Origin of the sequence: Terrabacter sp. NPDC000476, assembly GCF_040300125.1 — a bacterium.
Classification (GTDB): domain Bacteria; phylum Actinomycetota; class Actinomycetes; order Actinomycetales; family Dermatophilaceae; genus Terrabacter.
In genome coordinates, this window is record NZ_JBEPDF010000001.1 from 2,289,431 (window position 1) to 2,345,794 (window position 56,364).

The 56,364-nt window shown below is 74.1% G+C and carries 52 protein-coding genes (2 of these 52 only partly in view); 27 read left to right on the plus strand and 25 right to left on the minus strand.

The window, feature by feature from the left end:
- Window positions 1-54, minus strand: partial view of a sensor histidine kinase gene (locus ABT295_RS10800; protein WP_352394351.1) — the 5' end (the start) only. 1,185 nt of this gene lie to the left of the window's left edge; the window shows 54 of its 1,239 coding nt (coding positions 1-54); it begins with the start codon at window positions 52-54; its stop codon lies off the left edge, out of view.
- A 135-nt stretch (window positions 55-189) separates the two neighbouring features.
- Here ABT295_RS10800 and ABT295_RS10805 point away from each other — a divergent pair, with 135 nt between their 5' ends.
- Window positions 190-399, plus strand: coding sequence for a DUF1918 domain-containing protein (locus ABT295_RS10805; protein WP_352394352.1), 210 nt, complete (start codon window positions 190-192; stop codon window positions 397-399).
- On the opposite strand, the gene hutI is transcribed toward ABT295_RS10805, so the two are convergent.
- From hutI to ABT295_RS10820, 3 genes are read right to left on the minus strand one after another with little or no spacing between them, the layout of a single operon-like run.
- The gene (hutI, locus tag ABT295_RS10810; RefSeq protein ID WP_352394353.1) at window positions 396-1,619 is read right to left on the minus strand and encodes an imidazolonepropionase; all 1,224 of its coding nucleotides are present in this window, start codon (window positions 1,617-1,619) and stop codon (window positions 396-398) included. The genes ABT295_RS10805 and hutI overlap by 4 nt on opposite strands.
- A complete protein-coding gene (locus ABT295_RS10815; RefSeq protein WP_352394354.1) occupies window positions 1,616-2,950 on the minus strand; it encodes a formimidoylglutamate deiminase in 1,335 nt (444 codons plus the stop codon). Before ABT295_RS10815 ends, hutI begins: the two co-directional genes overlap by 4 nt.
- Window positions 2,947-4,200 carry an allantoate amidohydrolase gene (locus ABT295_RS10820; protein ID WP_352394355.1) on the minus strand — a complete coding sequence of 418 codons (1,254 nt, stop codon included), beginning with the start codon at window positions 4,198-4,200 and terminating at the stop codon, window positions 2,947-2,949. The genes ABT295_RS10815 and ABT295_RS10820 overlap by 4 nt, the downstream gene beginning before the upstream one ends.
- A gap of 29 nt (window positions 4,201-4,229) precedes the next feature.
- Here ABT295_RS10820 and ABT295_RS10825 point away from each other — a divergent pair, with 29 nt between their 5' ends.
- A complete protein-coding gene (locus ABT295_RS10825) occupies window positions 4,230-4,751 on the plus strand; it encodes an aminoacyl-tRNA deacylase (protein WP_345506098.1) in 522 nt (173 codons plus the stop codon).
- A gap of 139 nt (window positions 4,752-4,890) precedes the next feature.
- On the plus strand, window positions 4,891-5,268 hold the full coding sequence (locus ABT295_RS10830) for a DUF3253 domain-containing protein (RefSeq protein WP_352394356.1): 378 nt from the start codon (window positions 4,891-4,893) through the stop codon (window positions 5,266-5,268).
- A gap of 89 nt (window positions 5,269-5,357) precedes the next feature.
- Here ABT295_RS10830 and hutU read toward each other — a convergent pair whose 3' ends face one another.
- The gene (gene hutU, locus ABT295_RS10835; RefSeq protein WP_352394357.1) at window positions 5,358-7,013 is read right to left on the minus strand and encodes a urocanate hydratase; all 1,656 of its coding nucleotides are present in this window, start codon (window positions 7,011-7,013) and stop codon (window positions 5,358-5,360) included.
- Window positions 7,014-7,189: 176 nt separating this feature from the next.
- Window positions 7,190-8,728: a histidine ammonia-lyase gene (gene hutH / locus ABT295_RS10840; protein ID WP_352394358.1), complete on the minus strand. Its 1,539-nt coding sequence runs from the start codon at window positions 8,726-8,728 to the stop codon at window positions 7,190-7,192.
- Window positions 8,729-8,829: 101 nt separating this feature from the next.
- On the opposite strand from hutH, the gene ABT295_RS10845 reads away from it, so the two are divergent.
- The 7 genes from ABT295_RS10845 (at window position 8,830) to ABT295_RS10875 (ending at window position 16,561) form a co-directional block, all read left to right on the plus strand.
- Window positions 8,830-9,606, plus strand: coding sequence for an IclR family transcriptional regulator (locus ABT295_RS10845; RefSeq protein WP_352394359.1), 777 nt, complete (start codon window positions 8,830-8,832; stop codon window positions 9,604-9,606).
- Between the two features lie 9 nt (window positions 9,607-9,615).
- Complete coding sequence (locus tag ABT295_RS10850; protein WP_352394360.1) at window positions 9,616-10,332, plus strand: Type 1 glutamine amidotransferase-like domain-containing protein; 717 nt, start codon at window positions 9,616-9,618, stop codon at window positions 10,330-10,332.
- Window positions 10,333-10,342: 10 nt separating this feature from the next.
- Window positions 10,343-11,320: an NAD(P)H-quinone oxidoreductase gene (locus ABT295_RS10855; RefSeq protein WP_352394361.1), complete on the plus strand. Its 978-nt coding sequence runs from the start codon at window positions 10,343-10,345 to the stop codon at window positions 11,318-11,320.
- Between the two features lie 245 nt (window positions 11,321-11,565).
- Window positions 11,566-12,183, plus strand: coding sequence for a PadR family transcriptional regulator (locus tag ABT295_RS10860; RefSeq protein WP_352394362.1), 618 nt, complete (start codon window positions 11,566-11,568; stop codon window positions 12,181-12,183).
- Window positions 12,180-12,917 (plus strand): ABC transporter ATP-binding protein, encoded by a 738-nt coding sequence (locus tag ABT295_RS10865; protein ID WP_502991098.1) that lies wholly within the window; start codon window positions 12,180-12,182, stop codon window positions 12,915-12,917. Before ABT295_RS10860 ends, ABT295_RS10865 begins: the two co-directional genes overlap by 4 nt.
- Window position 12,918: 1 nt before the next feature.
- A complete protein-coding gene (locus tag ABT295_RS10870; protein WP_352394363.1) occupies window positions 12,919-15,822 on the plus strand; it encodes an FtsX-like permease family protein in 2,904 nt (967 codons plus the stop codon).
- 91 nt (window positions 15,823-15,913) lie between these two features.
- Window positions 15,914-16,561, plus strand: a complete 648-nt coding sequence (locus ABT295_RS10875; protein WP_352394364.1) for a bacterial proteasome activator family protein — start codon at window positions 15,914-15,916, stop codon at window positions 16,559-16,561.
- A gap of 25 nt (window positions 16,562-16,586) precedes the next feature.
- Here the strand turns inward: ABT295_RS10875 and ABT295_RS10880 are convergent, their stop codons facing one another.
- Window positions 16,587-17,270: a histidine phosphatase family protein gene (locus ABT295_RS10880; protein WP_352394365.1), complete on the minus strand. Its 684-nt coding sequence runs from the start codon at window positions 17,268-17,270 to the stop codon at window positions 16,587-16,589.
- Window positions 17,267-17,464, minus strand: a complete 198-nt coding sequence (locus ABT295_RS10885; protein ID WP_352394366.1) for a hypothetical protein — start codon at window positions 17,462-17,464, stop codon at window positions 17,267-17,269. The genes ABT295_RS10880 and ABT295_RS10885 overlap by 4 nt, the downstream gene beginning before the upstream one ends.
- Window positions 17,465-17,560: 96 nt before the next feature.
- On the opposite strand from ABT295_RS10885, the gene ABT295_RS10890 reads away from it, so the two are divergent.
- Window positions 17,561-19,249: a metallophosphoesterase family protein gene (locus ABT295_RS10890; RefSeq protein WP_352394367.1), complete on the plus strand. Its 1,689-nt coding sequence runs from the start codon at window positions 17,561-17,563 to the stop codon at window positions 19,247-19,249.
- Here ABT295_RS10890 and ABT295_RS10895 read toward each other — a convergent pair.
- The 3 genes from ABT295_RS10895 to ABT295_RS10905 form a co-directional block, all read right to left on the minus strand.
- A complete protein-coding gene (locus ABT295_RS10895; protein ID WP_352394368.1) occupies window positions 19,239-21,011 on the minus strand; it encodes an AMP-binding protein in 1,773 nt (590 codons plus the stop codon). The two genes, ABT295_RS10890 and ABT295_RS10895, sit on opposite strands and share 11 nt — an antisense overlap.
- A 21-nt stretch (window positions 21,012-21,032) precedes the next feature.
- A complete protein-coding gene (locus ABT295_RS10900) occupies window positions 21,033-21,704 on the minus strand; it encodes a PH domain-containing protein (RefSeq protein ID WP_352394369.1) in 672 nt (223 codons plus the stop codon).
- Window positions 21,705-21,821: 117 nt separating this feature from the next.
- Window positions 21,822-22,214: an SHOCT domain-containing protein gene (locus ABT295_RS10905; RefSeq protein ID WP_352394370.1), complete on the minus strand. Its 393-nt coding sequence runs from the start codon at window positions 22,212-22,214 to the stop codon at window positions 21,822-21,824.
- A 143-nt stretch (window positions 22,215-22,357) separates the two neighbouring features.
- On the opposite strand from ABT295_RS10905, the gene ABT295_RS10910 reads away from it, so the two are divergent.
- From ABT295_RS10910 to ABT295_RS10920, 3 genes are all read left to right on the plus strand, one after another.
- The gene (locus ABT295_RS10910; RefSeq protein WP_352394371.1) at window positions 22,358-24,232 is read left to right on the plus strand and encodes an alkyl/aryl-sulfatase; all 1,875 of its coding nucleotides are present in this window, start codon (window positions 22,358-22,360) and stop codon (window positions 24,230-24,232) included.
- A 195-nt stretch (window positions 24,233-24,427) separates the two neighbouring features.
- The gene (locus ABT295_RS10915) at window positions 24,428-25,507 is read left to right on the plus strand and encodes an SGNH/GDSL hydrolase family protein (RefSeq protein WP_352394372.1); all 1,080 of its coding nucleotides are present in this window, start codon (window positions 24,428-24,430) and stop codon (window positions 25,505-25,507) included.
- Between the two features lie 57 nt (window positions 25,508-25,564).
- Window positions 25,565-27,121 (plus strand): phytoene desaturase family protein, encoded by a 1,557-nt coding sequence (locus ABT295_RS10920; RefSeq protein WP_352394373.1) that lies wholly within the window; start codon window positions 25,565-25,567, stop codon window positions 27,119-27,121.
- A 34-nt stretch (window positions 27,122-27,155) separates the two neighbouring features.
- On the opposite strand, the gene ABT295_RS10925 is transcribed toward ABT295_RS10920, so the two are convergent.
- Window positions 27,156-27,743: a DNA-3-methyladenine glycosylase I gene (locus tag ABT295_RS10925; RefSeq protein WP_352394374.1), complete on the minus strand. Its 588-nt coding sequence runs from the start codon at window positions 27,741-27,743 to the stop codon at window positions 27,156-27,158.
- A 30-nt stretch (window positions 27,744-27,773) separates the two neighbouring features.
- Here ABT295_RS10925 and ABT295_RS10930 point away from each other — a divergent pair, with 30 nt between their 5' ends.
- Together ABT295_RS10930 and ABT295_RS10935 are read left to right on the plus strand one after the other, a co-directional pair.
- Window positions 27,774-28,274 (plus strand): DUF4385 domain-containing protein, encoded by a 501-nt coding sequence (locus ABT295_RS10930; protein ID WP_352394375.1) that lies wholly within the window; start codon window positions 27,774-27,776, stop codon window positions 28,272-28,274.
- Between the two features lie 100 nt (window positions 28,275-28,374).
- Entirely contained in the window at window positions 28,375-28,866 is a 492-nt protein-coding gene (locus ABT295_RS10935; protein ID WP_352394376.1) for a CAP domain-containing protein, read from the plus strand.
- Here the strand turns inward: ABT295_RS10935 and ABT295_RS10940 are convergent.
- Entirely contained in the window at window positions 28,839-29,402 is a 564-nt protein-coding gene (locus tag ABT295_RS10940) for an NUDIX hydrolase (RefSeq protein ID WP_352394377.1), read from the minus strand. The two genes, ABT295_RS10935 and ABT295_RS10940, sit on opposite strands and share 28 nt — an antisense overlap.
- 51 nt (window positions 29,403-29,453) lie before the next feature.
- Here ABT295_RS10940 and ABT295_RS10945 point away from each other — a divergent pair, with 51 nt between their 5' ends.
- Both ABT295_RS10945 and ABT295_RS10950 read left to right on the plus strand, forming a co-directional pair.
- The gene (locus ABT295_RS10945) at window positions 29,454-30,338 is read left to right on the plus strand and encodes a phosphatase PAP2 family protein (RefSeq protein ID WP_352394378.1); all 885 of its coding nucleotides are present in this window, start codon (window positions 29,454-29,456) and stop codon (window positions 30,336-30,338) included.
- Between the two features lie 10 nt (window positions 30,339-30,348).
- The gene (locus tag ABT295_RS10950; protein WP_352394379.1) at window positions 30,349-32,022 is read left to right on the plus strand and encodes an NAD(P)/FAD-dependent oxidoreductase; all 1,674 of its coding nucleotides are present in this window, start codon (window positions 30,349-30,351) and stop codon (window positions 32,020-32,022) included.
- Window positions 32,023-32,161: 139 nt separating this feature from the next.
- Here the strand turns inward: ABT295_RS10950 and ABT295_RS10955 are convergent, their stop codons facing one another.
- The 5 genes from ABT295_RS10955 to ABT295_RS10975 form a co-directional block, all read right to left on the minus strand.
- Entirely contained in the window at window positions 32,162-32,452 is a 291-nt protein-coding gene (locus ABT295_RS10955) for a hypothetical protein (protein ID WP_352394380.1), read from the minus strand.
- 51 nt (window positions 32,453-32,503) lie between these two features.
- Window positions 32,504-33,124 carry an FMN-binding negative transcriptional regulator gene (locus tag ABT295_RS10960; protein ID WP_352394381.1) on the minus strand — a complete coding sequence of 207 codons (621 nt, stop codon included), beginning with the start codon at window positions 33,122-33,124 and terminating at the stop codon, window positions 32,504-32,506.
- 117 nt (window positions 33,125-33,241) lie between these two features.
- Window positions 33,242-33,550, minus strand: a complete 309-nt coding sequence (locus ABT295_RS10965) for a hypothetical protein (protein WP_352394382.1) — start codon at window positions 33,548-33,550, stop codon at window positions 33,242-33,244.
- A complete protein-coding gene (locus ABT295_RS10970) occupies window positions 33,547-34,416 on the minus strand; it encodes a DUF4097 family beta strand repeat-containing protein (protein WP_352394383.1) in 870 nt (289 codons plus the stop codon). Before ABT295_RS10970 ends, ABT295_RS10965 begins: the two co-directional genes overlap by 4 nt.
- Before the next feature lie 91 nt (window positions 34,417-34,507).
- Entirely contained in the window at window positions 34,508-35,068 is a 561-nt protein-coding gene (locus ABT295_RS10975; protein WP_352394384.1) for a toxin-antitoxin system HicB family antitoxin, read from the minus strand.
- Window positions 35,069-35,172: 104 nt separating this feature from the next.
- Here ABT295_RS10975 and ABT295_RS10980 point away from each other — a divergent pair, with 104 nt between their 5' ends.
- Window positions 35,173-36,489, plus strand: coding sequence for an MBL fold metallo-hydrolase (locus ABT295_RS10980; RefSeq protein WP_352394385.1), 1,317 nt, complete (start codon window positions 35,173-35,175; stop codon window positions 36,487-36,489).
- Between the two features lie 78 nt (window positions 36,490-36,567).
- The gene (locus ABT295_RS10985) at window positions 36,568-37,665 is read left to right on the plus strand and encodes an MBL fold metallo-hydrolase (RefSeq protein WP_352394386.1); all 1,098 of its coding nucleotides are present in this window, start codon (window positions 36,568-36,570) and stop codon (window positions 37,663-37,665) included.
- A 15-nt stretch (window positions 37,666-37,680) separates the two neighbouring features.
- Here the strand turns inward: ABT295_RS10985 and ABT295_RS10990 are convergent, their stop codons facing one another.
- The 4 genes from ABT295_RS10990 to ABT295_RS11005 form a co-directional block, all read right to left on the minus strand.
- A complete protein-coding gene (locus tag ABT295_RS10990) occupies window positions 37,681-38,208 on the minus strand; it encodes a GtrA family protein (protein ID WP_352394387.1) in 528 nt (175 codons plus the stop codon).
- Window positions 38,205-40,292: an ArnT family glycosyltransferase gene (locus ABT295_RS10995; RefSeq protein ID WP_352394388.1), complete on the minus strand. Its 2,088-nt coding sequence runs from the start codon at window positions 40,290-40,292 to the stop codon at window positions 38,205-38,207. Before ABT295_RS10995 ends, ABT295_RS10990 begins: the two co-directional genes overlap by 4 nt.
- A 98-nt stretch (window positions 40,293-40,390) precedes the next feature.
- Window positions 40,391-42,088 (minus strand): sensor histidine kinase, encoded by a 1,698-nt coding sequence (locus ABT295_RS11000; protein ID WP_352394389.1) that lies wholly within the window; start codon window positions 42,086-42,088, stop codon window positions 40,391-40,393.
- Window positions 42,066-42,803: a response regulator transcription factor gene (locus ABT295_RS11005; RefSeq protein WP_352394390.1), complete on the minus strand. Its 738-nt coding sequence runs from the start codon at window positions 42,801-42,803 to the stop codon at window positions 42,066-42,068. Before ABT295_RS11005 ends, ABT295_RS11000 begins: the two co-directional genes overlap by 23 nt.
- Window positions 42,804-42,944: 141 nt before the next feature.
- On the opposite strand from ABT295_RS11005, the gene ABT295_RS11010 reads away from it, so the two are divergent.
- On the plus strand, window positions 42,945-43,619 hold the full coding sequence (locus tag ABT295_RS11010) for a hypothetical protein (protein WP_352394391.1): 675 nt from the start codon (window positions 42,945-42,947) through the stop codon (window positions 43,617-43,619).
- On the opposite strand, the gene ABT295_RS11015 is transcribed toward ABT295_RS11010, so the two are convergent.
- On the minus strand, window positions 43,589-46,828 hold the full coding sequence (locus tag ABT295_RS11015; RefSeq protein ID WP_352394392.1) for a response regulator: 3,240 nt from the start codon (window positions 46,826-46,828) through the stop codon (window positions 43,589-43,591). The two genes, ABT295_RS11010 and ABT295_RS11015, sit on opposite strands and share 31 nt — an antisense overlap.
- Window positions 46,829-47,048: 220 nt before the next feature.
- Here ABT295_RS11015 and ABT295_RS11020 point away from each other — a divergent pair, with 220 nt between their 5' ends.
- The 3 genes from ABT295_RS11020 (at window position 47,049) to ABT295_RS11030 (ending at window position 51,486) form a co-directional block, all read left to right on the plus strand.
- The gene (locus ABT295_RS11020; RefSeq protein WP_352394393.1) at window positions 47,049-47,795 is read left to right on the plus strand and encodes a VIT1/CCC1 transporter family protein; all 747 of its coding nucleotides are present in this window, start codon (window positions 47,049-47,051) and stop codon (window positions 47,793-47,795) included.
- Window positions 47,796-48,089: 294 nt separating this feature from the next.
- Complete coding sequence (locus tag ABT295_RS11025) at window positions 48,090-50,285, plus strand: DEAD/DEAH box helicase (protein ID WP_352394394.1); 2,196 nt, start codon at window positions 48,090-48,092, stop codon at window positions 50,283-50,285.
- A 160-nt stretch (window positions 50,286-50,445) separates the two neighbouring features.
- Window positions 50,446-51,486 (plus strand): zinc-binding dehydrogenase, encoded by a 1,041-nt coding sequence (locus tag ABT295_RS11030; protein ID WP_352394720.1) that lies wholly within the window; start codon window positions 50,446-50,448, stop codon window positions 51,484-51,486.
- A 1-nt stretch (window position 51,487) separates the two neighbouring features.
- Here the strand turns inward: ABT295_RS11030 and ABT295_RS11035 are convergent, their stop codons facing one another.
- Together ABT295_RS11035 and ABT295_RS11040 are read right to left on the minus strand one after the other, a co-directional pair.
- Complete coding sequence (locus ABT295_RS11035; protein ID WP_352394395.1) at window positions 51,488-51,988, minus strand: GNAT family N-acetyltransferase; 501 nt, start codon at window positions 51,986-51,988, stop codon at window positions 51,488-51,490.
- Window positions 51,989-51,998: 10 nt separating this feature from the next.
- Entirely contained in the window at window positions 51,999-54,041 is a 2,043-nt protein-coding gene (locus tag ABT295_RS11040; protein WP_352394396.1) for an NAD(+) synthase, read from the minus strand.
- A 158-nt stretch (window positions 54,042-54,199) separates the two neighbouring features.
- Here ABT295_RS11040 and ABT295_RS11045 point away from each other — a divergent pair, with 158 nt between their 5' ends.
- From ABT295_RS11045 to ABT295_RS11055, 3 genes are all read left to right on the plus strand, one after another.
- Entirely contained in the window at window positions 54,200-54,628 is a 429-nt protein-coding gene (locus ABT295_RS11045; protein ID WP_345506057.1) for a pyridoxamine 5'-phosphate oxidase family protein, read from the plus strand.
- A 45-nt stretch (window positions 54,629-54,673) separates the two neighbouring features.
- Window positions 54,674-55,447, plus strand: a complete 774-nt coding sequence (locus ABT295_RS11050; RefSeq protein ID WP_352394397.1) for a hypothetical protein — start codon at window positions 54,674-54,676, stop codon at window positions 55,445-55,447.
- 63 nt (window positions 55,448-55,510) lie between these two features.
- Window positions 55,511-56,364, plus strand: the 5' portion of a protein-coding gene (locus tag ABT295_RS11055; protein WP_352394398.1) for a PepSY-associated TM helix domain-containing protein. The gene runs 571 nt beyond the window's last position; the window shows 854 of its 1,425 coding nt (coding positions 1-854); the start codon lies at window positions 55,511-55,513; the stop codon falls past the right edge of the window.

A 56,364-nucleotide genomic window follows, 5' to 3' on the forward strand; every position in this document is an offset into this window, starting at 1 on the left:
GTCGAAGAGGAGCGGCCGCCGCTGCAGCCACTCGTAGACCCGTCCCTCGTTCACGGGGCGAGCCTACGAGGGAGGCGCGACACCGTCGTCCGACCACGGTCGCACGGGTCCGGCCAGGGTCTTCGGGCCCTTCCCGCGCGGGCCCCGAGGTGGTGTGCTGGGAGGACGACGAGATCGAGGAGGTGTGCCATGCAGGCACGCGTCGGTGACCGCATCACGATGGCCGCGGAGCACGTCGGGCAGGGCACCCGGGAGGGCACGGTCCGCGAGGTCAGGGGCGAGGGCGGCGGGCCGCCCTACGTCGTCGAGTGGTCCGACGGCCACACCGGGATCATCCATCCCGGCCCCGGCTCGGTGCTGCGCTGCGAGCACCCCGACGACGCGCCGACGGGCCCCTAGAGGCCGACGGGCTCCTGGAGGCCGACGGGCTCCTGGAGCTCGAGCGCCCGGGCGATCGGCACGCCCGCGCGGTAGGCCAGGTGCAGGTGGCTCGGGGCCTCGAGCACGGCCAGCTCGGCCGGAAAGCCGGGCGCGACGCGTCGCTCGAGCCCCAGCGACCGCGCGGAGGCCGCTGTCGCGGCGTGCAGCGCCTCCGCGGGCGTCATCCCCATCTCGCGCACCCCGAGCGCGATCGCGAAGGGGATCGACGAGGAGTAGCAGGTGCCGGGGTTGCAGTCGCTCGCGAGCGCGACGTCGACCCCGGCGTCGAGCAGGGCACGCGCGTCGGGGTAGGGCGAGCGGGTCGAGAACTCGACGCCGGGCAGCAGGGTCGCGACCGTGGTGCCGCGCGCCGCAACGAGGGCCTCGACGTCGGCGGGGTCGAGGTACGTGCAGTGGTCGACGCTGCGGGCGCCGAGCTCGCAGGCGAGCTGCACGCCCGGCCCGTGGCCGAGCTGGTTGCCGTGCACGCGCAGCGCGAGGCCGGCCGCCCGGCCCGCCTCGAGCACGGCGCGGGACTCCTCGCCGTCGAAGGCGTGGCTCGAGCGCGGCTCGCAGAAGACGTCGATGCTCTCGGCGACGCCGGCCGCCGTGACGGCCGCGATCATCGGCCCGGTGACGAGGTCGACGTAGTCGGCCCGGCGCGACGCGAACTCCGGCGGCACGACGTGCGCGCCGAGGAAGGTCGTGTGGGGCGTCACCTCGCGGGCGACGCGCAGCGAGCGCAGCTCGTCGTCGAGCGTCAGGCCGTAGCCGCTCTTGATCTCGACGGTGGTCGTGCCCTGGGCGCGCATCTCCGCCACGCGGCGGCCGACGAGCCGCCGCAGCTCGTCGTCGGAGGCGCCCCGGGTGGCCGCGACCGACACGGCGATGCCACCGCCGTCGTAGGGCGTGCCGGTCATCCGCGCGGCGAACTCGGCCGACCGGTCGCCGGCGAAGACGAGGTGGGTGTGCGAGTCGACGAAGCCAGGCACGACGGCGCGGCCCCCGAGGTCGCGGCGCTCGTCGGCGTCGGGCGCGTCGGCCGCGGGGCCCACCCACTCGATGTCGCCCGCGGCCGACACGACGACGGCCGCGTCGCGGACGATCCCGAGCAGGGCGTCACCGCGGTCGGCGTGCCCGTCCGCCCGGGCCGGGTCGTTCGTCGTCAGCTCGGCGATGCCGGTGAGGAGCAGGCTCACGCGGGTCCTCCCCCGGTGACGCGGGCGATGGCACCACCGAGCAGGCGGCCGACGTCGCCGAGCCGGTGCCGGCCCTCGCTGACGACGACGTCGCCGCCCACGACGACGGTCGAGACGTCGGAGGCCACGCAGGCGTAGATGATCTGGTCGGCGGCCGCCCCGGCCGTGTTGACGGTGTCGGTGCGCACCGTGACGAAGTCGGCGAGCGCCCCCTTGCTGAGGTGCCCGCCGTCCGACCAGCCGAGCGAGCGGTAGCCGTTGAACGACGCGGCGAGGAGCAGGTCGTTCGCCGAGAAGCGGTCGCGCTCGTTCGTCACGAGCCGCTCGTGCATCTCGAGGCCGCGCAGCTCCTCGAAGGGGTCGATGACGACGTGCTGGTCCGAGCCGAGCGAGAGCGGGCTGCCGGCGTCGTGCAGCGCGCGTGCCGGGCCGATGCCGTCCGCGAGGTCGCGCTCGGTCGTCGGGCAGAAGCACGCCCCCGTGCCGGTGGAGCCGAGGGCGGCGATGTCGCGGTCCTCGAGGTGCGTCGCGTGCACGGCGGTCACCTGGTTGCCCAGGGCCCCGGCCTCCTCGAGCAGCTCGGTCGGGGTGCGGCCGTAGAACATCTGGCAGGCGAGGTTCTCGCCGTGCTGCTCCGAGAGGTGCACGTGGAGCGGGAGGTCGCCGGCCGCCTCGACCACCTTGGGGAGGTCCTCGCGCCGCACGGCACGCACCGAGTGGATGGCCGCACCGAGGCGCACCCGGTCGGTCGCGGGGCGCCGCGCGGACATGCGCTCAGCCCACGCCTCGACGGTGCCGTCGCTGAAGCGCCGCTGACCGGGGTGCAGCTCGACGTGGCCGCTCCCGTTGAGCCCGCCCTCGAGGTAGCACGTGTCGAGCAGGGTGAGCCGGATGCCGGCCTCGTCGGCCGCCTGGCGCACCGCGAGCCCCATGGCGTTCGGGTCGCCGTAGGGGTGGCCGCCCGGTCGGTGGTGCACGTAGTGGAACTCGCCGACCACGGTGATGCCGGCCTGCACCATCTCGGCGAAGACGGCCCGCGCAAGCGCGAAGTAGGTGTCGGGGTTGAGCTGCTCGGCCGCGGCGTACATCTGCTCGCGCCAGCTCCAGAAGTTGCCGCCGCCGCCGTTGACGCGTCCGCGGAGCGCCCGGTGGAAGGCGTGGCTGTGCGCGTTGGCCATGCCGGGCAGCGTCACGCCCTCGAGGCGCACGTCGCCGGGCTCCGGATCGGCGTCGACGAGAACCTCCTTGAGGAGGCCGTCCTGCGTCACGAGACGCACCCGACGGCCGAATCCACCTGTGAGCCAAGCGCTCTCGCACCAGAAGCTCGTCATCGCACGTCCCCCGTCGGTTCAGGACCCGCCGCCGCGCAGAGCTCGGTGACGACGGCGGTGAGGGCCGCCACCCCATGGTTGCAGTCCTCGCGGCCGGCCCACTCGGCGGGTGAGTGCGACACGCCCGTGGGGTTGCGCACGAAGAGCATGGCGCTCGGCACCCCGTGCGTGGCGAGGATGCCCGCGTCGTGCCCTGCGCCGGTGCCGAGCAGGGGCGCCTCGGGCAGGATGCCGCGGAGCCGGTCGAGCAGGCCCGCGTCGAAGCTCGTCGTCGGCGTCCACGACTCGAGCGCCGTCGTGGCGCCGAACCTGCCGGCCTCCTCCGTGACGGCGGCGACGGCCGCCCGCACGGCCTCCTCCGAGCTCCCGCGCGCGTCGAGCCAGGCGGTCGCCCGGCTCGCGATGGCGTTGACCCCACCCGGCACGACGTCGACCTTGCCGACCGTCGCCACGCAGCCCTGCGCGAGCGCTGCGGCTCGCGCCGACTGCACCACGGCCGCGAGGCCGAGCATCGCGTCGGCGCGGTCCTCGAGGCGGGTCGTGCCGGCGTGGTTCGCCTCGCCGGGCACGTCCACGCGCCAGCGCCCGTGGGGCCAGATGTCGGTGCCGATCGCGACCGCACGGGACGGGTCGACGAGGTCGTCGCCACCGTCGGGCGCGACGGCGAGGGCCTTGCCCTGCTCGACGTGCAGCTCGACGAACCGCCCGACGCGGCGCACGGCCTCGGGGTCCGGGCCGAGACCTGCGGGGTCTCGCCCGGCGTCGCGCCAGGCCTGGGCCATCGACACGCCCTCGGCGTCGGTGAGCGAGCGGGCGCGGTCGGCGTCGAGGGCGCCGGTGATGATGCGCGAGCCGGCGCAGGCGATGCCGAACCGGGCACCCTCCTCGTCGACGAAGTTGACGACGCCGAGCGGCACGGCGGGCCGGGCGCCGGCCGCGCGGAGCGCGTCGACCGTCGCGAGCGCGCTGACGACGCCGAGCGGGCCGTCGAAGGCACCGCCGTCCGGCACGCTGTCGAGGTGCGAGCCGACGACGACGCCGGGGGTCCGGTCGGGGTCGCCCCACCACGCCCACTGGTTGCCCGCGCGGTCCTCGACGAGCTCGAGCCCGCGTGCCGCGCACTCCCCGGCGAACCACTCGCGGAGGTCGTGGTCGGTGCGGGTCCACGCGTGGCGGCGGTAGCCACCGGTGGTCGCGTCACGCCCGAGCGGCTCGAGGTCGGCCCACATCCGGTCGAAGCTCGTCGTCACGCCGCCTCCTCCCCCTTAGGTTGGGTGCCATGGTTCCCGACCGCGATGAGGCCGAGCGTAGTGATCCGGACGAGATCCGCACCCCGGCGGTCGACGCCGTGCGCGCGGCCGGCATCGAGCACGAGGTGACCCGCCACGGGCGCGTCTCGAGCCTCGCCGAGGCGGCGGCCGCCCGCGGCATCGAGCCGCGTGACCTCATCAAGACCCTCGTCGTGCGCCGGTCGGAGGACGACCACGTCTTCGTCCTCGTGCCCGGCGACCGCACCTTCTCGTGGGCCAAGGTGCGCGCGCTCCTCGGAACGAACCGCATCTCGATGCCGGACGCCGACGCGGCCAGGGCCGTCACCGGCTACGAGCGCGGCACCATCACCCCGTTCGGGTCGGCCACCCGGCTGCCCGTCATCGCGGACAGCCACCTCGTCGGCCGCCGCGTCTCGCTCGGCGGCGGCGCGCACGGGGTCGGGCTGACGGTCCGGGGCGACGACGTCATCCGCCTCTTCGAGGCGACGGTCGCCGACATCTCCGACGAGGAGGTCCGCCAGACCCCCTGACCCCCCAACCGTCGAGAGGCCACCCTTCGCGGGTGCCTGACCGTCGAGAGGCCACACCCTGCGGGTGCTGACCCCTCGAGAGGCCACTCCTGGAGGGTGCTGGTGCGTCGAGAGGTCAAGGTGGCGGACACTGGTGACCATGTCCCGCACCCCGCTGCCCACCAAGCCCTGCGCCCGCTGCGGCCGCACCATCACGTGGCGCAAGGCGTGGGCCCGCGACTGGGACTCCGTGCGCTGGTGCTCCGACAGCTGCCGCAAGCACGGCGTGCGCCAGGTCGACCTCGACCTGCAGGACACGCTCGAGGCCCTGCTCGACGCGCGGGCGCGCGACGCCTCGGTGTGCCCGAGCGAGGCCGCGCGGGCCGTCGGCGACGACGACTGGCGCGAGCTCATGGAGCCCGCCCGCATGGCGGCCCGGCGGCTCGTGGCCGACGGGCGCGCCGAGATCACCCAGGGCGGGCAGGTCATCGACCCCGACCACGCCAAGGGCCCGATCCGGGTGCGCCGCCCCCGCTGAGCTCCCGCCGGTCGATGTGTCCTGCGGTCACCGGTGACCGTGGGACACATCGACCCGACGAGCGGACCGGGGGCGGACGGCATACGGCCTCAGCCCTCCTGCATGGGGATGCGGACGCCGCGCTCGTGCGCGACCCGGTCGGCGATGTCGTAGCCGGCGTCGACGTGGCGGATGACGCCCATGCCGGGGTCGTTCGTCAGCACGCGCGCGAGCTTCTGGGCGGCGAGGTCGGTGCCGTCGGCGAGGGAGACCTGGCCGGCGTGCAAGCTGCGACCGATGCCGACGCCGCCGCCGTGGTGGATCGAGACCCAGCTCGCGCCCGAGCTCGTGTTGACGAGGGCGTTGAGCAGCGGCCAGTCGGCGATGGCGTCGGACCCGTCGGCCATCGACTCGGTCTCGCGGTACGGGGACGCCACCGAGCCCGAGTCGAGGTGGTCGCGGCCGATGACGACGGGCGCCGAGAGCTCCCCCGTGCGGACCATCTCGTTGAACTTCAGGCCGGCCTTGTCGCGCTCGCCGTAGCCGAGCCAGCAGATGCGGGCGGGCAGGCCCTGGAAGGCGATCCGGTCCTGCGCGCCCCGGATCCACTTGTGCAGGCGGTCGTTGTCGGGGAAGAGCTCGAGCACCGCCTTGTCGGTGGCGGCGATGTCGCGTGGGTCGCCCGAGAGCGCCGCCCAGCGGAACGGGCCCTTGCCCTCGCAGAAGAGCGGACGGATGTAGGCCGGCACGAAGCCGGGGAACTCGAAGGCGCGGTCGTAGCCGCCGAGGCGGGCCTCGTCGCGGATCGAGTTGCCGTAGTCGAAGACCTCGGCGCCGGCGTCCTGGAACTCGACCATCGCCTTGACGTGCTTGGCCATCGAGGCCCGCGCCCGGTCGGTGAAGTCCTCGGGCTTCTTCTCGGCGTACTCGGCCCAGTCGGCGACGTCGACGCCCTCGGGGAGGTAGCTGAGCGGGTCGTGCGCCGACGTCTGGTCGGTGACGATGTCGATCTCGACGCCGCGGCGGAGCAGCTCGGGGAAGACCTCGGCCGCGTTGCCGACGACGCCGACGGACCAGCCGCGTCGCTCGCGCTTGGCGGCGAGGGCCTTGTCGATCGCGTCGTCGAGGTCGGTCGCCACCTCGTCGAGGTAGCGGTGCTCGACGCGACGGTGCAGGCGGGCCGGGTCGACGTCGACGATGAGGCAGGCGCCCTCGTTCATCGTGACGGCGAGCGGCTGGGCGCCGCCCATGCCGCCGCAGCCGCCGGTGAGGGTCAGGGTGCCGGCGAGCGTGCCGCCGAACTTCTTCTCGGCGATGGCGGCGAACGTCTCGTACGTGCCCTGCACGATCCCCTGCGTGCCGATGTAGATCCACGAGCCGGCCGTCATCTGGCCGTACATCGTCAGGCCGAGGTGCTCGAGGCGACGGAACTCCGGCCACGTCGCCCAGTCGCCGACGAGGTTGGAGTTGGCGATGAGCACGCGCGGCGCCCACTCGTGCGTCTGCATGACGCCGACGGGGCGGCCGCTCTGCACGAGCATCGTCTCGTCCTGCTTGAGCGTCGTGAGCGTGCGGACCATGGCGTCGAACGACTTCCAGTCGCGGGCCGCGCGGCCGGTGCCGCCGTAGACGACGAGGTCGTCGGGCCGCTCGGCGTTCTCGGGGTCGAGGTTGTTCATCAGCATCCGCAGCGGGGCCTCGGTGGCCCACGACTGCGCGGTCAGGGTCGTCCCACGCGCTGCGCGGACGGGTCGTGCACCTTCCATGTCACTCTCCTTCGAGTGCGAGAAACCTTGGTATGCCGGGTGGTCCACCGTCGAAAGGCCACTCTTTGCGGGTCCCCGCCGTTCGAGAGGCCATTTCGCGTCGCAGACTTCGACCTATCGACTGGTCATGACCCACACGCTTTGGCCTTTCGACGGTTGAGTTGGGGTTTGGGGGGTCAGCGGAGGGGGCCGGTGACGGCCTCGACGGCCGCGAGGGCCCGGCCCGACCGGACGAGCTCGACCGCGGACTCGATCTCCGGGGCGAGGAACCGGTCGGTGCCGACGCCCGGCACGCTCTCGCGCAGCGCCGCGACGACGGCGGCCGTGGCGGGCGCCGGCGCGAGCGGGGCGCGCAGCTCGATGCCTCGCGCCGCGGTGAGCAGCTCGACGGCCAGCACCCGGGTCAGGCCGTCGACGGACCGGCGCAGCTTGCGCGCCCCCGACCAGCCCATCGAGACGTGGTCCTCCTGCATCGCCGAGCTGGGGATCGAGTCGACGCTGGCCGGCACCGCGAGGCGCTTCAGCTCGGAGACGATGGCGGCCTGGGTGTACTGGGCGATCATGTGGCCCGAGTCGACGCCCGGGTCGTCGGCGAGGAAGGCCGGCAGCCCGTGGCTGCGGGCCGGGTCGAGGAAGCGGTCGGTGCGGCGCTCGGACATCGAGGCGACGTCGGCCGCGACGATAGCGAGGAAGTCGAGCACGTAGGCGACCGGCGCCCCATGGAAGTTGCCGTTGGACTCGACGCGGCCGTCGGGCGTCACGACGGGGTTGTCGACCGCCGAGGCCAGCTCCCAGCCGGCCACGCGGGCGGCGTGGTCGACGGTGTCGCGGGCCGCGCCCGCCACCTGGGGCGCGCAGCGCAGCGAGTAGGCGTCCTGCACGCGGGTGCACTCCTCGGTGCGGTGCGACTCGCGGATCGCACTGCCGCGCATGACCGCCCGGATGTTCGCGGCCGAGGAGGCCTGGCCCGGCTGGGGCCTCAGGGCGTGCAGGTCCGCGGCGAAGACGTCGTCGGAGCCGAGCAGTCCCTCGACGCTCATCGCGGCGCACACGTCGGCGACGCGCAGCAGGTGGCGCAGGTCGTCGACGGCGAGCGCGAGCATGCCGAGCATGCCGTCGGTGCCGTTGATGAGGGCCAGGCCCTCCTTCTCGGCGAGCACGACCGGCTCGATCCCGTGGTCGCGCAGGGCCGTGCTGGCGTCGGTGAGCGTGCCGTCGGCGAGCCGCACCGGGCCCTCCCCCATGACGGCGAGCGCGCAGTGCGAGAGGGGCGCGAGGTCGCCCGAGCAGCCGAGCGACCCGTACTCGTGCACGACGGGCGTAATCCCGGCGCTCAGCACGGCAGCATACGCCCTCGCGGTCTCGAGGCGCACGCCCGTGCGCCCGGTGGCGAGGGTCGAGAGGCGGAGCAGCATGAGGGCCCGCACGACCTCCCGCTCGACCTCGGGGCCGCTGCCGGCGGCGTGCGAGCGCACGAGCGAGCGCTGCAGCTGGGCACGCAGGTCGGTGGGGATGTGGCGCGTGGCGAGCGCGCCGAAGCCGGTCGACACGCCGTAGTGCGGCACGGTGTCGTGCGCGAGCGCCTCGATGACCGCGCGGCTGCGCGCGATCTCGGCCTCGGCCTCCGCGGACAGCGCGACGGCCGCGCCGTGACGGGCGACCGCGACGACGTCGTCGATCTCGAGGGGGCCGGTGCCGATGGTGACGAGGTGCATGAGTCCATGGAAGCGGTCCCCGGGTGGCGCGACGGCCCGCCGAGGTGGACAATTGTCTCGGATGTGAGACGACGACGCCCACACCGGAGGTGACCGCCCCGATGTCCAACGCACCGGCCGCCGCGAACGCCCTCGACGTCCTCGAGCACCTCTCGCGCCATGCGGAGCCCGTGCCGGCCGCGTCCATCGCGCGCGACCTCGGGCTCCCCCGCAGCTCGGTCTACCACCTGCTCAAGGTGCTCCACGGCCGCGGCTACGTCACCCACTACGTCGAGGAGCGACGCTTCGGCCTGGGCCCGGCGGCCTACGAGCTCGGCTCGGCCTACCAGCGGCAGGCCCCCCTGGCCCGGGTGGCGCGGGCCGTGATGCGCCGCCTCGTCGACCAGTGCGGCCGCAACGCCCACTTCGCCACCCTCGACGGCCGCGACGTCATCTACCTGCTCGAGGAGCGCGCGCCGGGGCAGCCGATGCTCGTCACCGACGTCGGCGTCCGCCTGCCCGCGCACCTGACCGCGAGCGGGCTCGCCATGCTGTCGGCCCTGCCGCACACCCAGGTGCGCGCCCTCTACCCCGACCGCGCCTCCTTCGTTCAGCGCAGCGGCGGCGGCCCGCGCTCGCTCGTCGAGCTGCGCGGCGTGCTCGCGCGCACCCGGGCCGAGGGCCACGCCCGCGAGGAGGGCACCGTCACCCCGGACCTCTCGTCGGTGGCGGTGCCGGTGCTCGACCGGGCCGGCCGCCCGCTCGCGGCGATCGCCCTGACCCTGCGCACGACCGACGCCACGGGCGAGCACGTCGCCGACCTCGTGGCACGGGCCCGCACCGCCGCCGACGACATCGCGCGCCGGCTGAGCCCCACCGCCGCCGCGCGCCGGGCCTAGGGTCTCGTCATGGACGTCCACCTCGTCGGCGGCGGCTGGGAAGACGCGCACGCCCCCGCGCTCTACGGCGACTTCGTCGCGGCCGCGGGTCGTCGCGCCGCCGGCACCCCGCGCATCCTGCTCGTCGTGCTCGGCACCGACGCGGAGTCGCTCGAGTACCACGAGCGCTACCGCCACGTGCTCGGCCTCGCGGGCGGTCACGACCTCGTCGTCGAGCGCGTGCCCGAGGGCGCCGCGTTCGACGCCGCGGCCCTCGACGGCGTCGACGGGCTCTTCGTGGGCGGTGGGCCGACGCCCGGCTACCACGCGGCCCTCGCACCCTCCTTCTCCCGGATCCGCGCGCTCGTCGCCGCCGGGATGCCGTATGCCGGCTTCTCGGCCGGGGCGGCCGTCGCCGGGTCCCACGCCGTGATCGGCGGCTGGCGCCTCGACGGCGTCGCCGTCTGCCCCGAGGAGAGCAACGAGGACCTCGACGAGGTCACGGTCATGCCCGGGCTCGGCCTCGTGCCGGGCGCCGTCGACGTGCATGCCGCGCAGTGGGGCAACGTCTCGCGCGCCGTGGCGGTCGTCGCCGCCGGTCTGGCACCCCGCGCGGTCGCCCTCGACGAGGACACCGCGCTCCACGCCGACGGTCGTGTCGTGGGGGCCGGACGCGTGTGGCACGTCACGCCCGACCCGGCCCGCGCGGGCGGGGTCTCGGTGCACACGGTGGCCGCCGGTCAATAGAGTCGGTCCCATGCGCGCCATCACGATCCCGGAGCCCGGAGACGCCGACAGCCTCGTCCTCGCCGAGGTGCCCGACCCCGAGGCGGGGCCCGGCCAGGTGCTCGTCGACGTCGTCGCGGCCGGCGTCAACCGGGCCGACGTCATGCAGCGCCTCGGCCACTACCCGCCGCCGGCCGGCGCCTCGGAGTACCCCGGCCTCGAGGTGAGCGGCCGCGTGGCCGCGCTCGGCGAGGGCGTGCAGGGCTGGGCGGTCGGCGACGAGGTGTGCGCGCTCGTCGACGGCGGCGGCTACGCGGAGCGCGTCGTCGTGCCGGCCGAGCAGCTGCTGCCCGTGCCGAGCGGCGTCTCGCTCGTCGACGCCGCCGGGCTGCCCGAGGTCGCCTGCACCGTGTGGTCGAACGTCTTCCTCGTCGCGAACATCCAGCCGGGGCAGGTGCTGCTCGTCCACGGCGGCAGCTCGGGCATCGGCACCATGGCCGTGCAGCTCGGCAAGGCCGTCGGCGCGCACGTCGCCGTCACCGCGGGCAGCCAGGCCAAGCTCGACGTGTGCCGGGAGCTCGGCGCGGAGTTCCTCGTCAACTACCGCGAGGAGGACTTCGTCGAGCGGCTGCGCGAGCTGACGAAGGGCCACGGCGCCGACGTCATCCTCGACAACATGGGCGCGAAGTACCTCGGTCGCAACGTCGAGGCGCTCGCGGTCAACGGCCGGCTCGTGACGATCGGCCTCATGGGCGGCCGTACCGGCGAGCTCGACATGGGCATGCTGCTCGCCAAGCGCGGCGCCGTCATCGCGACCTCGCTGCGCGCCCGCCCCGCCACCGAGAAGGCCGCCATCGTGGCCGCCGTGCGCGAGCACGTGTGGCCGCTCGTCGAGTCGGGCGACGTGCGCCCAGTCATCCACTCGCACCACCCCCTCGAGCACGCCGCCGAGGCGCACCGCGAGATGGAGGCCTCCGGCCACATCGGCAAGATCCTGCTCACCACCTGAGGCCGGCACGCGAGGAATCACCTCGACCCGCCGCCCAGCCCTGCGGTTCGAGGTAGGCCGCCGCGCCGGGGCGCGAGAAATCACCTCGACCGGCCGCCCAGCCCCGCGGTTCGAGGTATGCCGCCGCGCCGGGGCGCGAGAAATCACCTCGACCCGCCGCCGCGTCCTCGGGCTTGCCCACCCGGGCAATACTCGGTATACATGCCCTCACCACAAGGAATACCGAGTATGCAGGGGGTCGGCCGATGTCGGTCAAGCAAGGACTGCTCGCACTGCTCGCCGAGGAGCCGATGTACGGCGCCCGGCTGCGCAGCGAGTTCGAGGCACGCACCGGCGGCACCTGGCCGCTCAACGTCGGGCAGGTCTACACGACCCTCGCGCGGCTCGAGCGCGACGGTCTCGTCGAGCCCGTGGGCGGCAGCGACGAGGAGGGTCGCATCGCCTACCGCCTCACCGAGGCGGGACGCGCCGAGATCGCGTCGTGGTGGTCGACCCCCGTCGACCGCGACAGCACGCCGCGCGACGAGCTCGTCATCAAGCTGGCCCTGGCCGTCACCTCGCCGGGCGTCGACGTCCAGGGCGTCGTGCAGACCCAGCGCACGGCGACGCTGCGCCACCTGCGTGACCTGACCCGGCTCAAGAGCCGCACGTCCGACGAGCCCGACGCGCACGACCTCGCCTGGCTGCTCGTGCTCGAGAACCTCCTCTTCGCCGCCGAGGCCGAGGTGCGCTGGCTCGACCACGTCGAGTCCACCCTCCGCCGGATGCCGGCAGTCCCCCTCCGCGCGGACGCGCGGTCCGCGGTCCCCGACGACGAGCCCGCGCCGCGGACGAGCGCCCCCACGACGGGGGGCCGCTCGTGACCGCCGGAGCCGCCTCCACCCCCGTGCTCGTGCTCGACGACGTGTCGCGCGTGCACGGCGAGGGCGAGACCGAGGTCGTCGCCCTGAGCCACGCCTCCCTGACCGTGGAGCGCGGCGAGCTCGTCGCCGTCATGGGCCCGTCGGGCTCGGGCAAGTCGAGCCTGCTCAACCTCGCCGGCGGCCTCGACCGCGCGACGAGCGGTCGCGTCGTCGTCGAGGGCATCGACGTCTCCTCGCTCGACGCCACGGGTCTCGCCGCCCTGCGCCGCCGCTCCATCGGCTTCGTCTTCCAGGACCTCAACCTCATCCCGAGCCTGACCGCTGCCGAGAACATCGGCCTGCCGCTCGAGCTCGACGGGTGGTCGGTGCGCCGGGCCCGGGGCCAGGCCCTCGACGCGCTCGACCAGCTGCGCCTGCGCGAGCTCGCGGAGCGCTACCCCGACCAGATGTCGGGCGGCCAGCAGCAACGGGTCGCCATCGCCCGGGCCCTCGTCGGCGAGCGCTCGCTCGTGCTGGCCGACGAGCCGACCGGTGCCCTCGACTCGCACACGGGCGAGGGCGTGCTGAAGATCCTGCGCCAGCGCTGCGACGCCGGCGCGGCCGGGCTGCTCGTCACGCACGAGGCGCGGCACGCGGCTTGGGCCGACCGGGTCGTCTTCCTGCGCGACGGCGTCGTCGTCGACGAGACGGGCGCCCCCGACTCGGCCGACTCGCTCCTGACCCGGACGCACTGACGTGGGCCTCCCCAGCATCCAGGCCCCCGCCTCGCCCGCCTCGCACGGGTCACGGCTCGACCGCTGGCGCGCCGGCTGGCGCGTGTCGCTCCGGATGGCGAGCCGCGACGTGCGCCGGCACCGCGGCCGCAGCCTGCTCATCGTCGTCATGGTGGGCCTGCCCGTCCTGCTCCTGACCGCCGGCAGCACCCTGTGGTTCAGCGAGGACGTCGACGCCGCCGAGCGCCTGCCGCTGCAGCTCGGGCAGACGCAGGGCTACCTCGTCGACCCGCTCGACGTCGCCCTCCACCAGCTCGTCGACCCACGGACGTCGTACGGGACCGGCCCCGACGCCACCGAGCCGCGGGCGAAGGTCATCCCGGGTTACGCGTCCGGCCAGGAGGCCGGGGCGCTGGGCCGTCTGGTCGGAGGCGCCGTCCACCCGGTCACGCTGTCGAGCGGGACGGCGCGCGTCGACGACCGCTCGCTCCGGGTGGAGGTCATGGGCGTCGATGCCTCGTCCGCGGCTGCCGCGCTCTCCCCGAAGGTGTCACTGGAGTCCGGGCGCTGGGCCCGCGCAGCGGACGAGGTCGTCGTCACGGACCTCGGCCTCGCGGCCGGCCTTCCCCGCAGCGGGAGCGTCGAGCTGCGGATGCCGACGCCCGAAGGCCGCTCGGAGCCGCACTCGGTGACCGTCGTCGGTGTCGGCACGGGCTACGCGTCCTGGGGGGCGCAGGACGTCCACCCCGTAGAACTCGTCGGGCTGCCCCAGACCGGCGCGACCGAGCGGCAGTGGCTCGTCGAACGGGCCACCTCGCTGACCTGGCCCGAGGTCGAGCGTCTCAACACGTACGGTGTCGGCGCCTACAGTCGGCACGTCGCCCTGAACCCCGACACCATGGTGCTGCCACCGGACGTCACCCTCCCCTCGGACTCCAGCGCGCTCTTCGTCGTCGTCGCGGCCTCCTTCGGGCTGCTGCTGCTCACGACGATGCTCGCGGGACCTGCGTTCGCCGTGAGCGCCGCCCGGCAGCGGCACTCGCTGGCACTGGCCGCCTCGAACGGCGCGACCCGATCACAGCTGCGCCGGACCGTCCTGGGCCAGGCCCTCGTGCTGGGCGTCCTTTCCGCAGTCGTCGGCGCAGCGTCCGGACTCGTCCTCGGCCTGGTGGCCGCCTCACTGATCCACGGTGCCCGTCCCGACCACTTCTTCGGGCCCCTGCAGGTCTCGTGGTCCTCCGTCCTCATCGTCACGGTCGCCGGCATCACCAGCTCCGTGGTGGCGGCTCTCGTGCCGAGCCGCGGCCTGGGTCGCCTCGACATCGTGTCGGTGCTCAAGGGGCAGAACGTGTCGGCGCCGCTGCGTCGGCGCGTGCCGGTCCTCGGCGCTGCGCTCACCGCGGTGGGCATCGGCGCCGTCCTCTTCGCCTCCTATCGATCTGCCGACGCCTACATCTACGTCTACCTCGGCGGCGCTGCACTCACGGTCCTGGGGTCGCTGCTCATCGTGCCGCTCGTGCTCTCGCTCGTGGCCCGGATCGCCCACGCCATGCCACTGCCGGCCCGGATGGCCGCACGGGAGGCCGGGCGACACCGCGGCCGCGCCACGCCGACGGTCGCCGCGATCATGGGTGGCGCGGCCGTGCTCGCGACCGTGTGCATCGGTCTCCAGGCCGACACCGAGCGGGGGGCCCGCACCTACACCCCGCAGCTGGTCGAGGGCCAGGGCATCATCGACACTCCCCAGGCTCTGTCGCGGGAGGAGGCGCGGGAGATCGTCCGGGCCGCCGATCCCGACCTGGTCTCCCTGACCCCCCGCACCCTCATGCCGCGTGCGGACGGCACGACGGTCGCCCTGGCCGCGGCGCAGCCCGGCTGCTCCTTCGCCCAGACGGCGCCCCAGATCGCCTACGACCCCAACGGCTCCACGTCGCCCGGGGATGCGCTCCCACGGTGCGCCACGATCGCCAGCGAGGCCTACTTCCCGGGGTCCGGCCTCGTCGTCGCCGACGCCGACGAGCTCAGCGACTTCGCCGGGCTGGACGACGCGCAGCGGCGCACCCTCGTCGGTGGCGGCCTCGCGGTGCTCGACCCCGCCGTCGCCCGGGCACTGCCTGCCGTCACGACCCAGTGGCAGCAGAGCACACCCATCGCGCAGCTGAGGCCCGTGGACATCCCGCTCGACGGCGACACCTCCAGCTGGTACCTCTACTCCTTCAAGACCGACGACACCGGCAGGGCCGTCGGCTCGAGCGTCCGGCAGAGCCGCGTCACCTTCCCCGTGGTGAAGCTCGACCACGAGCAGTGGATGCGCGTGCTCGGCGGCGGCTACGGCGGGGTCGGGGCGTTCCTCACGACGGCGGCCGTCGACCGTCTCGACGTGACGACGGCGGACAGCGCCACGTTGGTTCGGGGGAGGTCCGCGATCAGCCAGGCACAGGAAGGCGCTCTCCGCGACGCGCTCCAGGCGCGCGTGCCCGACGGCGGCTTCACGGTCGAGCGCGGCTACCAGCGTCAGGACGGCTTCATCCTGGCCATCGCCATCGGCATGATCGCGCTCATCATCCTCGTGGCGACGCTCATCGCGACGGCGCTCGGGCAGGCCGAGGCCGCTCCGCTGCTCGGCACCCTCGCGGCCGTCGGCGCGACCCGGCGCACCCGCCGGGCGCTCGCCGCGTCGCAGGCGGTCTACCTCGCGCTCGTCGGGGCCGTTCTCGGGGTCCTCGTCGGGCTGGCACCGGGAATCGCGATCTCCCGCATCATCACCGCGACCTACACCGAGGGAGGCATGGACTTCAGCACCGTCATCATCAGCATCCCGTGGCTGCAGATCCTGGCCCCGGTGGTCCTCGTGCCCCTCGTGGCCGGGGCGCTCGCCTGGGTCTCGATCCGGCGGGCCCCCGTGGTGGTGCGGCGGGCCACCTGAGCCCGCCGGCCGGCACACCCCCTCGGCCCGGTGCCCGCGCGACCTGACGGGGGACGCACGGGCCCCGTCCCCGTGGGGCAGGATGGGGCGCATGAGCGACGACGTGAGCCGACAGGGACCGGGCAGCGACACCGCCATGGGCGACGACCCGCGCATCGTCGTGGTGACCCCCAACGGCATGGGGGTCGCCGGCCCCAATGACGGCGAGCGGGGTGGCAACCCCGAGGCGCAGCAGCGGGACGGGTCGGGCGAGTCGCACGAGGAGCACGAGCGCTCCCGCGAGCGCACCAACCCGGCCGACCTCGTCGAGGAGCCTGCCAAGGTGATGCGCATCGGCTCGATGATCAAGCAGCTGCTCGAGGAGGTGCGCAATGCCCCGCTCGACGAGGCCGGGCGTCGGCGCCTCGCCGAGGTGCATCACCGCTCCCTCGACGAGCTCAAGGACGGCCTCGCGCCCGAGCTCGTGGCCGAGCTCGACCGGATCGCCCTGCCGTTCCGCGACGAGTCGCCGAGCGACGCCGAGCTGCGCATCGCCCAGGCCCAGCTCGTCGGCTGGCTCGAGGGGCTCTTCCACGGCATCCAGACCGCGCTCGTCGCGCAGCAGATGGCCGCGCAGCAGCAGCTCCAGCAGATGCGGGCCCTGCCGCCCGGCCCCGGCGCGTCCTACGGCACCCCGCACGGCCTGCAGCCGGGCGAGCCGCACCCGGGCGACGCCGGGCCCACCGGCCAGTACCTCTAGGTCGCCGCCGCGGTGCGGCCGGCCCTCAGAGCCAGCTCGACCGCTCGCGCTCGGTCGGCACCACGCCCGGGTCCCACTGGGTGAAGGGCTGCTCGAGCCGGTAGTGGTGGTCGGCCTGCTTGCGCAGCACGACGCTGGCGGCGTTGCCCGGGTTGTCGAGCGACTCGAAGTACTCGACGCTCCAGTGGAACCAGCGCATGCAGAACAGCCGCATCGTCAGCCCGTGGGTCACGACGACGACGTTCCGCGGCGCGGCCGGCGTCTCGAAGTTGCGGTGCATCGACTCGAGGAACGTCGAGACCCGGTCGTAGACGTCCGCGCCGGACTCACCGTGGGTGAAGCGGTAGAAGAAGTGGCCGTAGCGGTCGCGCAGCTCCTTCTCCGCAGCGATGTCGGCGGGGTCCTGGAAGTTGGCCCAGTCCTGCTCCCGGAGGCGCGGCTCCACCCGCACGTCGCGGTCGGCGACCGGCAGCTCGAGCGCCTCGAGCGTCTGGCGGGTGCGCAGGTAGGGCGAGACGTAGACCTCCGCGGGCGCGCCGTCCAGCACCTCTCGGATCCGCGCCCCGGCGATCCGGGCCTGCTCGAAACCCTTGCGGGTCAGACCGATCCGGTGGTCGGGCACCCGTTCGTAGATCGTGTCGTCGACGTTGGCCTCGGACTCGCCGTGGCGCACGAGGATGATCCGGTCGGGTCGGTGCTCGAGGCTCACCGCCTCAGGGTACGGCCGCGACCCTGCGCCGCCCACGGCGCGACGACGAGGAGCAGCCAGGCGAAGCCGAGGCCGAGGCTCACGACGAGCACGACCCCACCCGCCCACGCGCCGAGCACGCGCGGCCCGAGCAGGAGCAGGACGGCATACCCGACCGACGACGCGACGACGGCTGCCCTGCGGCGCGGACCCATGGCTCCTCCTCGGTGCGGATGCAGCCATCGGAGCATGCCGAGGTGAACGCCCGGTGCTCGCGGGGTGACGCGTACCGGGCCGGTTAGGGTGAGGCAATGCGACTGGGAGGCGCCCTGGCGGGAGGCGAGAACCCGTGGGTACGCCGCGCCTCCGCGGTGCTCTCGTGGCTCGCGGTCCTCGCGGCCTGCTACCTCGGCGGTGTCGCCGCGACGAACCTCGCGCCCACGGTGGCCGAGACGTCGCAGTACCGCGCGGTGCTGCGCCTCGACCCCGTGCCGCGCCACTCCCCCGTGCTGCACGCGCCGACCATCGTCGGCGACGTGGACGTCCAGTTCGCCTCTCCGCTGGTCGCGCCCGGCCTCGACGTGCAGGTGTCGGTGCGCGAGGAGATCACCAACCTCTTCACGCGCCCGAACGTCGACATCCGGGCGCTCCAGCCGTCGGGCGACGAGATCTCCGACGCCGTCCGGCAGGCGGCCGTCGGCGTCGGCGTCCGCTTCCTGCTCGGGGCGGGCGCCATCGCGGTCCTGCTCGCGCTCGCGGCGCACTACATCCGCCAGCGCACGACGCACCGCCACCACGTCGTCTTCGTCGCGTCGGCGACCGCCGTCGCGACCGCCGTCACCTTCGGCGGCATCGCGCTGACGTACCAGCCGAACCGGTTCGCCGAGTACCGCACGAGCGGCGTGCTCGGCGTCGTCCAGCGCAACGCCGGCCTGCTCGCCGACGTCGAGGCCCGCGCGAGCCAGGTGACCCCCTACTTCCGCAACCTGCTCGCCGTCACCCAGGCCCTGCAGCAGAAGTACGTCGCCGGCAACGTCGACGAGCCGGTGGCCGCGCGCCTCCTGCTCGTCTCCGACATCCACGGCGCCAACCAGTACGCCCTGATGCGCACCATCATCGAGGAGGAGGACATCGACGCCGTCGTCGACAGCGGTGACCTCGTCAACTTCGGGCGCGTGCAGGAGGGCGACGCCGCGGACATCTACCGCTCCATCGCCTCGCTCGGGGTGCCCTACGTCTTCACGAGCGGCAACCACGACCAGTCGTCGCCGACCGACCGGGCCGTCGTCGCGCGCCTCGGCCGCATCCCCAACGTCGTGCTCCTCGAGGACGCCGCGGGCGCGCTGCGCGAGCTGAGCTTCCACGGCCTGCGGATCACCGGCTTCAACGACCCGCGCTACTTCGGCGACGACAACGCCGACCCGACGGCCAAGGCGAGGCCCGCCGCCGAGCGCTACAACGCGACGCTCGCCGACCAGCCCGAGCCCGACGTCGTCGTCACCCACGAGCCGTATGCCGCCGAGCAGGTCGAGCGCGGACGGATCCTCGTCAACGGTCACATGCACACGCCGTCGATCGAGGGCAACCGGATCCAGGTCGGCACCTTCACAGGCGGCGGGGTCGTCTCGCACTACGCCGAGGGCTCCGGGCAGGAGCTCGACGGCCAGCCGTACGCCTTCGACATCGCCCAGTTCGGCACGTCGTGCGAGCTCACGTCGTTGACCCGCTACTCGTTCCGCAACCTCCTCGAGGGCCGCCCCGCCTACGACAGCGTGCAGGTCATCAGCGGTGCGCGCATCGACCCCTACCGACCCGTGGCGAGCACGGTCAGCCGGCCCGGACAGGACTCGCCCGACCCGGCCAAGCGGATCTGCAGCCGCATCGACGAGACGTCGGTGCGCACCCTGCCGGCGCCCGACGGGTCGACAGGCGGCGCGTCGGACGGCTCGACGAGTGCCCCGACGGACGCCCCTCCCGGCCGGGCGACCGTCAGCCCCTGAGCTCCGGGAACTGGTCGTCGCGCCACTCGCCCGCGGGCCGGTCGGCACCCGCGGCGTCGAGCTCGGTCTCGCGGCCGCGCAGCTCGACGCGGCGGATCTTGCCCGAGATCGTCTTGGGCAGCTCGTAGAACTCGAGGCGCCGCACCCGCTGCCACGGGGCGAGCCTGGCCCGCGCGTGCGCGAGGATCGAGCGGGCCACGTCCTCGCCCGCCTCGTGGCCCGGGGCGAGCGCGACGTACGCCTTGGGCACGGCGAGCCGCACCGGGTCGGGCGCGGGCACGACGGCCGCCTCGGCCACGGCGGGGTGCTCGATGAGCACCGACTCGACCTCGAACGGGCTGATCTTGTAGTCGCTGGCCTTGAAGACGTCGTCGGTGCGGCCGACGAAGGAGATGTAGCCGTCGGCGTCGACCGAGGCGACGTCGCCGGTGTGGTAGAAACCGCCGGCCATGGCATCGGCGTTGCGCTGCTCGTCGCCCTGGTAGCCGGTCATGAGCGGCACCGGGCGCTGCGCGAGGTCGAGGCAGATCTCGCCCTCGCGGTTGCCCTGCGCGTCGGACTCGGTGACGAGCTCGTTCGTCAGCGGGTCGACGACGACGACGGGGCAGCCGGGCAGCGGCCGGCCCATCGAGCCGGGCTTGACCACCGAGCCGGGCGTGTTGCCGACGGCCGCCGTCATCTCGGTCTGGCCGTAGCCGTCGCGGATCGTCAGGCCCCAGGCCTTCTCGACCTGGGCGATGACCTCCGGGTTGAGCGGCTCGCCGGCGCCGATGACCTCGCGCAGCGCGCCCGGCCGGCCCCCGAGGTCGCTCGTGATGAGCATCCGCCACACGGTGGGCGGGGCGCAGACCGAGGTGACCTCGTGGGCGTGCAGCACGCGCAGCAGCGCGGCCGGGTCGAACCGCGTGTAGTTGTAGACGAACGCCGTGGCCTCCGCGGCCCACGGCGCGAAGAACGAGGACCACGCGTGCTTGGCCCAGCCGGGACTGCTGATGTTGAGGTGGATGTCACCGGGCTGCAGGCCGATCCAGAACATCGTCGTCAGGTGACCGACGGGGTAGGAGCGCTGCGTGTGCTCGACGAGCTTGGGCCGGCTCGTCGTGCCCGAGGTGAAGTAGAGCAGCATCCGGTCGTCGGGTCCGGTGCCCGGGTGCTCCGTCGGGCCCGCGTCGAGGGCGTATGCCGCCGCGTGGTCCACCCAGCCCGAGGTGGCCTCGCCCGCCGGGTCGGCGGGGTCGGCGCCGCCGACGGCCACGCGTACGTAGTCGCCGGGCACGTCGGCGAGCTTGTGCGCCTCCGAGGCGTTGGTGATGACGGCCCGGGCCCGTCCGCGCTCCATCCGGTCGAGCAGGTCGCCGGGACCGACGGCCGTCGTCGTCGGCATGACGACCGCACCGAGCTTGATGACGGCGAGCATCGACTCCCACAGCTCGACCTGGTTGCCGAGCATGAGCACGACGGAGTCGCCGCGACCGATGCCCAGCGCCGAGAGGTGCGCGGCGACCTGGTCGGAGCGCCGGGCCATCTCGTCGTAGGAGTACGACGCGACCGACTCGTCCTGCTCGACGATCGTCAGGCAGGCGCGCTCGTTGCCGCGGGCGACGGCGTCGAACCAGTCGACGCCCCAGTTCCACCGGTCGCCGACGTCGGGGAAGGTGAACTCGTCGGCGGCGCGGGCGTGGTCGCCGCGGAGCGAGAGCAGCTGGTCACGGGCGGCGCGGTACGCCGAGGTCGCGCTGGCATCGGTGGCAGTTGAGCTCATGGCCCCGACCCTGCCACAGGATCAGAGCGGCTGGTCGTTCCCGTCACCGAGGTCACGCGGGCGCCGGCGCTCCTCGGCCAGCTCGGGGCGCTGCTGCGGCACGGCCGTCGTCTCGTCGTCGGCACCCGTCGAGTAGCGCGCCGTGCCGTCGGCCGCGGCGTCGGCGTCGGGCGCGAAGCGGCCGTGGCTGCGCCGGCGCAGGTCGTCCTCGTCGATGAGGCGGTTGATGAGCTGCTGCACCTCGTTGCTGCGCGGGATGTTCGCGAGGTTCTCGTCGGGGCTGTCGCCGGCCGACTCGATGTGGAGCGAGCCGGAGCGGATGAGCCGGTCGAGCACCGTCTGCTGGAAGCTCACGTCGGTGATCTTCGAGAGGGTGATGTCCTTGCCGTTCTTGGTGAGGATGCCGCGTCGCACCATGACCCGGTGCGAGGTGATGACGTAGTGCGTCGTGCGCCACCGCAGGTAGGGCACGACGACGGCCGGGATCGCGATGACGACGAGCACGGCGACGGCGATCCACTGGATGCGGTTGCCGGTCTCGTCGTCGGGCGTGACGACGGCGACGGCGATGCAGGCGCCCGCGAGCAGCAGGCCGAGGATCGTCGGCACGACGACGGTGAGCCAGTGCGGGTGCAGCCCGCGCTCGACCCGCTCGTTCTTGGCCAGCACGTTCTCGGGGAACCCCACGGTCATCCTCCTGTCGGCACGGTCCGGGCGGACCATCGGCACCCGTCCAGCCTAGGCGTTCACCCGCCGACCGGGGCGTCGCGACGGGCCGCCGCGACCGCGTCGTCGTGCCGCGCGCAGGTGTCAGCCCGCGGCGAGGATGCGCGCCTTCTGCTGCGTGAGCTCCTCGTCGGTGAGGATGCCCTGCGCGTGCAGGGCCGCCAACCGTTCGAGCGCCGCGATCATGGCGTCGGTGCCGGTCGCCGGGGCCGGCGGGGCCGCTGGAGCCGCGGGGGCTGCCGGCGGTGGGGGTGGGGGCGCCTGGGCGGCCAGCGCCTGGGCGACCGCCGCCTGCGTGGCGGCGGCCTGCGCGGCTGCCTCCTGCTGCTGCCGGTAGGCCGCGGCCTCGGCAGCCTGCTGCGCCTTCGCCTGCTGGCCCGCCTGCGCTCGCCCGCTCACCGCGTTGGCCGTGCCGGCGACGACGGCCGTGCGGGCGGCGAGCCCCAGCAGTCCGGGCCGACCTCTGCGTCCTCTCATGACCTCTCCTCCTTCGATGCCGTGGACGGGCCGGCGCCGGCGTGACGGTCGTCGCCCACCTCATGCTCCGGAAGGTGCCCCGGGGCCGGCATCACCCCGGTGGGGTGACGTCCCCGTCCCCGCCCCGGTGGTGCCATGGCCACATGAGCGCAGCAGACGCCACCCCGACCATCACCGCCCAGCAGCAGAGCCTGCGCGAGCGACTGCCCTTCGCCGACGGGCACGACGTCGAGGACGTCGACCGTGGCTTCGTCGCCGCGCTCGACCCGGGCGTCGTGACAGCCGCCGACGGGCGCACCGTCTGGGACGCCGACAGCTACGCCTTCCTCGACGGCCAGGCCCCCGACACCGTCAACCCGAGCCTCTGGCGGCAGTCGGGGCTCGTCGCGCGGCAGGGGCTCTTCGAGGTCGTGCCCGGGATCTACCAGGTGCGCGGGCTCGACCTGTCGAACATCTCGTTCGTCGAGGGCGGGACCGGTGTCATCGTCATCGACCCCCTCATCAGCACGGAGCCCGCGGCGGCGGCGCTCGCCCTCTACCGCGAGCACCGCGGGGAGCGGCCGGTCGTCGCCGTCATCTACACCCACTCGCACATCGACCACTTCGGCGGCGTCAAGGGCGTGACGACCCAGGAGGACGTCGACGCGGGTCGCTGCCAGGTCATCGCACCGGCCGGGCTCGTCGAGGAGGCCGTGTCGGAGAACGTCTACGCCGGCACGGCGATGAGCCGCCGCGCGGGCTACATGTACGGCGCCTCGCTCCCCCGCGGCGAGCGGGGACAGGTGGGGGCCGGGCTCGGCCAGACCACCTCGTCGGGCTCGGTGACGCTCATCGTGCCGACCGTGGACGTGACGACGACCGGGCAGGAGCTCGTCGTCGACGGCGTGCGGATGGTCTTCCAGATGGCTCCCGGCAGCGAGGCGCCGGCCGAGATGCACGTCCACCTCCCCGACCTCCGGGCGCTCTGCATGGCCGAGAACTCGACGCACACCCTCCACAACGTGCTGACGCTGCGCGGCGCCCTCGTCCGCGACCCGCACGCGTGGTCGGGCTACCTCACCGAGGCGATCGACCTGTTCGGCGACCAGACCGACGTCGTCTTCGCCTCCCACCACTGGCCGACGTGGGGCCGGCAGGAGTGCGTCGAGTACCTCTCCCTCCAGCGCGACCTCTACGCCTACCTGCACGACCAGACGGTCCGGATGCTCAACCAGGGCATGACCGGCCCCGAGATCGCCGAGGCCATCGAGATGCCGCCCGCCCTCGAGGCCGCGTGGCACACCCGCGGCTACTACGGGTCGGTCAGCCACAACGTCAAGGCCGTCTACCAGCGCTACATGGGCTGGTTCGACGGCAACCCGGCCCACCTCTGGCAGCACCCGCCGGTCGAGGCGGGCCGTCGCTACGTCGAGTTCATGGGCGGCGCCGACGAGGTGGTGCGCAAGGCGCAGGGATCCTTCGACGCGGGCGACTTCCGTTGGGCCGCAGAGGTGCTCAGCCACGTCGTCTTCTCCGACGAGAACCACGCCGGTGCGCGAGAGCTCCTCGCCGCGACGTTCGAGCAGCTGGCCTACGGCTCCGAGAACGGCACGTGGCGCAACTTCTACCTCTCGGGCGCGCACGAGCTGCGCCACGGCAGCTTCGGCACGCCGACCTCGGCGGCCGCGCCCGACCTGCTCGCGCAGCTGACGCCGGAGCAGCTCTTCGACGCGCTCGCGATCCGCGTGCACGGTCCGCGGTCGTGGGACCTCCACCTGCGCCTCGACGTCGACCTGACGGACGGCGACCGCTTCCACCTCACGCTGCGCAACGGCGTGCTCACCCACTCGTCGGCGAGCCGGCACGACGACGCCGAGCTGACGCTCCGGATGCCCCGCGCGGCCCTCGGGGCCCTGATGTCCGGCGCCGACCCGGGCACCGTCGAGGGGGTGGACGTCTCGGGCGACCCGGGCGTGCTGCAGGCGCTGCTCGGCGCCCTCGACGCCCCCGACCCCGACTTCGCGATCGTCACCCCCTGAGCCGTTCCCCGAGCCGCCCCCCGAGCCGCCCCCCGAGCCGCCCCCCGCGCCGGTTTCGGGTCGCGGGGTCGGGCGGCCGGCCCTACTGTCCGAGTCGGGACGTGTGACACGGGGCACATCGTGGGCGCCGGGCGACCCGAACGGCTGCGGCGCCCGGCGCGGCAGACCCTTCACCCACCGACCCAGGAGCGTGTCGTGAAGAGCAGGTTGGTCCCGTCCCCCGTCCACCGCCGCGTGCTCGGCGCCGGCCTCGCCACCCTGTCGGCGCTCGGTGCGGCCCTCGCCCTCGGCGCTCCCGCCGCCACGGCCGCCGGCACCGGCTACGTCGCGCTCGGCGATTCCTACTCCTCCGGCACGGGCACGCGCAGCTACATCTCCGACGGCACGTCCTGCCAGCGCTCGGTCTACGCCTACCCCTCCCTCGACGCCGCCGCCCTCGGGCTGTCGCTCACCTTCCGCGCCTGCTCCGGCGCGACCGTCGCCGACGTGACGAACACCCAGCTGTCGGCGCTCACGACCTCGACGGCATACGTGACGATCTCGGTGGGCGGCAACGACGCCGGCTTCGCGAGCGTGCTGACCGAGTGCGCCCAGCCGGGGTGGCTCAGCAACTGCAACGGCGCCATCGACAAGGCCCAGACGACGGTCAACAGCACGATCCCCGGGCGGCTCGCGACCCTCTACTCCTCGATCCGCGCGAAGGCGCCGAACGCCCGCGTGCTCGTCGTCGGCTACCCCCGCATCTTCAACGGCGAGGACTGCAACGCGCTCACGTGGTTCTCCCCCGCCGAGGAGACGCGGCTCAACGCGATGGCCGACCTGCTCAACTCGCGCACGTCGACCGCGGCCACGAACGCCGGCTTCACCTTCGTCAACCCGACCTCGCGCTTCCTCGGCCACGCCGTCTGCGACAGCCCCGAGTGGCTCAACGGGCTGTCGAGCCCGATCACCGACAGCTACCACCCCAACGTCGCGGGCCACCGCGACGGCTACGCGGTCGTCACCAAGCCCGCCTTCGGCCTGCCGGTCCGGCTCTCGGCGGCCCGGGCGGAGGCGCGCGCCGTCGCATCGGCCGACACCCTCGCCCGCGAGGCGAGCCGGTATGCCGCCGTCGACCGCACCATCACGCCCGAGCGGTTCGTCGCGCCCGACCTCACGACCCCCGCGGCGAAGGCGGCCGCGAAGCGCGCCGGGGTCGACCTGGGCAGCCGGGCGAGCATCGACGCCGCCGACCGCGCGTGGTCGGCCCGCCAGGACGCCGCCGCGCGCCGCTGACGAGCGCGGGCGACGCACCCGGGTGGCGACCCGGGCGCGTCGCCCTAGGGTGGCCTCGTGCGCTACGACGACATCATCATCGGGGCCGGCCACAACGGGCTGACCGCCGCCGCCTACCTCGCCCGCGCCGGACGCTCGGTGCTCGTGCTCGAGGCGGCCGACCACGTGGGCGGCGCGGCCGTGTCGGCCCGGGCGTTCGAGGGCGTCGACGCGCGGCTCTCGCGCTACTCCTACCTCGTCTCGCTCCTGCCGCGGCAGGTGCTCACCGACCTCGACCTCGACCTGCGCCTCATCCGCCGGCGCTACTCGAGCTACACGCCGGTGCCCGGCGACCCGGGCCGGGGCCTGCTCGTCGACAACGCCGACGAGGCCGCCACGCGCGCGGCCTTCCGCGCGCTCACGGGCGGCGACGACGCGTATGCCGGGTGGAGCGACTTCTACGCCCGCATGACCGAGGTCGCCGGCCGGGTCTTCCCGACGGTCCTCGAGCCGCTGCGCTCGCGCGACGACGTGCGCACCCTCTCGGGCGACGCCGAGCTCTTCGACGCGCTGACGACGCGACCGGTCGGCGAGCTCATCGAGTCGATCACGGCCGACGACACGCTCCGCGGCATCATCGCGACCGACGCCCTCATCGGCACCTTCGCCTCGCTCGGCGAGGCGGACCTGCGCCAGAACGTCTGCTTCCTCTACCACCTCGTCGGCGGCGGCACCGGCGACTGGGACGTGCCGGTCGGCGGCATGGGCGCCCTCACCGACTCCCTTGCGGCAGCGGCGGTCTCGGCCGGCGCGACGATCCTCACAGGGGCGCGCGTGACGTCGGTGGACCCCTCGACCGGCGAGGTCGCCTGGGCCGGTGGCAGCGCCGGCAGCGGCTCGGCGACGGGAGCCTCCCTCGTGGCCGGGTGCGCGCCCGCCGTGCTCGACGGGCTGCTCGCGGCCGCCGGGGCCGACCCGATCGGCACCGAGGACGACGTCGAGGGCGCCCAGCTCAAGGTCAACATGCTGCTGACCCGGCTGCCGCGCCTGCGCGACGAGACCGTCGACCCCGCAGCGGCCTTCGCGGGCACCTTCCACATCAACGAGGGCTACGGCCAGCTCGAGCAGACGTATGCCGCCGCGCGCGACGGGCGCATCCCCGACCTGCCGCCGTGCGAGATCTACTGCCACACCCTCTCGGACCGCTCCATCCTCGGTGCCGACCTCGCCGCGAGCGACGCGCAGACGCTGACCCTCTTCGGCCTGCACCTGCCGGCGCGGCTCTTCCGGGCCGACAACGAGCGCGCCCGCGAGGAGGCGCTCGCCGCCACCCTGCGCTCGCTCGACTCGGTGCTCGGCGAGCCCGTCGAGTCGGTGCTCGCCCGCGACGCCGCCGGCAACCCGTGCATCGAGGTCAAGAGCCCGGTCGACCTCGAGGAGGCCGTCGGCCTGCCCGGCGGCAACATCTTCCACCGCTCCCTGCAGTGGCCGTGGGCCGAGCGCGACGAGGAGGTGGGCACGTGGGGCGTCGAGACGGCGCACGACCGCCTGCTGCTCGCGGGCGCCGGAGCACGGCGGGGTGGCGGCGTCAGCGGCATCCCGGGCCACAACGCCGCGCGCGCGATCCTCGGCTGACCGGGGGCGGGTCGGGGGGGGGGGGCGGGTCGGGTCAGTCCGGCCAGACGCCCGAGCTGCCGCGGCGGTGACTCGTCAGCAGGTGCGTGTCGACGATGCCGACGGCCTCCATCAACGCATACATGGTCGTCGGCCCGACGAAGGCGAAACCCTTGCTGCGCAACGCCTTCGACAACGCCTTGCTCTCCGGCGACACGGTGGGAACCTCGGAGTGGTCACGGGGCCGCGGCGTGTCCGCCGGCGCGAACCCCCAGACGAGGTCGACGAGCCCGCCCTCCTCGCGGAGCGCGATCGTGGCGCGGGCGTTCGTGATCGTCGCCCGGATCTTGCCGCGGTGGCGGATGATGCCCGCGTCGCCGAGCAACCGCTCGACGTCGTCGTCGGAGAAGGTCGCCACGACGTCGGGGTCGAAGCCGGCGAACGCGGCGCGGAAGTTCGGGCGCTTGCGCAGGATCGTCGCCCACGAGAGCCCGGCCTGGAAGCCCTCGAGGCAGATCCGCTCGTAGAGCCCGCGCTCGTCGCGCACCGGCATGCCCCACTCGGTGTCGTAGTAGTGCATGAGGAGCGGGTCCGCCAAGGCCCAGACCGGGCGGGCGAGACCGTCGGGGCCGACGACCGTCATGCCCGTGACCCTAACGGGCATGGGAGTGGCATGAGCCCACCCACCGACCCCTACGAGGGGCTCGACCTCGAGACCCTCGACCTGCGCGCGCACCCCGAGCTCTACCGGGTCGGGCGCGGCGAGCAGGGGGTGCTGCGCGTGCAGCCCTACAAGGACGAGCTGCTGCCGCTCTGGCGCTTCCGGAGGCCCGACGTCGCGCGGGAGAGCGCGGCCGCGATCCGTGCACGGTTCGACGCCTACCTCGCGGCCGGCGACCTCGTCGGCGCCGACATGGCGCGCAAGTTCCTCCAGATGGGCTTCACCCGGGCGCGCCGCTACGCGAACCATCCCGGAGGACGCAAGTACGACGGGCCCGTGCCTGCGGGGCGACGGGGGCAGAGCGGGGCGCACGGGCGGCGCGAGCTGCCGCGCGGCACCCAGGACGAGGAGAAGGCCGAGGCGGCCGCCGTCTTCAAGCAGGCCTGGGACGACGTCGAGCAGGTCACCGCCTACACGCAGTGGCGCACGCAGCACCGCGCCGCGCACGGGTGACCACCCACGTCTCGACAATTCGTCCCTTTTGTCGACACGGCCCGTCGCGATCCGTACCGTGGCCGCACGGCAGACGCCCCCATCCCTTCCGGAGGAACCCATGACGACCACGACCACCGCACGCTCCCGCGTGGCCCTCGTGCTCACCGCGGCCGCCGCGCTCACCGCCGTGCCCTCGGTCGCCGCCACCCCCTCCGCCGACGCGGCGACCGTGAGCGTGCAGAACCAGGTCATCACCCTCGTCAACGCCCAGCGCGCCAAGGCGGGGTGCCGCGCGCTCGTGCTCGACGCCCGCCTGTCGCGCGCGGCCCAGGCCCACTCGATCGACATGGCGAAGCGCCGCTACTTCTCGCACACGACGCCCGACGGGCGCACCTTCGCGCAGCGCATCCGGGCCCAGGGCTACACCGGCTCGATGATCGGCGAGAACATCGCCGCGGGCCAGCCGACCCCCAGGTCCGTCATGGACGCCTGGATGAAGAGCCCGGGGCACAGGGCCAACATCCTCGACTGCCGCTACCGCGCGATCGGCGTCGGCGCGGCCGTGGGCGGCCCCTACCGCTACTACTGGACGCAGGACTTCGGCGGCTGAGCCTCGTCGGCACCGGCCGCGGTGTCCCGGCCGCCGATGAGGTGCCGGGCGATCGGCCACCAGTGCCGCGCGGCCACGGCGGGCCGGGCCGTGTCGAGGTCGAGCCACCGGCCGTCGACGACGGGCTCCCCGCCCGCCTCGGCCGCGTCGAGGGCGAAGACCGGCACGTGCGCCCACGGCGTCGGGTGCGGGTAGGCGGCATCCGGCTGCCGCACGACGTTGCGCACGAAGCCGACGCAGCGCGGCGCCGCCCCGACCCTGCCGAGCACCTCGTGGGTGAGGCGGAGCACGGCATCCCGCACCCCCTCCCGCCCCGAGTCGTCGGGCAGGCGCCGCGTCGGCAGGTCGGGGCCCCGCGGCGTCGGCACCGTGAAGAAGGTCGACGGCCCGTCGCCCTCGGCTCGCACCAGGAGCAGGCGCACGATGATCGTCGGCATCGGAGGCTCGTCGAGCGGGCCGACCCAGACCTCGGCGTCGCTCCCGGGCGGCAGCCAGGACGCTCCCTCGGTCGTGGCGATTCGGCGGGGTCGGCTCACCCCGGGCACCCTAGCGGCGGGCGGACGTGTGCCGGCGGGTAGGAGGAGTGCATGCCCGACCCGATGCGATCGCACACTCCCGACGACCGGATCGGCGCGCGCGACCTCACGGCGTGGCCGACCCGCTCCGGTCGCCGTCTCGTCGCCCTCGCCGCCGGCCTGGCCCGCCGGAGCCGGCCCGCCGCCCGCAGCGTCGTGTCGTGGTCGAGCGCCCACCTGGCCTTCGTCGTCTTCGCGGCCGTCGCGCTCGTCGTCCTCGTGCTGCTCGTCGAGGGCACCGAGACGGTCTACGAGGGCGTCGTCGGGCGCGACGGGATCACAGCCGTCGACCAGCCGGTGCTCGACGCGGCCGTGTCGTGGCGCTCACCCGGGCTCGACGCCGCGGTGACGGCGTTCACCGACGTGGGCGGCCCGGTCGGCATGCCCGTCCTCGTCGCGGTGGCCGTCGCCGTCATCACCTGGCGGCGGCGCCGCTGGACTCCGGTCGTGCTCATGCTCATCGCTGCGGCCGGCTCGCTCGCCATGACGGTCGTCGGCAAGGACTTCGTCGACCGGGCACGGCCGCCCGCGGCGCTCGCGGTGCCGCCGCTCGAGGTGTCGCCCTCGTTCCCGAGCGGCCACACCCTCAACGCGACGGTGCTGACGACCGTCGTCGTCTACCTCGTCCTCATCGAGACGACGGCGGCGTGGCAGCGCACCCTGACCATCACGCTCGGCGCCCTCTTCGTGCTGTCCATGGGCCTGTCCCGCGTCTTCCTCGGGCACCACTGGCTCACCGACGTGCTCGCGGGCTGGCTCATCGGCCTGGCCTGGGCCGTCGCCGTCCTCACGGCGCACCGACTGTGGCTGACGCTCCGGGAACGACCGACGCCCGCCGACCCCGCCGACCCCGCCGAGACCGCGAGACCCCTGCCGCGCACCGACCTGCCCTCCTAGGATCGGACGGGTGAAGCCCGCCATCATCCTGGTGTCCGAGTCCCGCTGCGAGGAGCTGAGCGACGAGTTCGGACGCTACGCGAGGGACTACGACCTGCCGACCGCCACCTCGGCGCACGAGGCGAAGCAGCAGGCCCGCCGGGTCGTGGCCGAGGGCGGGCAGGTCGCGATGTTCGTCACCGAGTCGCGCCTGCCCGACGCCGAGGTGCTCGAGGCGTTCCACTGGTGGCGGGCCACGGTGCCGACGGCCCGGCGCGTCATCGCCGCGCACGTCTCCGCCTTCCGCGAGGACGCCGCCGCCCTGCGCGGGGGCATGGCCAAGGGCAAGTACGACGCGTACCTCCTCGCCCCGCGCGGCGCTCGCGACGAGGAGTTCCACACCGCCATCTGCGAGCTGCTCTCCGACTGGGGCTCGACCGTGGCCGAGCCGGAGGTCGTCGCCGTCGCCATCGTCTCGCCGGTCGAGGACGCCCTCACCCTCTCGATCCGCGACTACCTCGACCGGATGGGCATGCCGAACCGGGTCTTCGGCCCCGACACCGACGAGGGCCGGCACGTGCTCGAGCTCGCCGGGCCCGACCCGGAGTTCCCCCTCGTCATGGACCTCGGCGAACGCGTGGCGACCGCCCGCAGCGTCAGCGACGTCGCCGCCCGCATCTACGGGCGCCCCGCCGACGTCGAGGTCGACCGCGTCGTCGACGTCGCCGTCGTCGGCGCCGGGCCGGCCGGCCTCGCGGCCGCCGTCTACGCCTCGTCGGAGGGCTTGTCGACCGTCGTCCTCGAGGCGGAGGCCATCGGCGGCCAGGCCGGCACGTCGTCGATGATCCGCAACTACCTCGGCTTCCCGCGGGGCATCTCCGGCATGCGGCTCGCGCAGCGGGCGCGCAACCAGGCCGTGCGCTTCGGCACGGAGTTCTTCACGGGCTGGCCGGTCACGTCGCTCACGCCGGGCGCGGCCGACGCCGACGGCATACGCCCCCACGTGCTGCACACCGAGGGCGGCGACGTGCACGCCCGCGCCGTCGTCGTGTCGGCCGGCGTCACCTACCGCCGGCTCGACGCCCCCGGCATCGAGCGGCTCGTGGGGCTCGGCGTCAACTACGGCAGCGCCATGACCGCCGCGCGGGAGATGGAGGGCGCCGACGTCGTGGTCGTGGGAGGTGGCAACTCCGCGGGCCAGGCCGCGATCCACCTCGCCCGCTTCGCGCGCTCCGTGACGATCCTCGTGCGCCGGCCCACCCTCGCCGAGACGATGTCGAGCTACCTCGTCGGCGAGATCGACTACAACCCGCGGATCCGCGTCGAGGGCTGCTCCGAGGTGGTCGAGGGCGGGCCGGGCGACGACGGACGGCTCGGGTGGGTCACCGTGCGCCGCACCGACGACGGCACCGAGGAGCGCCGCGACGCGCGCGGCCTCTTCCTGCTCATCGGGGCCTCCCCCCGGTGCGACTGGCTGCCCGACGAGGTGGCGCGCGACGCACGGGGCTTCGTGCTCACCGGTCGCGACGTGCCGACGGAGCACTGGCGGGGCGGCCTGCCGCCGGAGAGCCTCGAGACGACGGTGCCCGGCATCTTCGCCGCGGGCGACATCCGGGCGGGGTCGATGAAGCGGGTGGCCGCCGCGAGCGGGGAGGGCGCGTCGGTCGTGCCGCTCGTGCACGCCTGGCTCGACCCCACCCACTGACCCCGCAACCCACCGACCCCGCAACCCACCGACCCGCAACCCACCGACCCGCAACACACCGAGAAAGCCGCAACCCACCGGGATCCGATCCCGGTGGGTTGCGATCTTCTCGGTGTGTTGCCGTATGCCGGGGCGGGCGTCAGAGGCGGACGAGCCGGCCGTCGCGGAAGGAGTAGCGGTAGGCGCTCGTCGTCGCGGCCGGCAGGTTGGCGGGGTGGGCCGCCGGGTGGCGGTGCGGGTGCGGGGCCGGCGCGGTCGCCCGGAGGGGCTTGATGCCCTCGGCCACGCCCGCCGCGTGGGCCTGGCCGGCGCCCAGGGCGGTGGTCCCGACGAAGGCCACGGCCACCGCGGCGCCGGCGGCGCCGAGCCCGCGGCGGAGGGTGGTGCGGAAGGTTCCGGGGGCGGGGGCGGGGGCTGGTGTCGTGTCCATGGCTCGAGCGTCGGCCCGGCGGCTGTGCCTCGTCTGTGCCCCGCTCGTGCGTCAGGACAGCGTTGCGTCCATGGCGTCCGCCACCGCCGTCGCCGCCGCGTCACCCTCGGCCCGCAGGCCTGCGAGCGCCCCGCGGCGGTCGGCGTCGGACCGGTTCTGGCTGAGCTTCGCCTTGCCCTCGACGGCCTCGACCACGAGCTCGACGCCGACGATCGCCCGCAGGCGGCCGGCGACGTACTTCCCCGGCGCGTCCGAGACCGCCCACGGGTGGTCTCGCCCGGCCTCGTGCCGCTGCGTGAGGCGGGTGACGACGTCGAGCACCCACTCCGGGTCGTCGTGCACCGTGACGGCGCCGCGCAGCTGCACCTCGGAGTAGTTCCACGTCGGCACGACCCGGCCGTGCTCGGCCTTGGACGCGTACCACCCGGGCGAGACGTAGGCGTCGGCGCCGCCCACGACGACGAGGCCCGGTGAGCCGGGGGCGATGCGCCGCCAGTGCTCGTTGGCCCGCGCGAGGTGGCCGACCACGCGGTCGCCGTCGTGGAGCACGGGGAGCAGCGTCACGTCCGGCGCGCCGCCGGGACCGACGGTGACGAGGTGCGCCGCGGGGTGGGCGTCGAGGAACGCCGACACCTCCCCGGCGGTCATGGCGTTCGCCTTCGGCACGTACATGCCCCGATGGTGCCACGGCCCCCGCACCCGGCCTCCCGCATCCGGCATCCGCCATGGGGCGTGGACGACGTACGGAGCCCGCCGACGGTGGTCGACGGGCTCCGGTGCGGGGCGGGCTCAGGTGTGCCGGTGCGGGGACCGGCGGGGCACCGCGGTCCACGGCCGCGGGTTGCCGGCGTGCACCGCCGTCACGACGTGCAGGTCCGGGCGCGACTGGGCCCGGTGAGGGGCGGGCCGGTCGGCGTGGCGAGGACGCTCGGCCACGGGGTCGAGCCGCTCGGCGAGCCCGCGCAGGAGCAGCGCGGCCCGCACGTGGCGGCGCGTGCGCCCCTGCTTCGGGGCGTGGTGCCGCGCGGCGGAGCGCTCGACGATGAGCTCGCGGGCGAGCGCCTCCTGGGGTGTCAGGCTGACCGTGCCGGCGCTCATGCGAGGCTCACCTGCGCCCGCTTGACGCGGATGTCGCCGCTGCCGGAGTGGACGACGAGGCGGGCCTGCGCCTCGGCGTCGCCCGGGCCCGACGTCTCGTCGAGGTCGATCGTGACGTCGCCGGTCACGGTGTTGAGGTCGAGGTAGGCCGCGACGCCGCTCGCGACGGCGATCGTCACGTCACCGGTGCCGGTGCGGCCGCGCACCTCCCCGCCGTGCACACCGCCGAGGCGGATGTCGCCGGTGCCGGTCGTCAGCTCGAGGTCGCCCGTCGAGGCGCCGACCGTGAGGTCGCCGGAGCCCGTCCGGGCCTTGACCGCCGCGTCGGAGCGGCGCAGGTCGATGTCACCGCTGCCCGAGACGAGGTCGAGGCGCCCGCCACCGGAGCCGATCGTGATGTCGCCGCTGCCCGTCTTCGCGTCGAGGTCGCCGCGGGCGGCCTGGACCGTGATGTCGCCCGAGCCGGACTTGAACGCGCCCGTGCCCACCTCGTGGAAGGTGACGTCGCCGGCGCCCGTCGAGGCGCGCACGTCGCCGAGCAGGCCGGCCGCGGTGACGTCGCCCGCACCGGTCTTGGCCTCGACGGCGCTCGCGCTCGGCAGCTCGATCTCGACGTCGACCGAGCCCTTCGTGCCGAGCGAGAAGAAGCTGTCGCGCAGCTTCGGGGCGAGCACCGAGACGTCGTTCCCGCGCGCCTCGACGGTGAACTTCTCGGCGATGTCGGCGCCGTGCTTGCCGTGCGGGTGCAGGCGCACCGTCGTCGTGGGGCCGTCGCCGACCGTCAGCGTGAGGTCGCCGACGAGCAGCTCGGCCTTGAGCGTGATCGGACCCGTCGTGTCGAAGCGGGTCTCGAGGGTGGTGCCCATGGGATGTCCCCTTTGTGTCGTGGTCGTGCGGATCGGATGGTTCGGATGCTTCAGGTGGCTCAGGTGCCGGGGGTGCCCGTCCGGGTGCGCGTCAGCGCACCCAGCCCTGCACGCGCTTGTTCGACGAGCGGTTGCGGCCCGGGGCCCCGGGGCCGAACTGGGGGCCGGGCGGCATCGGGGGGAAACCGGGCGCCGGCGGCAGCCCGCCGCCGGTGGCGGCGCGGACCGCGTTGACGATCCACGTGTTGAGCGACTGGCCCCGGCCGGTCGCGAGCTCCTCGGCCCGCACCTTGAGCGCCTCGGGGAGGCGGAGCGTGATGCGCGCGGTCTCGGCCCCCTCGTCCTCCGGTGACATCACCGTGGTGTCGTCGACGGCCACGGGCTGGGTGTCGTCGACGACGGCGGCCGGGCCGCCCCCGACGACGACGAAGACGGGCTCGCGGCCCTGCAGGCGCACCTCGACCGAGGTGCCGTCGAGCTCGTTGGTGATCTCGGCCGCCGCGTGCGAGAGCGCATCCATCAGCGCGAGCCGGGCGGAGGAGTCGAGGGCGAGGCCGATGCGTTCCGCGGCCTGCTCGGTCTCCGGTCCCATCGCCCTGGCCGCCTGGGCGAGGTCTCGACGCAGTGCGTCGACGTATTCCGTGATGTCCATGCGCATCACTATGACACCACAGTGGTGTCACGTCAACACCATGATGGCGTCGGACTGGGACGGGGTACGTTCAGGTCCACCCCTCACCCCGCGAAAGGTGCCCGATGCGCAGCCTCGGAACCTCCGACCGCCCGTCCGTCCGGGCCGTCTCGAACCTCATCGAGACGGTCTCGTCGCGCACCCGCGCGCGCCAGTTCGTCCGTGTCATGCACCGGATGGGCGCCTCCCCCGGCGCGATCCTGCCGTTCGTGCAGGACTCGCCCCACTTCAGGGACGGGCGGTTCGAGGGTGAGGAGCCCTCGCTCCGCCCCCGCGTGCGCGCCCAGACGAGCGCCCTGCTCGCGGCGATCCGGGTGAGCGGCCGGGGCGAGCCCGTCTCCGACGTGCCGATCGTCCCCGCCGCGCCCCCGGCACGGCCCGGCGAGCTCGCCGTCACGTGGTACGGCCATGCGACGACGGTGCTCGAGGTCGACGGCGCCCGTTTCCTCATCGACCCCGTCTTCAGCGAGCGCGTGTCTCCCGTGCGCCACGCCGGCCCCAAGCGCCTGCACCCGGTGCCCGGCGCCATCGCCGACATCCCGAGCATCGACGCGGTGCTGCTGAGCCACGACCACTACGACCACCTCGACCAGCCCTCGATCGTGCGTCTGGAGCAGACCCACCGCCCGCACTACGTCGTGCCGCTCGGCGTCAACGCGCACCTGCTCGCCTGGGGCGTGCCCGAGGAGCGGATCACCGCGCTCGACTGGCGCGAGGAGACCGTCGTCGCCGGCATCCGGCTCACCTGCACCGAGGCGCGGCACAACTCCGGGCGGGGTCTCGTCGACAGCCAGACCCTGTGGGCTGGCTGGGCCCTGCACGGACCGCGACACAGCGCCTACTTCGCCGGCGACTCCGGCACCTCGAAGCGGTTCGCGGCCATCGGCGCCGACCTCGGCCCGTTCGACCTCACGCTCATGCCGATCGGCGCCTACGACTCCTTCTGGCCCGACATCCACATGGACCCCGAGCAGGCACTCGCCGCCCACCGCGACGTCAACCGCATCGGCGACGAGGTGCACGCACTGACCGCCGACGCGGCCGGCGTGGCCGACGACTTCATCGGGGGCGACCACCGCATCGACACCCCCGGCGGCGAGCACGAGGAGGGTGAGCAGACCGAGACGACGCGCACCGTCGCCACGGCCGCCCACGCCTCGCTCCTCGTGCCGATCCACTGGGCCACCTTCAACCTCTCGACCCACTGGTGGGCCGAACCGGTGCGCCGCTTGCGTCGCGGCGCCCGCGAGGCCCGGGTGCCCGTCGCCTTCCCGCGCGTCGGGGAGCGGCTCGACGCCACCGGCGGCGACGCGCAGGCGGTGGCGGCCCGGTTCGCCGAGCCCTGGTGGGAGCAGTGCGCCGACCCGGAGGACCGCGACTGAGCCTCGCGGCACCGCAGGGGAACTCGGCGGGCTCCCCCGACGCTGGAACGTCAGGACCACGAGTGGCAGGAGAAGCCCGTGCAGCTACCGATCCTCCGGAAGATGGGCGCGTCGACCGCAGCCCAGCGCAGCCGGGTCACGGCATCGCCGAACTACCGCGACGGCGAGTTCCGCTCGCACGAGCCGACGCACGTCGTCGCCGCGCCCGAGGCGGAGGCCCCGGGCAGCATGCTCTCCACGATGGTGCGCGAGTTCGGCCGTGGCCGTCCGCGCGGCACCGTGCCGCTCGTGCGCCCGCGCCACCCCCACGAGCCCGCCGACCTCGCCGTCACGTGGTACGGCCACGCGACGAGCGTCGTCGAGCTCGACGGGCGCCGCTTCCTGCTCGACCCCGTGTTCGGTGACCGCGTCTCGCCGTCCGCCTTCGTCGGCCCGCGGCGCCTGCACCCGGTGCCGGCCGGCATCGCCGAGCTCCCCCGGCTCGACGCCGTCGTCATCAGCCACGACCACTACGACCACCTCGACGAGCCGTCGATCCGCCAGCTCGAGCGCAGCCACCGCCCCCACTACGTCGTGCCGCTCGGGGTCGACGAGCACCTGCGGTCGTGGGGCGTGCCGGCCGGCCGCATCACGAGCCTCGACTGGCGCGAGGAGACCGAGGTGGCGGGGGTCCGCATCACCTGCACCGAGGCCCGGCACTTCTCCGGTCGCGGCTTCGTGCGCAACCAGACGCTGTGGGCCGCGTGGTCGTTCCACGGCCCGGCGCACCGCGTCTTCTTCGGCGGCGACTCCGGCCCGACGCACCGCTACGCCGACATCGGCGCCGACCTCGGCCCGTTCGACCTGACGATCATCCCCGTCGGCGCCTACAGCGCCCACTGGCCCGACATCCACGTCAACCCCGACGAGGCGGTCGACGCGCACCTCGAGGTCACCCGCGGCGCGCCCCACGCGGTCATGCTCCCCATCCACTGGGCGACCTTCAACCTCGCGACGCACTGGTGGAGCGAGCCGATCCGCTGGGCCCGCCGCACGGCCGCCGAGCGTGGAGTGCGGCTCGTGTCGCCGAAGGTCGGGGCTCGGATCGACCTCAGCGACGGGAACGTCGACGCCGCGGTCGCGGCGCACCAGGACCCGTGGTGGGAGGCCTGCGCCGCACCCGACGACCGCGACTGACCCGACGGACCGCCGTCAGCCGCGCCCCGTCCCGCTCCCCCGCACGCCGTCGACCACGTATGCCGGCTCGTGGCGGTCCGTCGGGCCGCCCGGTTCGCCGAGGGCGGACCCAGCGGGAGCCCGGAAGATCCACCGGCGCATCGCCACGAAGCGCACCGCGGTGGAGAGCACGTTGGCCACCGCGACGACCGTGGTCTGCAGGAGCGTGCCGGCCGACGGCACGAGCGCGCCGAGCACGGCGAGCGCCACGGTCGTCGCGGCATACGTGATGCCGAAGATGACGAGCGCCTGGCCGTGGTGAGCCACGAGGCCGCCCCGGCCCCGGACGCCGAACGTCCAGGCCCGGTTGAGGGCGGTGTTGACGATCGTGGCCAGCACGAGCGCCACCCCGTTGGCGACCTGGGCCGGGGCACCGCCGCGCACGAGGGCCGCGAAGAGGCCCAGGTGCACGGCGGTGGAGAGGACCCCGACGCCGGCGAACCGGATCACCTGGCGCGAGAGCCCGGTGCGCGACCCGGTCGCGGCGGGCGAGCCGGTCGTCACCGGACCGGCTGCGTCAGGTCGTAGAACGTCGACCCGTCGACGGTGACGGCGGTGAAGTTCTCCTGCACCCACGAGCTGATCTGCGACGAGGCGCTGCTGCCGCCGTTCTGGTTGCCGAATCCCCTTCCGCCACCGGCGAAGTAGTGGATCTGGCCGTTCGCGACGTACTGCTGGAACTGCGCGAGCGTCGGGCTCGGGTCCGAGCCGTTGAAGCCACCGACGGCCATCACCGGCAGCTGCGTGCCGAGCTGGAGCCCGGCGGCGGTCTGCGACCCGACGGCGGCGGCCACCCAGGTGAACCGGTCGGCGTCGGCCGACAGTGTCGCGACGACCGCGGTGCTCGGGGTCGAGGCGTCGAGCAGTCCGCCCATGCCGCCGCCCGTACCGGTCCGGCCCTGCGTGCCGGTCTGGCCCTGCTGCGGCGCGGTGCCCTGCTGGCCACCGGGGAACCCGCCGAAGCCACCCGCTCCACCTGCTCCACCTGCTCCACCGGGGTTGCCGGCCCCGCCGGGACCACGGCTCGAGCCGGCCGGGCCGGCGGTCACGATCGACCCGCTGTGACCCTGGGCGGTGGTCGACACGGCATACGCCCCCGGACCGGCCACGCCGACGAGGAGGGCGGCCGCGAGCACCGCCGGCAGCGCCCGGGCGTGCAGCCACCGGGTCGCGAGGATGAGCAGGGCGGCCGCCATGCCGACCGCGAGCACCGAGATGCGCAGCCAGTCGCCGTAGGCGGTCGTGCGCGAGAGGAGGATGAAGCTCCACGTCGCGTCGGCCGCCGTGGCCGCGGCGAGGGCGATCGTGGCGACCGCGCTCGAGCGGCGCTCCCACGCCTCGACGGCGCCCATGCCGACGAGTGCGCCGATGGCCGGGGCGAGGGCCACGGTGTAGTACTCGTGGAAGATGCCGGCCATGAACGAGAAGACGAGCATCGTCACGACGAGCCAGCCGCCCCAGACGAGGTAGGCCGCGCGACGCAGGTCGGTGCGCGGGCGACGGCCACGGAGCCACAGCCCGGCCGCGAGCAGGATGAGCGCGCTGGGGATGAGCCACGAGATCTGGTCACCGACGCTCGAGGAGAACATCCGGAAGAGCCCGGTCTCGCCCCACTGGCCGCCCGCGCCGCCGCCCCCGCCACCGACGGAGCCGGTCTCGTCACCGCTCAGGCGGCCGAGCCCGTTGTAGCCGAAGGTCAGCTCGAGGAACGAGTTCGTCTGGCTGCCACCGATGTACGGGCGGGCCGAGGCCGGCACGAGCTCGACGACCGCCACCCACCAGCCGGCCGAGAGCACCATGGTGCCGACGGCGAGGAGCGAGTGGACGATCCGCTTGCGCAGGGTGGTCGGCGCCGCGACGAGGTAGGCGAGGCCGAAGAAGGGGACGACGAGCAGCACCTGGAGGGTCTTGGTGAGGAAGCCGAGCCCGATGAAGACCCCGACGACCATCATCCACCTCGGCGAGGCCTGCTCGATCGCCTTGACCGTGGCCCAGGCGCCGAGCGCCATGAGGAGCGTCAGCAGGGCGTCCGGGTTGTTGAAGGTGAACATCAGCGCGGCGACCGGCGTCAGGGCGAGCACGACGCCCGCGATGAGGCCGGCTGCCGCACCGAACTGGCGTCGGACCGTGGCGTAGACCACGCCGACCGTCGCGACGCCCATCAGTGCCTGCGGCAGGAGGATCGCGAACGAGCTGAGGCCGAGGAGGCGCACCGACAGCGCCATCACCCACAGGGAGGCCGGCGGCTTGTCGACGGTGATGGAGTTCGCGGCGTCGGAGCTGCCGTAGAAGAAGGCCTTCCAGCTGTCGCTGCCGGCCTGGACCGCGGCGGAGTAGAAGGAGTTGGCGTAGCCGCTCGCGGTGAGGTTCCACGTGTAGAGGACCAGCGTGAGCAGGAGCAGGCCGAGGAGCGCGGGCCGGGCCCACGACGGATCGGCGGCCGGGCCGCGCCAGAGGCTCTGCAGCCGGCCGGGACGGCTCCCGCGGGCGGCCGACGGGGTGGTGGTGCGGGCGCTCGGGTCGGCCGGCCCGGCGGGCGCCGCCGTGCTGCCCGGGGCGCCCGGAGAGGTGAGGGTCATCGTGTCCATGCCCCTACGCTCGGGCCCCGCACTGTGCCCGTCCTGTGACCCGACTGAGCCACCCTGATGAACCCCGGAGCCCCGCGGCCGGATGCCGGTCCGCCGGGTCAGGCGGGCAGCAGGAGCGAGAAGGTCGTGTCGCCCGGGCGGCTCTCGAGCTCGACGCGACCGCCGTGCGCCCTGCTGACGGCGGCGACGATCGAGAGCCCCAGGCCGGTGCTGCCGCCGGCGCGCACGCGGGCGTCGTCGCCGCGGGCGAACCGCTCGAACACGTTGGGCTGCAACGACTCCGGCACCCCGGGCCCGTCGTCGTGCACGGCGACCCGCACCCAGTCGCCCTCGGGACGCACCGACGTCGTGACGCGGGTGCCGTCGGGGGTGTGCGTGCGCGCGTTGGCGAGCAGGTTGGCCACGACCTGGTGGAGGCGGGCGCTGTCGCCCGTGACCTCGACCGGCTCGGGCGGCAGGTCGAGGTCCCACCGGTGCCCGGGCGAGGCCGCGTGGGCGTCGCTCACGGCGTTGATGACGATCATCGACATGTCGACCGGCGCCTGCTCGAGGGGGCGGCCGGCGTCGAGGCGCGCGAGGAGGAGGAGGTCCTCGACGAGCGAGCTCATGCGGTCGGCCTCCGACTCGATGCGCCCCATGGCGTGGGTGACCGTGGGCGGCACGACGTCGGGCTCGCGGCGCGTGAGCTCCGCGTAGCCCTTGATCGAGGCGAGCGGCGTGCGCAGCTCGTGCGAGGCGTCCGCGACGAACTGGCGCACGCGCTGCTCGCTCTGGTGCCGCGCGTTGAGGGCCTCGTCGACGTGGTCGAGCATCTCGTTGAAGGCGGCGCCGACCTGGCCGACCTCGGTGCGGGTGTCGGTGTCGCTCGCGTCGACCCGCTCGGCGAGCGCCACCTGGCCGGAGTCGAGCGGCGTCTGGCTCACCTTCGTGGCCGTGGCCGCGACCCGGCGCAGCGGCTCGAGGTTGCGGCGCACGAGCCAGGTGCCGAGGAGCGCGACGAGGACGATGCCCGCGCCGACGGTCATGGTGGCGACGAGCACCATCTGCTTGATGGTGCGCTCGGTGGGGTCCATCGGCAGCCCGATGACGAGGGCCCCGACTGTCGTGCCGTTGGTGAGCACCGGCGTGGCCTGCACGCGGTAGGTGCCCATGCCGGTCAGCTCGATGTTCTTGGGGTCGCCGCGCAGACCGGCGCCCTGCAGCTCGGTCAGCTGCTCGGTCGTGAGCAGGACGGGCCCCCGGCCGCCGGCGCTGACCTTGCCGACGGGGTCGGGGAAGGCCGTCGTCGGGGTCGTCGGCAGGTAGGCGACGAGCCCCTCGTCGCCCGGCCCGCGTGGCGGTCCGTCACCGTCGTCGAGGCCGAAGTCGATGCCCCGCCGGTCCGACAGCAGCCGGACCATCGAGGACTTGAGCTGGTCGTCGACCTGCCCGGTCAGCTGGCGCCCGAGCGCCACCACGGTGAACGCGCCGGTGCAGAGGCTGATGACGGTGAAGAGGGCGAGCATCGAGGCCACGAGCTTGGCCCGCAGCGTCCACGCCGACCACGGCCGGACGCGGTCCTGCGCGGCCGCGAGGCGCCCACGCACCGACGAGCCCTCGTTCCCGGCCGACCCGGCCGACCCGGCCGACCCGGCCGACCCGGCGGACCCGGCCGACGCGTGCGGTGCGGTGGGCACCGGGCCGGACGAGCCGGCATACGGCACCGGGAAGAGGTCGGGCGCCGTGTCGCCGGCGTCGTCGGGCAGGTCGGCGGGGTCGGGCAGCCCGGCGTCCTCAGAGAGCCGGCTTGAGGACATAGCCAGCCCCTCGCATGGTGTGGATCATCGGCTCGCGACCCGCGTCGATCTTCTTGCGCAGGTAGGAGATGTAGAGCTCGACGACGTTGGCCTGGCCGCCGAAGTCGTAGTTCCAGACGCGGTCGAGGATCTGCGCCTTGGACAGCACACGCTTCGGGTTGCGCATGAGGTAGCGCAGCAGCTCGAACTCCGTTGCCGTCAGGTGGATCTCGTCACCGGCACGCATCACCTCGTGGCTGTCCTCGTCGAGGCTGAGGTCGCCGACGACGAGCATCGAGTCGGACGACGACACGGCGATCGTCGTGCGGCGCATGAGGGCTCGCACCCGGGCGACGACCTCCTCGAGCGAGAAGGGCTTCGTCACATAGTCGTCGCCGCCGGCGGTGAGCCCGGAGACGCGGTCCTCGACGGCGTCCTTGGCGGTGAGGAAGAGGACCGGCACGTTGGCGTTGTCGGCGCGCATGCGGCGCAGCACCTCGAGCCCGTCGAAGTCGGGGAGCATCATGTCGAGCACGACCGCGTCGGGGTCGAACTCGCGGGCCGCGCGCACCGCCTCCATGCCCGTGCCGGCCGTGCGCACCTCCCAGCCCTCGTAGCGCAGGGCCATGCCGAGCAGCTCGGTGAGGTTCGCCTCGTCGTCGACGACGAGCACCCGCACCGGGGAGCCGTCGAGTCGCTGGAGGCGGGCAGCCGCGGCCTTGGTCTTCTCGCTCATGCCACCCAGTGAAACCCGCAGGGCTGTGCCGGCGCCAGCCTTTCCCTGTGCGATTCCTGTGGACGCCCTGTCCGCGCGAGTCCCAGCACGCCGACGGCTCCACCACAGGGTGCGCACAGCAGCGGGTCCGAGCGTGGGTCCATGAGCAACGACTCCACCAGCGGGGGCCCGGCGCAGGAGCCGACCGCGCCCCTGCCGCAGTTCGACCCGCACGCGGGCGCCGCCGTCCCGCCCATCGCGCCGCCCAGCACGCCGTATGCGTATGCCGCCCTCCCCGGGGCCGCGCCGTCCTCCGCAAGCGCACCGTCGGCCACCGGGGTGCCCGCCGCCGGGTCGCGCTGGACCGCGAAGAAGACCGCGGTGACCGCGGGCCTCGCGCTCGTGCTCACCTCCGCGGGCGCCATCGGCGCCGCGGCCGCTCTGCCGGCCGGCTCCTCGGGTGGCGACGGCGGCTTCCGCGGACCGGGCGCCGGGCGCTCGTTCTCCTTCCCGGGCGGCCAGCAGCTCGGCCAGCAGGGTCAGCTCGGCCAGCAGGGCCAGGGTCTGCAGCAGGGCCAGGGGTCGCAGCAGGGCGCGAGCCCGCAGCAGCTGCCCCAGCTGGGCGGCAGCGGCACCGGTTCCGGCACCGGGGGCCTCGGCGGCCTGGACCCGAGCCAGCTGGGTCAGCTCGACCCGCAGCAGCTGCTCCAGCAGCTCCAGCAGGGCGTCGACCCCTTCGGCGGCAGCCGTCCGGACCGGGACCAGGACGGCGACGGGACCGGCACGCCCGGGGGCTCCGGCTCCGGTCAGGCCTCGGGCGGCACGAAGACGACCTGACGCAACCCGGCGGCATACGCGTCGAGGGCCTCGCTCGCGCGCGACAGCTCGCGCTCGACGCGGGCGACGAGCGCCTCGTCGGCGAGCCGACCGTCGGCGCCCTGCTCCTCGACCTCGCGGCACACCTCGGCGAGCGCCGAGGCCCCGAGGTTCGAGGCGCTCCCCTTCAGACCGTGGGCGATCCGGCCCGCCCCCTCGGCGTCGCCCGCGGCGTGCGCGGCCACCAGCTCGGCCAGGCGCTGCCGGGCGCTGTCGGCGAAGCGGTCGAGGAAGCGCAGCAGCAGCGACGGATCGCCCGGCTCCAGGTCGCGCAGCTCCTCGAGCCGGGCGTGGTCGAGCCCGTCGTCCTCGGCGACCGACGGCGGGTCCACCCGCCGTGACGACGTCGGCCCCGACCCGGTCCAGCGCTGCAGGGTCGCGGCGAGCAGCGTGACGTCGACCGGCTTGGTGAGGAAGTCGTCCATGCCCGCTCGCAGGCACCGCTCGCGCTCGCCCGCGATGGCCGAGGCGGTCATCGCGACGACGGGCAGGCGACGCCCGGGTCGCTCGTGCGCCCGGATGAGCCGGGTGGCCTCGTACCCGTCCATCTGCGGCATCTGGCAGTCCATGAGCACGGCGACGAGGTCGTCGGCGCGCTCGCGGTGCGCCGCGACCCCCTCGACGCCGTTGGACGCGAGCACGACGGCGTAGCCGAGGCTCTCGAGCACCCCTTGCGCGACGAGCTGGTTCACCTCGTTGTCCTCGACGACGAGGACGAGGCCGTGGCGGCCCTTCTCCGGGTCGCCCTCCCCGGCGCGCCCGGCGTCGCGCTCCGCGTCACCGGCATCCACCGCGGCGTCCGCGGGCACGAGCTGGCTGCCGGCGACGTCGACCATCGCGTCGAAGAGCGCCGACGGCATGACGGGGGCCGTCAGGGTCGCGTCGACCCCGGCGTCGGCGAGGCTCTCCGGGTCGGGCAGGGGCGCCTGGGCGCAGACGAGCACGACGCGCAGCTGCTCGAAGCGCTCGTCGGCACGGATCATCCGCACGACCTCGAGGCACGCGAAGCCCGATCCGGGGTCGTCGAGCACGATGACGTCGAAGGGGGTGTCGCCGCGGTGCGCCCGGTCGAGCTGCACGAGGCCCTCGAGCCCCGACGAGGCGGAGGCCACCGTCATGGCCCACGCGGTGAGCTGCTCCGATATGCGCGTGCGGTGCGGCTCGTTCGGGCCGACGACGAGGGCCCGCAGCCCGGTCACGGCGGCGACGCGGCTCGCGGAGCGCCCGACCGTGCGACCCGAGGCCGGCGCGAACGCGGCCGTGAACCAGAACGTGCTGCCCTCCCCCGGCTCGCTGTCCACACCGATCTCCCCACCGAGCGCGGCGACGATCTGCTTGCTGATCGCGAGGCCGAGGCCGGTGCCGCCGTACTGCCTCGTCGTCGACGAGTCGCCCTGCGAGAACGACTCGAAGAGCCGCGAGCGGACCTCCGGGGTGATCCCCGCGCCGGTGTCGGTCACCTCGACGCGCAGCACCGGACCGGCCCCGCCGCCGTGCTCGAGGGAGAGGTGCACCGACACGCTGCCGCAGTCGGTGAACTTCACGGCGTTCGTCGTGAGGTTGGCGACGACCTGGCCGAAGCGCACCGGGTCGCCCGAGACGAGGAACGGCAGGTCGGGGCCGTGCGTGACCGACAGGTCGACCGACTTGGCCCGGGCCCGCTCGGCGAGCAGCGCCACGCCACGCTCGAGGACGGCCGCGGGGTCGAAGTCGACCGACTCGAGCTCGAGCCGCCCCGCCTCGATCTTCGACAGGTCGAGGATGTCGTTGACGAGGCCGAGCAGCACGCGGCCGGCCTGGTCGATGCCGTCGGAGAGGCGCCGCTGGTGCGGGCTCAGCTCGGTGCGGCCGAGCAGCTCGGACAGGCCGATGACGCCGTTGAGCGGCGTGCGGATCTCGTGGCTCATCGTCGCGAGGAAGGCCGACTTGGCCCGGGAGGCCTCCATCGCGGCGTCGCGGGCCCGCGCCAGGTGCTCGGCCGTCCACTCGCGGTCGGCCACCCGCGCGACGAGCGCGACCGTCTGGCCGATCGTGCGCTCGTCGGTCTCGACGGGCTGGGTGATGCCGCGCATGTCGAGGACGACGACGCACGCCAGCCGACCCTCGTTGACGACCGGCACGGCCACGACCGTCGACCCCTGCGCCGACGTCGCGGTCTCGACGACGAGGCTCGCCGCGGCCCGGGCCGCGACCTCGAAGCCGACGGCCTCGGGCACGACGCTCGTCTCGGTGCCGTCCGGCACGGGCACCGGCGCCCCGAGCACGCCGTCCTCGTCGACGATGGTGGCGAGCACCGGCCGCCACGTCGTGTGGCGTGCGACCTCGGCGAGCACGGCCGGCAGCAGCTCGGCGAGCGTGGCCGACTCGTTCGCGGCGGTCGCCATGGCCGAGAGCAGCCCGAGGGCCTGCTCGGCGTCCTTGACCGCGGTGATGTCCTGGGTCGTGCCGTTCATCCGCACGGCGCGGCCGCTGCCGTCACGGCTGACGAGGCCACGACCACGGATCCAGACGATGTCACCCGAGCCGCGCACGACGCGGGCGTCGAACTCGAACGAGTCCTCGGACTGCACCGCGGCCCCGACCGCCTCGCTGACGAGGGCCCGGTCGTCGGGGTGGATGTGGGCGAGGAAGCCCTCGTACGTCGGCGTGAGCCAGCCTGGCTCGAGTCCGTAGATGCGGTAGAGCTCGTCGGACCACCAGACCCGGTCGCGCCCGACGTCCCAGCCCCAGCTGCCGATCTTCGCGATGGACTGGGCCTCGGCGAGCTGGTCGAGCAGCTGGCGCTGGGCGCTGTGCTCGCTGACGCGGTACAGCCAGCCCCGCGTGCGGCCCTGCTCGTCGACCATCGGCGAGTGCGACACGAGCGCCCAGAAGCGGTTGCCCTGACGGTCGATGAGGCTGCACTCGAGGTTGTCGCCGGGCAGGCCGGTGCGGGCCCGCTCGGCGAGGTGCGACGCGAAGTCCTTCTTGCCCTGCTCGTCGACCGCGTCGAAGACGGAGAAGCCGACGGCCTCGGCCGCGGTGAGGCCGAGCATCCGGGCCATCCGGTCGTTGGCGAAGACGGTGCGCCCGTCGCCGTCGATGACCCAGAGGCCATCGGGCGACGCCGCCACCATCCAGCGGAAGAGGTCGCCCTCGTCCGCTGCGCGAAGATCCGGAATGTCCGACATGAAGCAAATCTTCGCCTATCCCGAGCGCCCGCGCGACGCATTGCCACGGAGCGTCGCCCCGACCGGTGCGCGTGCCGCGGCCGCGGCCCCGACCCCGACCCCGGCCCGGACCGCTCGCGCCCCGGGCCGCACGGGTACGGGCACCCCGCCGTGACGAGCCCGCCGACAGGTGCCACGATCGTGCGGCACCCCCTTCGTCCCGACGGCCCCGGAGCCCCTGATGCCTGACACCCGCGCGTTCGACGACGCGACACCCCCCGCCGCGCACGAGCGGGACGAACCGCACGACGCGGCGGTCGGCAGCCGCCTCAACTGGCTGCGCGCCGGGGTGCTCGGCGCGAACGACGGCATCGTCTCGACGGCGGGAGTCGTCGTCGGCGTGGCGGGCGCGACGAGCGACAAGGGCTCGATCGTGCTGGCCGGGATCGCCGCGCTCGCGGCGGGCGCGATGTCGATGGCGGCCGGCGAGTACGTCTCGGTGAGCACCCAGCGCGACTCCGAACGCGCCCTCATCCGCCTCGAGAAGCAGGAGCTGCGCGAGGACCCCGAGGGCGAGCTCGAGGAGCTGACCCAGCTCTACGAGGCCAAGGGCCTGGGCCGCGCGCTGGCCGAGCAGGTCGCGCGCGAGCTCACGGCGCACGACGCCCTCGGCGCGCACGCCGAGGCCGAGCTCGGCATCGACCCCGACGACCTCACCAACCCGTGGCACGCGGCGGCCGCCTCGGCGGTCGCCTTCGTCGTCGGCGCGGTGCTGCCCATGCTGACGATCACCTTCAGCCCCGAGCGCCTGCGCATCCACGTCACCGTCGTCAGCGTCGCCGCGGCCCTCGCCCTGACCGGCTGGGTGAGCGCGCGCCTCGGCCGCAGCCCCGTCGCTCGGGCCGTGGCCCGCAACGTCGCGGGCGGCCTGCTGGCCATGGGCATCACGTATGCCATCGGCGCCCTCGTGGGCGTCGGGCTCGGCTGACGACGGGCGCGGCGGCAGCCCTCCTCGGCGAGCGCGACGGCATACGCCACCGACGGCCCGCGACGCCCTGTAGAGTCGAGCTGTCCCCACGCCCACGTGGCGCACGAACGGCGGCCGACGGTCCACGTCCTGCGTGACGCGTCGCCCCGGGTCCGGGACATCGTGGCGCGCCACTGCGCGTCCGCCGGGACTCGGGTCGAGTCCGCCGCCGGCACAGACAGGGTTCGACGTCGCGTCGAGCGCAGGGTGCCGCCGGGAGGCCGGCCCCGCGTCCGCCGCGTCATCAGGAGGAACATGGCAACGCGCGTTCGCCGCCGCCCCAGCGACGGCCAGGGCAAGGGCTCCACCCAGCGCAAGGGCGCCGACCAGCGCCACGGCACCCCGCGCCGCGACGACCCCGCACCGCTCATCCCGGTGCTGGCCCGCCGCGTGCGCGAGGTGGAGGCCAGGGTCTCGAGCAAGGGCAAGGCGAGCCCGACCAACCGGACGAAGTTCCTCGTCGTGGCCCTGCTCATGCGCTCCGAGCGCTCGCGCGTGCGCGACGACGCCTCGATCCCCGCCGCGACCCGCGCCGACCTGCTCAAGCGGCTCGACGGCATCGCGACGATCCTCGCCCAGATCACGGCCCGTGACACGAGCCTGCTGACGCTGCTCGACGCGAACGCCAAGCCGGGCCCCGCCGCGCAGCAGATGCGCCGCGACTGGCTGCTCGAGTCCGGGGCCGAGCTCGCCGAGGAGGACCTCGTCATCACGGCCCCCGAGCCGCCGCGCCCGGTCGTGCCGCCGCAGATCGCGGCGCGCCAGGTGACGCCGCAGTCGGTGCCGGCCCGCGCGATGGCCAACCCGTTCCTCACGCCCGACCTCGACCGGGCCACGCATCACGACTACCTGCCCGGCCGCCTGGCCGGCTGGGACCTGCTCAGCCCGCTCTACCGCGCCTTCGAGCAGGGCGCGGGCGGCGAGGCGGCCTCGATGGACCTGCCGCCGAAGCCGCCCATCGACCGCTTCTCCCCGCCGGGCTCGCAGCTGATGGTGCACCAGTCGCGCTTCCTGCAGAGCGTGCAGGCCAGCCACCGCACCTTCCTGCTCGCCGACGAGCCCGGCCTCGGCAAGACCGCCCAGTCGGTGCTCGCCGCGTCGGTGGCGAACACCTACCCGATGCTCGCCGTCGTGCCCAACGTCGTGAAGATCAACTGGGCCCGCGAGGTGGAGCGGTGGACCCCCCAGCGGCGGGTCACCGTCATCCACGGCGACGGCAACGACGTCGACGCCTTTGCCGACGTCTTCGTCGTCAACTACGAGATCCTCGACCGGCACTTCGCCTGGCTCTCGAGCTTCGGGTTCCGCTCGATGGTCGTCGACGAGGCCCACTTCATCAAGAACCTCGGCTCGCAGCGCTCGCAGCAGGTGCTCGCCCTCGGCGACCGCCTCCGCGAGACGACACCGGGCGGCGACCCGCTCCTCATCGCCCTCACCGGCACGCCGCTCATCAACGACGTCAAGGACTTCGACGCGATCTGGCGCTTCCTCGGCTGGATCCGGGACGGCAAGCCCACCGCCGACATCGTGCGCCGGCTCGACGAGACCGGCTACACGCCGGCCGACCGCGCGTTCTACCCCGAGGCACGCCGCACCGTCATCGACATGGGCATCGTGCGCCGTCGCAAGATCGACGTCGCGAAGGACCTGCCCGACAAGCGCATCGCCGACATCACGGTGGAGCTCGACGACGACCTCGGCCGCTCGATCCGCGAGGCCGAGCGGGCCCTCGGCCGCCGCCTCGCCGCGCGCTACCGGGCGCTGCTCGCCCAGGGCGAGGGCGTGGAGGAGGACGACGAGCCCGACAGCGCGCTGATGCGCCGCGTGGCGGCCGCCGAGCTGCGTTCGGCCTCGTCGGAGAAGGGCACCGACAACGTCTTCTCGCTCGTGCGCCGCATCGGTCAGGCGAAGTCGACCCTCGCCGCCGACTACGCCGTGCAGCTCTCGCACTCGGTCGGCAAGGTCGTCTTCTTCGCCAAGCACATCGACGTCATGGACGCCGCCGAGAGCGTGCTCGCCTCGGCCGGGCTGCGCACCGTCTCGGTCCGCGGCGAGCAGACCTCGAAGCAGCGCCAGGAGGCCATCGACGCGTTCCAGAAGGACCCCGACGTCGCCGTGGCCGTCTGCTCGCTCACGGCCGCCGGCGTCGGGCTCAACCTGCACGCCGCCTCGAACGTCGTGCTCGCCGAGCTGTCGTGGACGGCGGCCGAGCAGCAGCAGGCCATCGACCGCGTGCACCGCATCGGCCAGGACGAGCCGGTCACCGCGTGGCGCATCCTCGCCTCCGGCACCATCGACACGAAGATCGCCGAGCTCATCGACGCCAAGCAGGGCCTCGCGGCCCGGGCGCTCGACGGCAGCGACGAGGCCGTCACCTCGGGCGACACGCTCCAGCTCGACGCGCTCGTCGCGCTGCTGCGCACCGAGCTGACGCAGATCGGCGGCCTCTGACGGGATCCCCCGGGCGTCCTCGCCCCGGGGGACCACCGTCCCGAACCGGTCACCACCGGTCGGGACGAACGGCCCTGTCGCCCCACCGTGCCCACGGCGTGCACTGGTGGGGATGCCGCGGGTGCGGCGTCCCCACCCAGGAGGAGCAGCGATGAGCACCGTGCACGCGATCGTCTACCACGGCCCCGGCCGCAAGGCGTGGGAGGAGGTGCCGATGCCGACCGTGCAGGCCGACACCGACGCCGTCGTCAAGGTCGACACCGTCACCATCTGCGGCACCGACCTGCACATCCTCAAGGGTGACGTCGCCGCCGTCACCGAGGGGCGCGTCCTCGGCCACGAGGCCGTCGGCACCGTCACCGAGGTGGGGCCCGGCGTCAAGAACGTGCGCGTGGGCGACCGCGTGCTCGTCTCGTGCATCACGGCCTGCGGCGCCTGCCGCTACTGCCGCGCCGGCAGCTACGGCCAGTGCATCGGGGGCGGCGGCTGGATCCTCGGCCACCGCATCGACGGCACGCAGGCGGAGTACGTGCGCGTGCCGTTCGCGGACACGTCGACGTATGCCGTCCCGGACGGCGTGACCGACGAGGAGGTGCTCATGCTCGCCGACATCGGGCCCACGGGCTACGAGGTCGGTGTGCTGAACGGCCGGGTCTCGCCCGGTGACGTCGTAGCGGTGGTGGGCGCCGGCCCGGTCGGCCTCTCCGCCATCATGGGCGCCAAGCTCTTCAGTCCGGCCCACGTCGTGGCGATCGACCTGGCCGACGCCCGGCTCGAGGCGGCCAAGCAGTTCGGGGCGGACGTCACGCTCAACCCGGCGCGCGAGGACGTCGTCGCCGTCGTCCGCGACCTCACCCAGGGGCTCGGCGCCGACGTGGCGATCGAGGCCGTGGGTGTGGCCGCGACGTTCGAGCAGTGCGCCGCGCTCGTGCGCCCCGGCGGCCGCGTCGCGAACGTCGGCGTGCACGGCGGCCCGGCCACGCTGCACCTCGAGGACCTGTGGATCCGCAACGTCACCATCACGACGGGTCTCGTCGACACGTACTCGACGCCGACGCTGCTGCGCCTCCTGACGACCCACCAGGTCGACCTCGCGCGGTTCGTCACGCACCGGTTCGCGATGGGCGAGTTCCTCGAGGCCTACGACACCTTCGCGCGCGCCGCCGACACCCGGGCCCTCAAGGTGGTGCTGACCGCCTGACCTACAGGTCGACGTGCATGACGCTGAGGCCCACGCGCTCGCCCGACGGCAGCTCGTGGGCCCGCGGCACGGTGCCGACCACGGTGAAGCCGAGGCTCTCGTACAGCCGGACCGCACCGGTGTTCGTCGCGACGACGGCGTTGAACTGCATGGCGGCGAACCCGGACGCGCGCGCCCACTCGAGCGAGTCGACCACGAGCGCGCGCCCGACGCCACGACCACGCGCGCCGGCCGCGACCATGTAGCTGGCCGTCGCGACGTGCGCCCCGGGGCCGGGCCGGTTGCGGCCCATCTTCGCGGTGCCGACGACGGCGTCGCCCTCGGTCGCCACGGTGACCCGGCCGCCGGGGCCGTTCTCGAGCCAGATCCCGCGCGCCTCCGGCTCCGTGAGGTCGACGGGGAACGGGAACGTGTCGCCGGCGCGCACCACCTCCTCGATGACCGACCACACGGCGGGCCAGTCGTCGTCGAGGTGATCGCGGACGATGATCTTCGCTGCCACTCGGATCGCCTTACTTCTCGGGGACGTTCGCGTCGAGCTCGCTGAGCCACGTCACGGCGGACACGTCGGACGGCATGCGCCAGTCGCCACGCGGCGACAGCGAGCCGCCGGCCACGACCTTGGGGCCGTTCGGCAGCGCCGAGCGTTTGAACTGGTTGGCGAAGTAGCGCCGGAGGAAGACCTCGAGCCAGTGGCGGATCGTCGCCAGGTCGTAGGCTGCGCGGTCGGCCTCGGGGTAGCCGGCCGGCCAGTCCCCGGCAGCGCTGTCGCGCCAGGCATTCCATGCGAGGTAGGCGATCTTCGAGGGCCGGTAGCCGCGGCGCAGCACGTGGAAGAGCGTGAAGTCCTGCAGCGGGTAGGGCCCGATGACGGCCTGCGTGCTCTGTGGCTTGTCGCCCTCCTTGGCCGGCACGAGCTCGGGGCTGATCTCGGTGTCGAGGATGGAGGTCAGCAGCTCACCCACGTGCTCCTCGAACTGCCTCGACGAGACGACCCAGCGGATCAGGTGCTGCATCAGGGTCTTCGGCACCCCGCTGTTGATGCCGTAGTGACTCATCTGGTCGCCGACGCCGTAGGTGCACCAGCCCAGCGCGAGCTCGGAGAGGTCGCCGGTGCCGAGCACGATGCCGCCACGCTGGTTCGCGATGCGGAAGAGGTAGTCGTAGCGCAGACCGGCCTGGACGTTCTCGAACGTCACGTCGTAGACCTCCTCGCCCCGGCCGAAGGGGTGGCCCATGGCCTCGAGCATCTGCGTGGCGGCCGGCCGGATGTCGAGCTCCTCCCACGTGACGTCGAGCGACTCCATCAGGGCGATGGCGTTGCGCTTCGTGTGGTCGCTCGTCGCGAAGCCCGGCATCGTGAAGGCGAGGACGTCGCTGCGCGGCCGGCCGAGCCGGTCCATCGCCTTGGCCGCCACGATGAGCGCGTGCGTGCTGTCGAGCCCGCCGCTGACGCCGATGACGATCTTCGGCTGGCCGATGGCGCGCAGCCGCTGTTCGAGGCCGGAGACCTGGATGTTGTACGCCTCGTAGCAGTCGAGCGCGAGGCGGTCCTCGTCGTCGGGCACGAACGGGAAGCGGTCGACCTTGCGCAGCAGCCCGATGTCGCCGGTCGGGAGGTCGAGCTCGAGCTCGACGGTGCGGAACCCCTCGGTGCGTGCGGCGAGCGCACGGCGGTTGTCGTCGAAGGTGCCCTGGCGCTGGCGCTCCTGGCGGAGCAGGTCGAGGTCGACGTCGACGACCGAGGCGCGCGGGCCCTCCGGGAAGCGCTCGCTCTCGGCGAGGAGCGCGCCGTTCTCGTAGACCATCGTCATGCCGTCCCACGACAGGTCGGTCGAGCTCTCGCCCTCCCCCGCGGCCGCGTAGAGGTAGGCCGCGATGCACCGTGCGGAGGCGCTCCGGGCAAGCAGGTGGCGGTCCTCGGCGCGCGCGACGGTGATGGGCGAGCCCGAGAGGTTCGTCAGCACCGTCGCGCCGGCGAGGGCGGCCTCGTGGCTCGGCGGCACCGGCACCCAGACGTCCTCGCACACCTCGACGTGCACGACGAGACCGGGCACGTCGGTGGCGCGGAAGAGCAGGTCGGGGCCGAAGGGCACCCGGTCCCCCGCCACGTCGACCGTCTGCCCCCGCTGGTCGTCGCCCGGCGCGAAGTGGCGCCGCTCGTAGAACTCCCGGTAGGTCGGCAGGTACGACTTCGGCGCGACGCCGATGACCCGGCCGCGGTGGATGACGACGCCGCAGTTGTAGACGCGCGAGCCCTTCTCGAGGGGGGCGCCGACGACGACGACGGGCCGCAGGTCGGCCGTCGCCTCGGCGATGCGCGCCAGGGCGTCGTCGACGGCGTCGAGGAGGGGGTCCTGCAGGAGCAGGTCGTCGATGGCGTAGCCGGAGAGGCACAGCTCCGGGAAGATCGCGAGCGCCACGCCGTCGCCGTCGAGCTCGCGCACCCGGGCGATGACGGCGTCGGCGTTGCGCTCGGGGTCGGCCGCCGCGATCGGCACCGTGCAGGCCGCCACCCGTGCGAAGCCCTGGGCGTAGGAGCTGTAGAAGTCCATGGGGCCAGTCAATCGCACGCGCGGTGTGACACGTGACTCGCCACGAGACGGGTCACGGCGGGGCCCGCGACTCCTACGATGAGTAGTAGGCGACAGCAGCCGCCCGGTCCCCCCCGTCGACCAGACGTCGACCAGCCCGCACCTCCGAGGAGGTCACCATGTCCGACCGAGACCCCGTCCACGTCCTTCACCCGGAGGAGGCCTGGGGCTTCCTGCGGTCCCACGAGTTCGGCCGCCTCGCCTTCCACCTCGTCGGGGAGGTGCACATCGTGCCGATCAACTACGCCGTCGACGGCGAGCGCCTCGTCTTCATGACGGCGGAGGGCAGCAAGCTCTTCGGGGTGACGGCCAACCCCGACGTCGCCTTCGAGGTCGACGAGGTGGCCGAGGAGCGCGCGACGAGCGTCATCTGCCGCGGTCGCACCCGCACCCTCGAGGGGCAGGCGGCCTATGTCGTGGAGCGGCTGCCGGTGCGGCCTTGGGTCGACACCCCGAAGTCCATCGTCGTCGCCATCGAGGTCGACGAGATCTCGGGACGCCGCTTCGACCTCACCCGCCCCTGGATGCGCGACCTGCCCACCGGCTGACGCGACCCGCCCACCGGCCGACGCGGCCTGCCCTACCCTTGTCGCGTGCCCTCCACCGCCACGAGCCCGCACGCGCAGACCCTGCGCGCCGTCGTGCTCGCCGCCGTGGCCTCCGGCACGGCCACGCTCGCGCACGCCGCGGGTGGCGGCCACCTCGTCTCCGGCACGGCGGTCGTCGTCACGACGCTGCTGCTGACCGGGGCCTGCCTGCCCTTCGTCCGGAGGGAGATGACGCTCGCCCGCGCGGGCGCGCTGCTCGTCGTCCTCCAGGTCGCGGCCCACGTCGCCCACGCGGTCACCGCGCTCGCGGCGGGTCCCGGCGGGCACGCGCACGGCTCCGCGTCGGGCGGCCACGTCGCCACCCACACGGCCCACGGCATACGGCCGCTGGGACGCATCGAGGTGGGCGACCTCGGGGCCGCCGCGTCGTCGGCGAGCCCGACGGCGGCCTCCGCCTCGACCGCCTCGGCGGCGGGGCTCGGCGACCTGCTGCCGGGCCCCGGCATGCTGCTCGCGCACGTGCTGGCGGCCGTCGCGGTCGGCGTGCTGCTGACCCGCGGCGAGCGGTCGTGGGCCGTCGCGTGCACCCTCGTGGCCGCGCTGGCGGCGGGGCTCGGCGCTGCGGCCGCGCGCGTCGTGGCCGCCCTCACGGGTGGATCGCTCGTGAGCGCGCTCGGGCTCCTCCTCTCGGCCGCGGGCGACGCCGAGCGCGGCCGAACCGCCCGCCGGGTCGAGCGGACCGCGCGGCTCGTCCGGCCCGACGTCTGGAGCGCGCGCACCCCGGTGCGCCGCGGCCCACCCGCCTTCCTCCTGCACTGACACCTCCTGCGGCGCCGGCCACCGACCGGCCGCCGCCCCCTTCCGTCATGCTCGAGGAGCACCATGTCCGTTCTCGATCCCGCACGTCCGAAACCCGACTCCCAGAAGGCCGCCCGACCACGCACCGGCCTCTTCCGCGCCTTCTGGCGCTGGCACTTCTACGCCTCCGTGGTCGTCGTCCCCGTCCTGCTCGTCCTCTCCCTCACCGGCCTCGTCTACCTCTTCCGCTTCCAGATCGAGCCGCTGCTGCACGCCGACCTCATGCGCGTCGACCACGCGCAGGGCCAGCTCACGCAGCCGTGGCAGACCCAGCTCGAGGCGGTGCAGGCGGCCGACCCCGGTGCGACCGTCGTCTCCTTCACCGAGCCCACCGGCGCCGACGACAGCGCCCGCTTCACCGTCGAGACCGCGGAGGGGCTGACGCGGGACGTCTTCGTCGACCCCTACACGGTGCGCGTGCTCGGCTCGCTCGACCCCGACTCGACGATCAGCGGCACGGCCGTGCGCCTGCACGCCGACCTCATGGCCGGGCGGGTCGGTGACACGGTCATGGAGCTCGGTGCGTGCTGGGCGATCGTCATGGCGGTCACCGGCTACGTCCTCTTCTTCAAGGGCCGGCGGGCGCGTCGGCGCCAGCGGCTCGCCGGGGCGCCGAACGCCCGGCTGCGCACGATGCACGCCCGCACCGGCCTCGTCGTCGGCGCGGGGCTGCTGCTCCTCGTCGTCTCCGGGCTGCCCTGGACCGGCATCTGGGGCGAGCAGGTGCAGCAGCTCGCGACCGACCGGGGCACGTCGCTGTGGAGCGCGGATCCCGGGGCGCTGTCGAACCCGACCTCGACGCTCGACGAGTCGTTGCCGCACAGCCACCACGCCGTGCCGTGGGCGCAGGGCAAGAGCCCGGTGCCGCAGTCGAACCC

Coding starts and splice junctions, on each gene's coding strand:
- ABT295_RS10885 (WP_352394366.1), bottom strand. CDS start 17,464: ATGGGTCCGCGCCGCAGGGCAGCCGTCGTCGCGTCGTCGGTCGGGTAT.
- ABT295_RS10805 (WP_352394352.1), top strand. CDS start 190: ATGCAGGCACGCGTCGGTGACCGCATCACGATGGCCGCGGAGCACGTC.
- hutH (WP_352394358.1), bottom strand. CDS start 8,728: ATGCACCTCGTCACCATCGGCACCGGCCCCCTCGAGATCGACGACGTC.
- ABT295_RS11025 (WP_352394394.1), top strand. CDS start 48,090: ATGGCAACGCGCGTTCGCCGCCGCCCCAGCGACGGCCAGGGCAAGGGC.
- ABT295_RS10900 (WP_352394369.1), bottom strand. CDS start 21,704: ATGACCGTGGGGTTCCCCGAGAACGTGCTGGCCAAGAACGAGCGGGTC.
- ABT295_RS10910 (WP_352394371.1), top strand. CDS start 22,358: ATGAGCGCAGCAGACGCCACCCCGACCATCACCGCCCAGCAGCAGAGC.
- ABT295_RS10845 (WP_352394359.1), top strand. CDS start 8,830: ATGTCCAACGCACCGGCCGCCGCGAACGCCCTCGACGTCCTCGAGCAC.
- ABT295_RS11000 (WP_352394389.1), bottom strand. CDS start 42,088: ATGTCCTCAAGCCGGCTCTCTGAGGACGCCGGGCTGCCCGACCCCGCC.
- ABT295_RS10995 (WP_352394388.1), bottom strand. CDS start 40,292: ATGGACACGATGACCCTCACCTCTCCGGGCGCCCCGGGCAGCACGGCG.
- ABT295_RS10970 (WP_352394383.1), bottom strand. CDS start 34,416: ATGGGCACCACCCTCGAGACCCGCTTCGACACGACGGGTCCGATCACG.
- ABT295_RS11005 (WP_352394390.1), bottom strand. CDS start 42,803: ATGAGCGAGAAGACCAAGGCCGCGGCTGCCCGCCTCCAGCGACTCGAC.
- ABT295_RS10975 (WP_352394384.1), bottom strand. CDS start 35,068: ATGGACATCACGGAATACGTCGACGCACTGCGTCGAGACCTCGCCCAG.
- ABT295_RS11020 (WP_352394393.1), top strand. CDS start 47,049: ATGCCTGACACCCGCGCGTTCGACGACGCGACACCCCCCGCCGCGCAC.
- ABT295_RS10965 (WP_352394382.1), bottom strand. CDS start 33,550: ATGAGCGCCGGCACGGTCAGCCTGACACCCCAGGAGGCGCTCGCCCGC.
- hutU (WP_352394357.1), bottom strand. CDS start 7,013: ATGGAAGGTGCACGACCCGTCCGCGCAGCGCGTGGGACGACCCTGACC.
- ABT295_RS10875 (WP_352394364.1), top strand. CDS start 15,914: ATGAGCGACGACGTGAGCCGACAGGGACCGGGCAGCGACACCGCCATG.
- ABT295_RS11010 (WP_352394391.1), top strand. CDS start 42,945: ATGAGCAACGACTCCACCAGCGGGGGCCCGGCGCAGGAGCCGACCGCG.
- ABT295_RS11015 (WP_352394392.1), bottom strand. CDS start 46,828: ATGTCGGACATTCCGGATCTTCGCGCAGCGGACGAGGGCGACCTCTTC.
- ABT295_RS10825 (WP_345506098.1), top strand. CDS start 4,230: ATGGTTCCCGACCGCGATGAGGCCGAGCGTAGTGATCCGGACGAGATC.
- ABT295_RS10895 (WP_352394368.1), bottom strand. CDS start 21,011: ATGAGCTCAACTGCCACCGATGCCAGCGCGACCTCGGCGTACCGCGCC.
- ABT295_RS10890 (WP_352394367.1), top strand. CDS start 17,561: ATGCGACTGGGAGGCGCCCTGGCGGGAGGCGAGAACCCGTGGGTACGC.
- ABT295_RS10945 (WP_352394378.1), top strand. CDS start 29,454: ATGCCCGACCCGATGCGATCGCACACTCCCGACGACCGGATCGGCGCG.
- ABT295_RS10855 (WP_352394361.1), top strand. CDS start 10,343: ATGCGCGCCATCACGATCCCGGAGCCCGGAGACGCCGACAGCCTCGTC.
- ABT295_RS10850 (WP_352394360.1), top strand. CDS start 9,616: ATGGACGTCCACCTCGTCGGCGGCGGCTGGGAAGACGCGCACGCCCCC.
- ABT295_RS10925 (WP_352394374.1), bottom strand. CDS start 27,743: ATGACGGTCGTCGGCCCCGACGGTCTCGCCCGCCCGGTCTGGGCCTTG.
- ABT295_RS10860 (WP_352394362.1), top strand. CDS start 11,566: ATGTCGGTCAAGCAAGGACTGCTCGCACTGCTCGCCGAGGAGCCGATG.
- ABT295_RS10955 (WP_352394380.1), bottom strand. CDS start 32,452: ATGGACACGACACCAGCCCCCGCCCCCGCCCCCGGAACCTTCCGCACC.
- ABT295_RS10960 (WP_352394381.1), bottom strand. CDS start 33,124: ATGTACGTGCCGAAGGCGAACGCCATGACCGCCGGGGAGGTGTCGGCG.
- ABT295_RS10905 (WP_352394370.1), bottom strand. CDS start 22,214: ATGAGAGGACGCAGAGGTCGGCCCGGACTGCTGGGGCTCGCCGCCCGC.
- ABT295_RS10930 (WP_352394375.1), top strand. CDS start 27,774: ATGAGCCCACCCACCGACCCCTACGAGGGGCTCGACCTCGAGACCCTC.
- ABT295_RS10980 (WP_352394385.1), top strand. CDS start 35,173: ATGCGCAGCCTCGGAACCTCCGACCGCCCGTCCGTCCGGGCCGTCTCG.
- ABT295_RS10815 (WP_352394354.1), bottom strand. CDS start 2,950: ATGACGAGCTTCTGGTGCGAGAGCGCTTGGCTCACAGGTGGATTCGGC.
- ABT295_RS11040 (WP_352394396.1), bottom strand. CDS start 54,041: ATGGACTTCTACAGCTCCTACGCCCAGGGCTTCGCACGGGTGGCGGCC.
- ABT295_RS10935 (WP_352394376.1), top strand. CDS start 28,375: ATGACGACCACGACCACCGCACGCTCCCGCGTGGCCCTCGTGCTCACC.
- ABT295_RS10830 (WP_352394356.1), top strand. CDS start 4,891: ATGTCCCGCACCCCGCTGCCCACCAAGCCCTGCGCCCGCTGCGGCCGC.
- ABT295_RS11045 (WP_345506057.1), top strand. CDS start 54,200: ATGTCCGACCGAGACCCCGTCCACGTCCTTCACCCGGAGGAGGCCTGG.